Origin of the sequence: Fluviicola sp., assembly GCF_029266855.1 — a bacterium.
GTDB lineage: Bacteria > Bacteroidota > Bacteroidia > Flavobacteriales_D > Crocinitomicaceae > Fluviicola.
Genome location: NZ_JAQSWB010000011.1, coordinates 1 through 57,671, shown reverse-complemented (window position 1 = coordinate 57,671; position 57,671 = coordinate 1). Strand labels below are relative to the sequence as shown.

The following is a 57,671-nucleotide window of genomic DNA, read 5'->3' as shown; positions in this document are numbered from 1 at the left end:
TCATACTCCCATCCTGAAACTGAACGAGTGAGTGAATAACTGATTGGGGGTGAACGATCACATCGATCTGTTCCGTGTTCAAACCAAAAAGCCATTTTGCTTCGATGACCTCCAGTCCTTTGTTCATCATGGAAGCAGAATCAATGGTGATTTTTGCGCCCATAGACCAATTCGGATGTTTCAATGCCTGAGCCGGGCTTACGGTTTTCAGGGTGTCAGCTTTCCAGCCTCGAAACGGTCCGCCGGATGCAGTCAGGTAAACCTTTTCAATCGGGTTGTGGAATTCTCCTACCAGGCATTGGAAAATTGCAGAATGCTCCGAATCTACCGGGTAGATATTGATTCCTTTGGCACGTGCCCGTGCAGTCACCAATTCTCCGGCAACCACCAGCGTCTCTTTATTCGCCAATGCAATGTCCTTTCCGGCCTCAATTGCCGCAAGTGTTGGTTTCAGTCCTGCATATCCAACTAATGCAGTCAGAACGACATGGACTTCGTTAAATTCTACCACCTGGCACAGGGCCTGATTTCCTGCATAGACATGAATGTCTTCAGAAAAAAGAGCGTCTTTCACTTCCTGGTACTTTTCTTCATCACCGATTACAACCGCATTCGGCTGGAATAGTTTTGCCTGTTCAATCAGCAATTTTGCATTTGACTGAGCTGTAATGACCTGCAAGTCGAATTGTTCCGGATAAGCCCGGATCACTTCTAATGCCTGTGTACCGATTGAACCTGTAGAACCAAGAATGGCAACACCTTTTTTCTGCATGATACAAAGTTAAAAATCATTCTCAATCTTCCGGTTTCTGTGCACAGATTGTATTATCGGTTTCAGACTTTCTTTATAAATTTGCCACATGAAATACCGCATTTTAACCGACGAAGAACTACAACACCTTGAAGGAGACCTAAAGGCTTTCCTTATTATCAATGGAATTCACGGGGATGAATGGGAAAAACTTAACCGGGAAGAACCTCAAAAAGCGGTTGAATTAGTCGGTTTGTTTTCCGACCAGGTATTGCAAACCGTTTATGAGAAAGTCCGGTTTTTAGAGCATCGTTCTCCAGATTCCTGTCTTGTATTCCACTTCGGAGAAGAAGAGCAGGAATTGATTGCTATCCAGAAAAAACCCGAAACTAAAATTGACTTATCAACGATTAATGGAATCCACGAGGCACTTACTAAGGCGCCTACTGATCTTTCCTTTTTTACAAGTAAAAAGGATTATACAGATTCCAGGGAAATGGAAATTCATCAATTGATTCAACAAGGTGCTGTTTTGTCTGATGCCAATTTTTGGAATTCTTTAAAGGAAATTCTTTAGAATTCATAAATACCAGGGAGGTCAATACGTAAATTGCACAGTCAGATTGGGTAATCACTCACTCAAAATTTGCTAAAATACAATCTCCGAAAAAAGCGTTGGGTACTCTATTCAGAAAGCTTAGTTTTACCCAAGCATCCATTTTTAAAATTATGAGGCTTCGATTTACTTACTTACTATTTGGACTATTTTTCCTGGTTCTGTCTGCTTGTTCAAACTCTGATATAGATGAACGTCTCGTTAAAAAATGGACGCTTGTTAAAGTGGATGGATTTGGTCCCGATAAAGACAAAATTTTGGGAATTGATTATATTTATTTTGATTTGAAAGACGACGAAACCTTCAAAGGTCGTTGGTATGATCAAAACAACATGACCGATTTTATTGATCTAGAAGGAAAGTGGTTAAGTACACAGTACGAAGACAAAATCGACTTATTTTTATTTTACGGCCCCAACCAAAAGAAGTCTATCATTTTTAACATTTCAAAAGTTGAAGGAGATGATATGACGATGCGCATTTCTGAAATAGATCATTTCTTTAAAGCGAAGTAACAATATAAACCAATAACCAATAAGGGGCCTCGGCCCCTTTTTTATTGCAGTCACTTCCGGAACTTATTGGGAGAAAGCAAGTGAGAACCATTATATTTGTTGTCATGGAACTTATAAAGGCATTGGAAAACCGTTTTGGTGCGCATCGCGTAAAATCAATTCAAAATCCTTTTCACACTGATCAGGAGTTAATTGTTTTGTTGCTGGAGCTGGATGTTCCCGTAACGATTGTAATGACTGCTTCCCTTTCCGAATATAAAATGCCTGTTTTGGACAAATGGGTCGGAAGAGAATTCAATGAGATCTATTTTTGTTTACCAACTTACTGGGATTTTGAAGATCATACAAACCCCAATTCTTCCTGGATCTATAACTGGATTTATAAACTGGAGCGTTTCGTAAGAGATAAAAACACCTGGTACGGTCCCGGTCACACGATCCCAACCGGAAATCCGGAAGTTCCGATCTCTGATTTAATGCAACAGGAATATTTCATCTTCTTAGACCCGATTTTGCTTCAAAAGGAACTTAGCCCGGTGAATATCCAGGGTAAAACCATCCAATTCCTAAGTATCGTCCCAATTTTCGGGGATGAATTGGACTTTAAGATGGGTAAAGGCACACAAAAGTTTGTACGCCGTTTTATTCAGCGAAATTATGATGAAAAACTGGACGATTACAGAAAATCTGTTTTGACCAGCAGGCTGCGTTTCTTTTAGGAATTTTTGATTCTGTCTCCCAGGGGAAGGGCATAAATTATTAGCAAGTCAGTAACTTACTTACACCCGTTTCCCTCAACGCTTAGCAGCAAAGAACTCTTGTGCAGCTTCCACTTCCTTTTTGGCATTTCCAATCCAAACATGCTCATCATAAATGGTGAAGGGCCGTTTCAAAAAGGTATATTCTTCCAGCATATATTTGCGGTAATCAGCTTCCGTAAGATTCATTTCGTGTAATCCCTGGGAACGGAATTTCATTGCTCTTTTGGAGAACATTCCTTCGTAAGAACCCACTTTTTCCTTCAGCCAATCCAATGTTTTCGCATCAATATTGCTTTGTTTGATGTCAATTAATTCAACATCAGCGGGCAGATTCAAAGCTTTCATAATCTTCTGACAAGTGTCACAAGAACTCAAGTAGTAAAATCTTCTCATTGAACGGCTTATTAACGGTTTTGCATGTATTCGTTGTTTCTTTTCCGGTCTTCCGGCGTACCGGTATTACAACCATTTGATTTCTTGGTGAAATGGTGGATCCAGCGGATCTGGAATTGAACCGGCCAGTAGTTGCTTGAGAACCATTGGATGGTTGGACGTGCTTTATTCGGCTCGAAAATCCCAATTGCAGGAACGATGAATCCCAATGTCAGGTAATCACCACGACGGATTGTGCGCGTAAATCCTAAATGCAAGTGAAATTGCGCCATGAAATCCTGCTGGAATTTAACCGGTGCAATTGTTGCAACATACGGTGCTTTTGGAGCAGGAAGTGCATTGAACAAAAAGTTGAAGCCTAAGCCTGTTTCCAAATGCCAACCATCTGCAATTTTGGTAAAGCGATCAATTGTTACGCGAGCAGTGATGTATCCATTATAGAAAGAACCGGTGCTTTCGTCAAAAGAGGAAGCTCCCGTAGAAGGATCAAATAGCTCGAATTTTGTTCGTTCACTTCCACCAATATAGTTAAAGCCTAAACCCCAATCCAAACGGTGAAAAAGATTCGCCCCGATCCATTTAACATCTCCTTTATCGCCACGTCTCTTATACCATGCGGCCAATATTTTAGAAGATTTCAAACGGTAATGTGCGGCACCGATTTCAATAAATCCTCCTGGTTTTCCAATCGGATCGACCGCAGCAGTAACAGGACGTCCATTCACATCGGTCCCCGAGTATTCCGTAATTTTTGGATTGGTAAAAGTGTAGTTAGGACCCAAAGAAATCTGGATTCCGTCCTTTGTCAACTGACGGTAATCACGCGCACCTCCGAAAAAGTCCTTTCGACTTTTCCCTCTCAGGTTTCGGGATTGACCGAATGAAAGTCCGGTAATCGCAATCAACAAAGTACAAATGACAAATTTCATGGTCTAATTTTATTTAAATATCTAAAGTTTTCGGATTCGTTACGAACTAAGTTGCAACTTTTTATCCATTGCATGTTGTTCATTGAATTCGTTGCCTTCTTTTTCGAAAAAGGAAATAAACTATGGCGCTCACCCACAATGCCCTGCAAATGCTTCCATAGAACAAAAAGGTAATCAATCCCATAACACTCAGCCCGCCTCCTGAGCCGGAATACAAAAGTGTCTGCCAATCCGTGAGATGATTTACCGGCTCATAACGCGGAGGCGTGGGTTCAAATGAAACCAGGGTCAGTAAACTTTTCAAATCCTGCTTTCCCTGTTGCGGTCCCAATCCTTTAATCCAGTAATAATCGATTGCATTATAAAGATAAACCAAATGATAGTTCAATACAATTATTCCAATAAGCGCAAAGGCGACCTTCCAATACTTTAAATCGCTCATTTTCTTCGCAATCACAATGGCCGAAAGGAACAAAAGAGCAAGTCTCAAATAGTTCTGGACACTGATCCGGAAAACTATCCGGTCCAAATCATCTATGCTTTTCGGTTCCGGACCAATCAGATCAAAGATCCAGGACACGAGCAATTCCAGTACCAGTATCGCACCGGCGAAAAAGAGAATCTGGTAAGCGATACTTTTGGACTGAGGGCTCATGATTACGAAATAAGTTCCAACATTTTTTCCATTACAAAAGGCTCATCCCATTTCTCGTGAATGTTTTCGATCTTCAGGATTTGCTGCATCAGGGCATCTTGTCTTCTTCCGTTTTTCAGTGCATCGCTGTAACGCGTGTGACTAAATGTTACCTGCGAATAAAGCGGAGTCCATTTATCCGGATATAAACGGGAGAATTTCCCTTCGATCTTTTTCTGTAATAAAAATTCAGGGTCTGCGGTTTTGTCGCGCATCTCCACATAATTATCCAAAGCCAGGTCCAAAATAGCATTTGCATCCGGAACCCGTTGTTCGGAGAAACGTTTTAATAAACCACTCCAATCTCCCTGGCTTTGATCATACATTTCATTGAAAACGGTACAATCTTCAAATCCACAGTTCATTCCCTGTCCGTAAAAAGGAACAATTGCATGAGCTGCATCACCCAACAGAACAATTTTATCTTCGTAATTCCATGGTTCACAGCGAACCATGATCAATGAACTGGTCGGATTTTCAAAATAATCATCCAATAACGTCGGCATCAACGCAACTGCATCCGGGAAAGTGAGATCAAAAAATGCAGCCACCTGCTCACGGGTCTTCAGTGTTTCAAAAGAGGTTTCACCTTCCATCGGGAAGAAGAGTGTACACGTAAAGCTTCCATCCAAATTTGCCAGTGCAATCATCATGAACTCACCTCTTGGCCAGATATGCAGGCAGTTCTTGTCTAATTTATGACTTCCGTCCTCATTTGCTGGAATTACTAATTCTTTGTATCCGTGATCGAGGTATTTCTGGGAATAATCAAAAGTCATTGATTTCTGCATGCGCATACGTACTGCCGAATAAGCCCCATCTGTTGCAAAAATCTTGTCAGCCGGGAATTCTTCGACTTGTTTTGTTTGTTCATTCTGAAAGGAAAGTGTATTTGTTTTCAGATTGACATCCAGGCATTTGCGGTCAAAATAATATTCAATATTCGGATAATTATCTGCCAAATTCATCAATTTCTGATTCAATCCTCCTCTGGAAACCGAATAAATTGCCTCGTTGTTCACACCATAAGGCTGATAGGTTAAAGTTCCGTCCAAAGCGTGCATGCAGCGCTTATACATCGGAATGGCAATTTTGTGAATGTCTTCAGCAATTCCTGCGATCTCCAACGCTTTCCAACCCCGGTCCGAAAGTGCCAGATTGATTGATTTTCCACCGATTAAAGTAGCTTTTCTCAAATCAGGTCTTCGTTCAAATACTGAAACCTGGTATCCTTTCTGAGCAAGTAAAATAGCCTGTAAACTTCCTACGAGTCCGGCTCCTACTACTGCAATTTTTTCCATTTTACTTTATTTTACCGCAAAGGCGCAAGAAATCTGCGTTCTTCTGCGGGAGATTTAACACGTGCCTTTGTGGTTGAATTTATTGTCCCAGAATTGCTTCTTCCAAATATTTTCCAAGGAAATATACATCTTCAAATGAGTTGTAAAGCGGAACGGGTGCCACACGAATCACATTTGGTTCCCTCCAATCTGCTACCACTCCTTTTTCAGAGATTGCATCAAAGATCTGCTTTCCTTTTCCGTGAACCAGGATAGATAACTGTGCCCCGCGGCGTTTTGGTTCTCTCGGAGTAATAATCTCGAATCTGCATTTATCGGCATGTTTTTCAGATAACCCGTCCAAAATGAATTCCAGGTAAGCTGTCAATAATTCACTTTTTGCCTTTAATTTGTCCATGCCAACCTCATCGAAAATTTCCAATGATGCCCAATGAGCAGCCATTCCTAAAACAGGAGCATTGCTTAGTTGCCAGCCTTCAGCGCCTTCCATCGGAACAAATCCCGGTTCCATCTGAAAGCGCGTACTTTTATCGTATCCCCACCATCCTGCAAAACGCGGAAGTGAAGCATTTTTTGCATGCTTTTCATGAACAAACATCCCGGAAACTCCTCCGGGGCTTGAATTGAGGTATTTGTATGAACACCAGGCAGCAAAATCTACACCCCAGTCATGTAATTTAACCGGAATATTTCCTGCGGCATGTGCCAAATCAAAACCAACCATTGCGCCAACCCCTTTACCTGCTTTAGTAATCGCTTCCATGTCGAGCAGCTGACCGGTATAATAGTTTACTCCTCCAAACATGATTAAAGCAAGGGAATCTCCTAATTCCAGGATCTTAGCTAAAATATCTTCATCTCTAAGCGTGAATTCTCCTTCACGCGGACTCATTCCTACCAAATCCGTTTCCGGGTCCAGGCCATGAAAACGAACCTGAGATTCCAATGCATATAAATCACTTGGAAATGCTTTTGCTTCACACAGAATTTTTGTCCTGCTGCCTTTAGGCTGGTAAAATGAAACCATTAACAAATGCAGGTTGGTCGTCAGGGAATGTGTCACTACTACTTCTTTCGGTAATGCCCCCACAATTCTTGCGGAAGCGTCGGTCAGAAATTCATGGTACTTGAACCAGGGATTGGTTCCCAGAAAATGTCCTTCTACTCCCCATTTCGCCCAATCATCCAATTCCAGGTTTACTTTCTCTTTGGTTGATTTAGGCTGTAATCCTAAGGAATTCCCTGTGAAATATCTCACAGGATTTTTAGTGAAAGTTGGAAAAAGGAAGCGGTCTCTGTAAGACTTTAACGGATCCGAAGCATCCATTTGGGCAGCAAACTCGGGAGTAAATTCGTATTTCATCTGATAAATCGATTGTTCAATTGAGAACGGGTAAAAAATATGTTCCAAATATAACCAATCTTCCCCTTTTTTTAACCGCAAGGATACTAAGAACACAAAGTTCCGGTTGTTTTAATTCGTAATTTTGCCTCAAATTAAAATCTCGTCGCAATGGCTGCAAATAAACTGAACAGATCAAACTCCGAAGCACTTTATGAAAAAGCGAAAAATTACTTTCCCGGAGGAGTAAACTCGCCGGTAAGAGCATTTAAATCTGTGGAGGGTTCTCCTTTATTTATTAAAAAAGGTGATGGAGCTTTAATTTGGGACGAAGATGATAATGAATTCATCGATTTTTGCGGAAGCTGGGGACCGCTTATTTTGGGTCACAATCATCCGGAAGTATATGCAGGAATTGTTGCTGCTTTAAAAAACGGAGCAAGTTTCGGAGCGCCAACCCGTTTGGAAAATGAATTGGCAGAATTGATCCTTTCAAAGAATCCGTTTATTGATAAGATTCGTTTTACAAGTTCAGGAACAGAAGCTGTGATGTCAGCCATTCGATTGGCAAGAGGTTATACCGGGAGAAACAAGATTGTAAAATTCGAAGGATGTTATCACGGACACAGTGATTCTTTATTGGTAAAAGCCGGCTCCGGATTAGTTACTTTTGGAAATACTTCCAGCGCTGGAGTTCCTGAAGCATTTGCGAATGAAACATTGGTTTTGCCTCTGAACGATTCCGAAGCTTTGAAAAGCTGCTTTGAGCAGTTTGGAAATGAGATTTCCTGTGTGATCATCGAACCGATTCCTGCAAATAACGGCTTGTTGCTGCAAGAGTTAAGTTTCTTAAAGGAACTCCGTGAAACCTGTACGAAACATGGAGCATTGTTGTTCTTCGATGAAGTAATTTCCGGTTTCCGTGTTGCTTTTTCCGGTGCAGCTGAATTATATGGAATTACTCCTGATTTGGTCACATACGGGAAAATTATTGGCGGTGGTTTACCCGTTGGAGCTTATGGCGCGAAAAAAGAAATCATGGCATGTGTTGCCCCTGACGGACCGGTTTATCAAGCCGGAACATTATCCGGAAACCCGGTTGCAATGGCTGCAGGATTGGCACAGCTGACAGAATTAAGTAAACCGGGTTTTTACGAAGACCAGGAGCGAAGAACAAAACTGTTTACGGATGCAATTAATGCGCATGCAAAAGCAAAAGGATACGTTTTTGAATTGGTAACGATCGGTTCTATTTTCTGGATTTCATTTGACAATTCCAAACACATTCATGCAGCAGAGGAAATCAACCCGGATATGACCAACTTCAAACACTTGCACAAAGCATTACTGGAAGAAGGATTTTATATGGGACCAAGCGGATACGAAGTTGGTTTCATTTCCCAGGCGCATACGGATGAGATCTTGGAAAAAGCTGCACAGTTGTTTATTAATGCCCTGGATCGGATCATGCTCTAACTATATGAAATTATTATCTACATTTGGTTGAATTTTCCCATCAACCTAAATTTATGAAGATCCTATTTTTCATTGCCATCCTTAATTTTACTCTGAACTCTTTTGCTCAAACAGACGATGTGCTCAAAAAACCTGAAGTGCTGGAAGATGAATTGCTAATCGGAGAACGTGGTTTGAATCGTTTCTTTTTAGATGGTTCCTTCGCAGTAGTTATGAGCAATTATGCGTCTAATGGAAAAAGCAATATAGGGTGGGGAGGTACAACCAATTTTAGGATCGGGAACAATTTCTATTTCGGAAAAGGACCTAAACCCGTTATTTTAAGATTGACTTATCTACGGTTTGGGATATTATTCGCCAATCCCTTTGGTGCTTACACTGTGCTTCCCTCCATTGGTATTGGAAAACATTTTGCTATGAAAGCTAAAAAAGCGAATTCTATTGAACCAATGTTCCATGCAGGAGTTATTGCGTCAATAGATGATATTATAAATTCTCGTTTGGAATTCTATCCTTATTTTTCAGGAGAAGTGAAATTCAATTTTAGCAAATTTGCTTTCGGCATTGAATTATCAACCAAAAAATTCGATCACCCATTTTCTCACCATGCACGCGGCTATTACTTAGGATTCAGTGTAGGAACACGTTTTGGTAAAGGGCTTCGTTTTTCTAACTAAATCCGTACCTTTCAGGTATGAAATCTGCCGTGGAAATATTACCGATCGGAACGTACTTTTACTTTCGTCATGATTCGCTTTATTACTTGTTTCAGCTGTTGGAATTTTCTGCGAACCAAATTCTGGTGCAGCGCTTTTGGTCCACAACCAATGTTCCTTCAATGGACAAATTGCACCAATTTGATGTCAAAAGTGCCTGTTCGGAATTCGACGAAGAATTTGATGAACTTATTTGTATCGGTCATGAAGAAATCACCGAAAATCAACTCAATGAAATAGCACAGTTTTTAAAAATTAAAACTGCTAAGATTGCGCGTGAAGCAGGATTCTTAACCTTGAAAAAGGAAGCCATCGAAGCTTTTGAAAAACAGGATTACCTGGAAGCCATTCGTTTATTTTCACTTGCTGCTCCTTATTCCAAATACGATATTGAAATCTATGAGAAACGCGGGATATCCTATTTGAAACTCAACTTACTTTCCGACGCAATCGCTGACTTTGACTATTATCTTATTCACGATCCGGAAAACGAAATTGTACAAGCAGCAATTGAGTTAGCAAAAAAAGAATATAGCAAACGTTCGAAATAAATTCGAACGAATTACATCCAATCTTTTACAACCTTTTTAGCTAGTTTTTTACGTAGCTTTCTCAGTACCTTATCCCGGGAGTTAACTCCTCCGATTTTCAACAAGTCGGCGTAAACCAATTTCCCGTCACGGTAAAAGTGAAATTCAAATGTTACAGAAACAATATCTTCCTTGTAGATCGGGAATAAGTTATCGGCTGCCAAATCTTCCGCTAAAGTCATGTTTCCGCTTGATGGTTTGAATCGATTGTCGAAGCCCCTTACCGAAACTAACATCAGGGTATTGATTCCCTTTGCGTTCAATATGCGGTTAAGCGAATCTGTCATCAGTACCTGCGGATCTCCACCTGCTTTTAAAACGTTTAAGGAAACGGTATTTTTTACCTTGCATCTGGAAAGCACGTCGGAAACTGCAATTTCCAAGGAAAACTGATCTGCTTCCTTGTCTAAATGGCTAACGATTAACGCATTGGTTAGTTTTAAAGGCGGGAACTTTGCCTGTGCTGATGCAAACAGGCAAATACTTAAAAACAGAAAACTTAAAAGTGATTTTCTCATAGTTAGAATATTTTCTCTGCAATCGTTTTGACGCTTTCAGAGGTTGACATAGTATAATAATGGATGACAGGCACTTTTGCCTTTTTAAGTTCCTGTGACTGATGGATTCCCCATGCAACACCGACCTCGAAGACTTCTTTATTGGTTTTGCATTTGATCAGGTCCTTGCTCAGTTCTTCTGGAAGGTCGATGTGAAACACTTTCGGTAAGAAAGAAATATGGTTCAAAGTTGTGATCGGTTTAATCCCCGGAATGATCGGAACTGTAATTCCAATAGCACGGCAAGCGTCTACAAATTCAAAATATTTTTGGTTGTTAAAAAACATTTGGGTAACAATGTATTCTGCTCCTGCGTCCACCTTTGCTTTCAAATAATGCAAATCCGTACTCAGGTTCATTGCTTCAAAATGCTTTTCAGGATAACCTGCTGCACCGATACAAAAATCAGTTGGGGCCAATTGAATATCATCCACCAAATAATTTCCCTTATTCATTTCCGAGATCTGGTTGATCAGCTCAACTGCGTATTTGTGTCCTTCCGGATCCGGTTTGAAAGTAGATTCCGTTTTGATGGAGTCACCGCGCAAAGCCAATACATTGTCAATTCCCAGGAACTGCAAATCGATCAAAGCGTTTTCGGTTTCTTCCCGCGAGAATCCGCCGCAAATTAAATGAGGAACTGCATCTATATCATACTTGTTCATGATAGCTGCACAGATACCAACCGTTCCCGGTCTTTTGCGGATTGCGATCTTTTCAAGGAGACCTTTCTCGCGTTCTTTGTAGATGAATTCTTCACGATGATAGGTTACGTTGATGTATTTCGGTTTGAATTCCATCAAGGGATCAATTCCATCGTAAATAGATTGAATATTCGCTCCTTTTAACGGAGGGAGAATTTCAAAAGAAAATAGCGTGTCTTTCGCTGCGTTTAAATGATCGATAACTTTCATGCCTTCAGAGAGGAAATATTATAATTCGACGTCAAAGATACATGAAATCTTATCTTACATGCCCATTTCGCTAAAAATCACGTTTGGCAAATAATGTTAAAAAGAACTTTATTATGAAACAAAATCGAAATGCGTCCGTTATCTTTGTATACGCTAACAGCAGAAACAGATAAAATACTTTGGTACGTTATTTGTAATGAGGTTAGAGGTTAGTTTTCATAAGTAGTAGTAGTTTAGGTTGGAACAAGAGAGAAACGCCCGTTTCTCTCTTGTTGTTTTTAGTAACTTCAAAACTCCCCTTCATTTTATTCTCTTACAATTTTACACTTTCGGGACAAGATCTGGTAAATGGAAGAATATCAAAATTTTAAGATCCTGGTTTAATGTTCTACTCCCCTATAGGATTAGTTAAAAGACGTTAATTACACTTTTCACATGTACCAAAACGATATTACCTGCGTTAGAAGAGTATAAGTAGTAGTAGTTAGGTTTAGTTAGGTAGCGTGTGAAGAGAGGCTTATTTCCGGTCTCTCTTCTTTTTGTTCAAAAAGTTGTCTTCGACTATGCTTACTACATTTTGTACCATAGGAAATTTTTAAGGGCGACTGAGCGTTGAAAACCTTGACCGAAGCGTCAATGGCAACCGAAGTCTATTCTTTTATCAAAACACCCGACAAATCCACCAGATACGATTCATTGTTCCCCAGGTTTTCCCAAACCAGTTTGATCCGCTTGCCGTTGAAATAATCAACACGGTAGGAAATCCCCAGATTTTCAAAGAAATGCTGGTCCAGCTCCTTAAACGGAAGTTCTCCGAATGCAGGATCGGAAGAAGCTTTATTACCCGGGAGCACGAACAAATAATCACCGATATTTATTTTCCATTCGGCCACTGATTTTGCTTCCACATATTCGGTATAGACAGGTTCTTTTTTGTTATTCTGAAAAACGACCAATAACACCATCATTGTCGTTTCATTGTGCAATTCTGCAGTAATTTCCCCGGTTTTCCGGTCAAGATCCCTGGTTTTAATATATGGCTTACCTGCCGGTTTTCCCTGAGTGAAGAAAGTGGTGTACGGAACAGAATCATTATTCCCCCAGTGTTTATATAATTTCCCGAAAAGCTCATTGTTCCAGTCGCGTTTTTTGACCAGGTCAACACCAACAAAGGGGAGGTTAGAATCCAGTTGCGCGTCCTCAACCATGCGTTCTTCACTTTTGATTTCGGTGATCATTGAATCCAGTTTAAGCCGTTCTTCCTTACTAAATTCCATGTAAGCCGTTTGCTCCTGCATCGTATCTGTTTCCGGATCAGCTTCAACAAAAAAAAGTGCGATGATTCCCGATACGCACACAAGTAAAATAAGAATGATCAAGCTCAGCCGGAGCCAGGATACACGAGTCGATTCTACTACAATTTTGCCTTTTTTTACATCTGCTCCGAAATTGCTTAATTGCTTCCTGTGCTCTTCAGTAAACCTGATTGTTGCTAATTTACCACTCAGGTAGGTGAGGAAACGCGTGGAACTTTTCGGATGGTAAGCCAGGCTCATGAAAAACTCCAGCAATTGGGTTTTAACGCGGTAATGATTTACATTCAATAAGTCCAAAGCACTTAACATATTCGGGCTTAAGAACGTATCTGTCAAGCGGTGAAGATCAGTGTCTTTTTTCGCTTTGTTAAGAGTCACATCCAGTTCTTCCTTTTGTTTGAAGATCCAGTCCGACAAGGAATCCTGGACCAAATTCTGCTGGTAGTCCGGCAATAGGACGGAATAGCTCATGAAAAAATGAATATTCTCTTCCGAAAGACTGGAAAACTGATCGGTGAAGATCGGAAACAAGTAAAGTTCGATGAATGTCCTGTATTCTTCAAATAATGCGTGTTCCCGGAGTTTCGAAGAATCGATAAAAAGCTCCGTGAATTTCCCCGTTTTTAAGGTATTGATCAAACCGGAGTTTTCCTCTGTCCATGAAGCAAAAATGATTCCTTTAGGATTTGAACAGACACTCAAAAATTGTGTCCGGTCAATTTCTGTAGCATCCGGGAAAAGTTTTTTGAATGTTTCCAGGAATTCCTCTTTTTGATCTTCAGAAAGCGGAAATTGAAGATTCGGATTTTCTTTTTTTACAGCACCTAATCGGAGATACTTCATTGACATGTGATTGATGCATTGAAAATACTATTTTTTGAGCAATTGGCCTTCTTTAAAACAAGTATGTCCCCCAATTCATAGCCTGAACGGAGGGACACACATGAGATCGTTATATTTTATTTACCTGAATTTTTCAGAAATGCAAGTGCTTTTTGAACCTCCTTGTCGTAAGAAGCAACGATAAAAAAGTATCCTTCTTCAATAAATAATTGACGTGCTATCTCTGCTTTCATCACTTGTTTGATCAATTCTTCACTGCGTGTAAAATCGCTGGCATTAAACGGAACATCCAATTTTTTGCCTTCTGCAATCAGCTTTTGAAGAAGCGGCTTCGAAGGATTGAATTTGGCATTAAACTCCTGGATTGATGACCAGGAATTTCGTTTGTTCGCTACAAAATCAAAAGCAACCTGCTGAAATGCTCCGGAATAACGAAGCGTGAGGTAATAGATCGTGGAATTCGAAGTGTCTAAGGGAACAAATATATCCGGCATAATTCCTCCGCCATCATAAACAGTTCTTCCTTTAAGTGTTCTGAATTTATTTGAATTCTTAAAAACAGAAGAATCCGGGGCAAAATATTCTCCGTTATCTCTTCTTTGTTCGTTGCTGTGGTAGTAATCTTCGTAACTTTTCCCAAACGGTTTTTGAATACAGCGTCCTGAAGGAGTGTAATATCTTGCAATGGTTAAGCGCACATCACTTTTATCTGAAAGGGAGAAATCCTGCTGAACCAATCCTTTTCCAAATGACCTCCGGCCGATGATCGTTCCCCGGTCGTTATCCTGAATAGCACCGGCAACAATTTCAGATGCGGAAGCAGAGTTTTCGTTGATCAAAATAACAAGCGGCATCTTTTCCAACAGTCCTCCTGCTCTTGCGTAGCGTGTAGTGTTCAGGTATTTTTTTCCTTTAATGATTACGATTTTTCTGCCTTCCGGTAAAAATTCATCAGCGATCTTAGCTGCGCCATCCAGAACACCTCCGCCATTATCTCTCAAATCGAAGATCAGTTTTTTCATTCCCTTCGCCTTCAATTTTGATGCGGCGTAATGAAATTCATCCGAACTTGAAACAGAGAAACTTTCTAAGCGAATATATCCCGTTTTTTCATCCAGCATCTGTGAACAAACAATGGAAGGAATTGGAATAATTCCGCGAACGAGCGTTTTCTCTATCTTCTTTTTATTCCGGTAAAGCTGAATTTTAACTTTTGTATCGGGATCCCCTTTTAGCTTACCCAATACATCTTCATTTTTAATTTTCTTACCCGCAATGCTTTTTCCGTCGATCATCAGGATTTTATCTCCTGCCAAAACTCCTGATCCTTGTGAGGGAGAATTCGGAATAACGTTCGTTACACACAAAGTATCGCGAATGATCGAAAAACGGATTCCAATTCCACCGAATTTCCCGTCAATTTGCTCATTTACGGCCTTTAGGTCTTCGTATGGAATGTAATTTGAATGCGGATCTAATTCATGAAGCATATCGGAAATTGTCTTTTCGAACAACTTTTTACTTTCAATGGAGTCCACATATTCCCGATCCAGCAAATTGATAATTTCCTGCATTTTGGAATAGTTTCCTGAATTCTGCTGAGGTGCGGGTTGATTTAATCGGGCTCCCAGCAATAAACCAATGACTAAGAAAATCATTAATAAAACAGGATAAACAAAGGCGTATTTTCTATTCATTTAGTTTGGGTCTGCGATGTGAACAACTTCAACACCCGCGCTTTTGAGGAAATCAACGCCAGTGGTATCTTTATACTCCATCATATAAACAACTCTTTTAATTCCGGCTTGCAAAACCAGCTTACTGCAATCTTTACATGGCGACAAGGTAATAAAAAGTGTAGCACCACTGCAATCATTTGTAGAGCGGGCCACTTTCAGGATTGCATTTGCTTCTGCATGCAACACATACCATTCCGTGTTTCCCTGTTGATCTTCACAGCAATTCGGAAAACCTGCCGGTGTTCCATTATATCCGTCGGAAATAATTCTCCCATCACGTACAATGAGCGCTCCAACTTTTTTACGTTCACAATGCGACAATTCTGCCCAGGTTTGGGCCATTCTTAAATAGGCTTTGTCGTACCGCAATTTTTTTTCTTCTGTTATTTCTCTGTCAAGTTCTACAACCATGTTGCAAAGATAGGATTAATCAAGTAAGGTAAATTTATATCCGACACCGCGGATGGAATGAAAAAACTGGGGATTCTTCGGATCCTCTTCAAATAGTTTCCGGAAACTCAAAATGTAATTATCGATCGTTCGCCCGGTTGGAAATTGATCGTTGGTCCACAAAGTGGTGAGAATTTCATCGCGGGAAACGACCTGATCTTTTTTCAGGTAAAACAATTGGATCAGTTCCATTTCGCGTTTACTCAGTTCCTGTTTTTCGCCGGAAATCATATTTTCCACTTCAAATGATGCGGGTAATACGCGGTAGTTCCCGATTTTTATCTCCGAAGGAAGTACCATTTGTTTTTTATTTGGCTGAACCAAAACCGAACAACGCAAAATGAATTCTTCCAAATCAAAAGGTTTCGGTAAATAGTCATTTGCTCCTAATTTCAACCCGGCAACCCGGTCAATTGTGTTTCCTTTGGCAGAAATAAAAATAATCGGAACTGTGGAAACTTCTCTGTACGCCCGGCAAATATCCAGGCCGCTTACTTCCGGCAACATGACGTCCAGGATAACAAGATCGTAGTTATCCAACTGATTTTTCATTGCCAGGGCCTCCCTGCCATTGTTAATTGTGGTCACGGAATATCCCTCCAGTTCCAGGTTAAATTGAATCATCTCAAGCAAACTTTGCTCGTCTTCGATAACTAATACCTTATCCATAACGACAAACTTCTATAAAAAAGCGTTTTCAAGTTGGTTTCTTGTGTTAAAAGAGTGTAATTTTGAGAAAACTACACATAAATATAAGCACAATGCTAAAATATCTTTTAATGCTTGGCATTTTCATGTCTCTTAATACAGCATTAATTGCACAGCTCAGCGAAGGAGGTCTTCCGGTAGGGTTACAAAAAGTGACTACTGCGGGCAGTGCTCCATTTCAATATTCCCCACCCGTTTACACACTGAGCAAACCCGATATTGCAGCAGCAAAAACAGTCGATCTGGCAAATGACCCAAAAGGAGCTTATCGTGTAGGTCTGAATGTTCCTGTTTCAATTACCATAAATAATTCCGGAACCTGGACTTTACTCTCCAATGGTACGAAAGTTTGGAGGCTGGTTATTTCAGGAAAAGATGCGCTAGCCCTTGGCTTGTATTTTTCAGAAGCTGTCCAAATCCCGGCAGGCGGAAAGTTGTTTGCATATAATGAGAACGGGAAACAAATTCTGGGAGCTTATACTTCTGCGACGGATGATTTTCAGGCTATGGAAATGGTTCAGGGAGAGAAGTTGTATTTGGAATACAGTGCCCCATCGTGGGTTCAGGAAACTCCGGTTTTCAATATCAGTGAAGTGGTTTATTTCTACCGTGGAGTGGAGGAACATGTAAATGCATTTATTGCAGAGGAGTCTGTTCACGCAAAGGCCGGGAGCTGTGAAGTAGATGTTGCCTGTTCGGAGGGAAATACCTGGAACAATCAGATCAAGTCTGTTGTTCACTATACTTTTAATGATGGAACGTCTACGTATGTTTGTTCTGCTTCTACTATCAACAATACTGCAGCTGATTGTAAGCCCTATATTCTCACTGCCTGGCATTGCGGTGAAAGGGTAGCGGGCCAATCCATTGCAACATGGGTTTGGTACTGGAAATATCAAAAAAACACTTGTGCACCCGGTACGGCAAATTACAATGACCCTTCAAAAGGAACGAAAACAATGACAGGAGGTACCGTGCGGGCTTCTTCGGGAAATGGGACCTTAAATAATCCTCCGCAGCCATACCAGGTTGCGGGCTCTGATTTTTATTTGGTTGAATTAAGCTCTCAGCCTCCGGCTTCATACGAAGCGTTTTACGCGGGTTGGGACAGAACAAACTATGCTTCCGCAAGTGGTGTGGGAATCCATCATCCTGCCGGAAGTGCTAAGAAAATATCTACTTATACGCAGGCATTAACAAGCGAAACATATAATGGCGGGGCCCCGAATGCCCATTGGAAAGTTTTCTGGTCAACAACTGCAAATGGTCATGGAGTTACAGAGGGAGGATCCTCCGGCTCACCTGTATTTAATGCTTTGGGGCGAATAGTCGGACAGCTTTCCGGCGGTGCTTCCGCTTGTGTTGCTAATGGAGCAGGAGCAGGAACCGGCCCGGATAAGCATGATTTGTATGGAAAGTTTTATTTCGATTGGGACCAAAACGGCACGACTCCAAATGCGCAGTTAAAACCCTGGCTGGATCCGAACAATACAGGAGTAACTTTTTTGCCTGGAAGGTCAGCTCCATGTACTGTTGCGCCAAATGCACCCGTAGCTCAATTTAGTGCAAACCCAACAACTGTTAGTGTGGGAGGAACATCCCAATTCACAGATCTTTCTACGGGAAACCCCACCAGTTGGGCGTGGCAAATTACACCTGCAAATGGCTGGGCATACACCGGTGGAACAAGCGCATCGTCACAAAATCCGCAGGTAACTTTTTCAACTGCGGGAAATTATACCGTTGAATTGACTGTTTCAAATGCGGCGGGTTCTGATGTTGAATTGAAAACAGATTACATTTTCGTGACAACAGCAACAGCTCCATGCACGGCAACATCTACCTATTGTGATGAATTTATCCAAAAAGTAATCCTGGAAACAATCAATAACGAAAGTGAGTGCACCAACTATACAGATTATAATTTAAGCACCACTTTGATCAAAGGTCAATCCTACGACATTGCGATTATTCCGCAAATAACAGGCGATGCTCCCGGAAGCGCCTATATTGGTGATGAGATTGCTGCATGGATTGATTTCAACAGTGATTTCGATTTTGATGATGCAGATGAGCGAATCGCTTTTGTATCGATAACATCCGGTTCATCCCTGGTGTTCAATTTTACAGTTCCTGCAGGTGCAGTAACGGGAATAGTCAAAATGCGCACTCGTATTGTTTTTAACGCAGAACAGGGAGGAGAGGGTCCGATAACTCCTTGCGGAGTTACCAATTACGGGGAAGTGGAGGATTATAACATCATCCTTTCAAATTCATTGGGAATCGAGCAAAATCACCTGGATGCGGTTGTAATTTATCCGAACCCGGCATTTGATGAAGTCAGAGTGAATCTTTCCGGGATTGAAAGCGGAACGATCTCACTTGAACTTATGGATATGACCGGCAAAATCATCCAAACTCAAAAGAACATCACTGGTAGTGAAGTAATCTTCGATTTGAATAAGGTTGCAAAGGGCAGCTATCACATTCGAATCTCGGACGGAACTATTCAGCGCATTGCACGAATCGTAAAACTATAGATTGAAGAAACCAACCGTTATCGTTAGCGTTATCAATGATTTGAACACCGATCAGCGTGTTCATAAAGTATGTTCATTTATTGAAAGTCGGGGATATGATGTCTTGTTGGTAGGACGAAAACTCCGGTCAAGCCAGGAAATGGAATACCGGAGCTACCGCACTAAACGATTCAGGATGTTTTTTGAAAAAGGAGCACTGTTCTATGCCTGGTTCAATTTCCGGCTGTTCTGGTTTCTCCTGTTTCGTTCATCCGACATCCTGGTGGCAAATGACCTGGACACACTTCTCCCAAATTACCTGGTTTCCAAGCTGAAAAGGAAGAAATTGGTTTACGATTCACATGAATATTTTACAGAGGTTCCGGAGTTAATCAGCAGGCCAAAAGTTAAAGCGGTCTGGGAACGCATCGAGCGATTTATATTCCCTAAACTCCGATATGTAAGTACTGTTAATCATTCGATTGCCCGGAAATACCGGGAAAAATATGGAGTAGAGCTGAAGGTGGTCCGGAATGTTTCTCCTCTCTGGAATCCGACTGTCATCCGGTCAAAAAAAGAACTCGGTATTCCTGAGGGAAAACATGTCCTGATTATGCAGGGCGCCGGATTGAATGTCGACAGGGGAGTGGAAGAAGCGATCCGCATGATTCCTTTTTTGGAGAATACTGTTCTGATCATCGTGGGCGGTGGCGATATTATTCCCGAAATGCAAAGACTGGTAGAAATTGAGAAATGGCAGGATTTGGTGCTTTTCTTCGGTAAACGTCCTTACCGGGAATTACTCCAATTTACACAACAGGCTGATCTGGGTTTAAGTTTCGACCAGCCTACTAATCCCAATTATTTATTTTCCTTACCAAACAAGATCTTCGATTATATTCATACTTCTACACCCGTTATTTGTTCAAACCTGGTGGAGGTTTCGAAGCTGGTTAAAGAATATGAAGTAGGCGAAATTGTGACGGATTTTGAACCTGAGCACCTTGCAAATCAAATTCAATCGATTCTCAATAATCCGGAGTTGATAGCATCCTGGAAAAGCAATTGTAAAATTGCAGCCGGCAAAGAAAATTGGGAAGTAGAAGTACAGCAGTTAAACGAATTCTATCCGAAAGTTCATGAATAAGCAAATCCATATCGTTTCCTTCGATGTACCGTTTCCGCCCGATTATGGCGGTGTTCTGGATGTTTATCTGAGAGCGAAGGGATTAAAGAATTTGGGGTATTCCGTGATTCTTCATTGTTACGAATACGGTAGGGGGAGAAACCACGACTTCTCTGATATTGCAAATGAGGTTTATTATTACGATCGGAAAAACGGGGTGAAATCTGCTTTTTCGAATCTGCCCTACATTGTGAAAAGCAGGAACTCTGAAATGCTTTTAAGCCGCCTATTGGCAAATGGAGGTCCGGTTTTACTGGAAGGACAGCATTGTGCTTTTTGGGTGGACGAATTAATCAAAAATCAGAAACAAGTAGCTGTCCGGATGCACAATATCGAGTGGCAGTATTACCGTGATTTGGCGAAGGATGCAAAAACGGTCTCCGAGCGTTTGTTCTTTGGTTTGGAATCCCGGAAACTTCGAAAGCACGAAAACAAATTGAAAAAGGTTCCGCTTTTATGTATCTCGGAAAATGACCGGGATTATTACAATCAATTGGGTTTTCAGGCAAGTTATTTACCTGTCACGATCGATGCGGATCTGATTCTTGAACCGGCAGAAGGAAAGACATTTGTTCTTTTTCACGGAAATTTATCCGTTCCGGAAAACCAGGAGGCAATCGATGCGGTAATTCGCGAAAACAGGCGTAAAAAATTGGAAATTCCGGTAGTAATTGCAGGCAAGAATCCAAGTGCCCATTTAATCAAAAAAATTCAGTCTCAGGGCTGGGAATGCATTGCAAACCCGAATGATTCCGATTTGAATGAGCTCATGCGCAGTTGCTCCGTCCATTTACTGATAGGATTCAAAACGAGCGGAATCAAACTGAAAGTAATTCGTGCTTTGCTTTCCGGAAAACCATGTATTGCTACGAGGGAACTCCTTGGAATCCCTGTCCTGGAAAAACATTGTGAGGTTTGGGATCCTGTTTTGCCTTTGGCTGATAAAATTGATCTGGTCCTGAAATTGAGCCATAGACCTGCATACAGATTGGAAGAACTGGAAACGGAATTTGGTCTTGAAAAACTAAAATCGGCACTCCAGGAAATCGGATTTTTATGAGGACAAATTCGCAAAAAGACCAATCGATCAGTTATCCCATAGAATAATTAATCCGGTCGAAAAGCAGATCCATTCAAAAATTGATTAGTTTTGTTTCGTGAAATTCATTTCCACATATCAAATTTTTTCGTTCCATCCCATTTGGCGTATGCGAATGATGACCCGTTTCTGTAGGGTCTAACTAGCGATGGAGGTTGTTGATCCTCTGAAAATCCTTCAACAAACAATCAGTTTTTCAATTTTATTTTTTACACGATGAATACGCTCGTTTTGGAAGAGCAAGTTCAGTTATCAGAACCCAATTTGGTTTCAGGAGAACTTGCCAGTCGAATTACTTATTTGGAACAACAAGCTAAAACTTTGCATGAAAGTATGCGTTATGCAGGAAGTTTACAGCGAAGTATTTTGCCAAATGAGCGGGTCTTCCAAAATATATTTTCGGACGCTTTTGTTATTTTTCAGCCAAAGGATATTGTAAGCGGTGATTTCTATTGGATTTTCCAACACCACGATGAGGTGTATTTTGCTGTTGGCGATTGTACGGGACATGGTGTCCCCGGAGCAATGGTGAATATTGCGGGGAATGCCCTGCTACGACAAATTATCCGGCTGGAGGGCTTGTCGGATCCCGCAAAAATTGTTGCATTATTGGATCTTGAATTGACCAGTTTGTTCAATGAGCATTTAACGGAAGGTACAACCAGAGATGGGATGGATCTGGTGTTTTGTAAGTTCAACCTCACTCAAATGAAAGGATCATTTTGCGGTGCAGGAAGGCCATTGGTTCTTGTAAGAGAGGGCGAATTAATAGAATTTAAAAAAGGCCTGGATTCAATAGGACATGCTTCAAAAGAATCAAAAGAGTTTGAAACGATTCACTTCGGCTTACAGGAAGGAGATCAGTTTTACCTTTTTTCGGATGGGTATACGGACCAGTTCGGGGGAGAAAATGTAAAAAAATTCAACAGACAACGATTCCGGAATCTACTTACCTCGATCTGTGATTTCGAATTACAGAAACAGCGAACAGAGTTGCTTTTGAATTACAATAACTGGAAGGGAAAGCAAGAACAGGTGGATGATATTTGTGTGGTTGGAATCAGAATATAAACAAAATTAAAAATGATCAATTATAAATTATCAAGGGGATCTTTATTACTCTATTCCCTTGATAATTAAACCATTTATAATTCACCGAACAATCAGTTTGTAGTTCTCCCCGTTCAGGTTGATCCAGTACATTCCGGATTCAAAGGATTGCGTGTCGAGCAGATAGGTGTCATCCGAATCAAGTTTCTTTTCGAAAACCACTTTTCCTAAAGCATTGAAAACAATAAGATCTGTAATCGGTTCATCAGAAGCAACGGTCACCAAACCTTTGTCCGCAGGATTCGGGTAAATTTTTACCTGGTTCACTTTACGGCTGTTGTTTACAGATTGAATTTCCGATAAGTCGAAGGATCCGTTTGAGTCAACTTGTTTTAAACGGTAGTATGAAACGCCCGGTAAGGGAGATTGATCCAAAAGAGAATAATCAAGACTTGTTTGAGAAGTTCCGCCGGCTGCCACTGTTCCGATGCTTGACCAGTTTTTGGCATCATCCGATCTCAACACATCAAAATAACTGCTGTTGAATTCGCTTGCTGTTTGCCAGGTTAAAGCAACCTGCCCGTTCGTCAAAGCAGCATCAAAATAAACTAATTCAACCGGCAGCGGACTCACAGTAAAATCTTTGGTGGCCAAAGTATAGTAACCATCCTGTGTTAGACTTTGGTTTGAGAATACGATCTGATCTCCGGCAATGGAGCTTGCTGCTGCAATTTCTGTCCAGAATCCCGTTTGTCCGGAACGGTAAACCAGTATGTAATTTGAAGTCACACCGAGATTAACACCCGCCATTCCGGCATCGCTCATATCGAAAGTCAGATTCGCGGTAGTTGCGGTGCCTGTATTGGTTATATCAATGTACCAGATACGCTGCCAGCGTGAAACATTTGTTCCGCTTATGCCGACAACATCTGTTGTGACTTCACTGTTTGCCGGTGAGGCATGTCCGGCAAGAATGTAGTCCGTATTATCCAAACCGGAAACCGATTGAATTCCCATTCCGGCACAAGTTGACGGATCGAATTGGGGATTCGAACCACCTGATGCATCTCTTCCGACACCTGAAATATTCCGGTCGTAATTTCCGTTTGCCGGATTATCACCTGCATAAAAATCGTTTGAGCTTAAAGCAATATCGTATTTCGCCGACAGATGGTTATTGATTATGATTCGCTGCGCATCATTTACTTTTGTACGGTACATGATGATTTCGGAGATATAGCCATTGAAAGATCTGGGATCACCAACATGAGTGGCTCCGACGGTTAACTGAGAATTTTTGTCAGGGATAATCGAACTGCTTTCTGCAGAAGTAATGAGTAATTGCTCTTCATCATAAATGGAGGTTCGTTGAGTCGAAGTCAATGTCCCATCATAGAAAACATCGTAAATTTTATTGGTATTAATATTATTTGCGGTATTGCTGGAAAACCGGTTGTTATCATTATCAATATCAATGGTGAGTTCATTTGCAGAATAAAAGAAGATCATGAAAGCCTCTTCGTTACCAAAGTTAACTCGCTTACTGATAATAGACTGGGCATTTCCAAATCCTTTCATGCGTGTAACCGTGAAGAAACTGTAACCGCTTGTATTGTCAAAAATGGGATTGTCCGGTGCTGAAAAAAAATCGTTTTGCCCGGTGCCGTTATTATTGTCGAATTCAATTGCAGGAAGCCCGTTCATAAGGGAACTTACAAATAAAGGTTGTTGTGACGTATTGCTCTGGCCCAATACAACACCGTTTCCGGATTGATCATTCCACGAAGCAATTGGAGAGCCGTTTGTGGAAGTGCTTGTACCGGCATCTGCTTTTAACCATAAAACATTGGTCGCAGAAGTTCCGACACCGGCAGGACCGGATTGCCCGAATGTAGAAAATGCCAATAGACTAACCAGGAGAGTTAAGGAGATAAAGTTGTTCATTACACCAACACTATTACAAAATTTATTTTTGAATCAAATAGTGATTCTCTTACGCAGGTGCAAAAGTACTCTAAAAAATTGAAAAAATATTCATAAAAGACATTAAATGAACCAATTAACATTTCATTTGGAATTTGTGAATTCTGAACGAGAATAGAGTGCGTTTATGAGCAATCAGTTTAGCTGTTAGCGCCCACTCCAGAACCAGTATTGGTAATTTCCGAATGCACGGGAAATTAAAAATACCACTAAGATTATGACGGCAAGTACTGCAACAATCCCGAGCAGGATTACGCCAAAATTGGCTCCGGGGGCCAGGAAAAAACCTAATGCGATGAGCCCACCGACGAAAAGAGCCCAAGTTGCAACTTCTTCCCAATCAATATCTATGTCTCTTTTTTCGGAACGTTTTTTCGAATCTTTTTTTAATGATTTGCTCATTAATGATTCGGAAAAATGTGTGTGAATGGAAATATGGGTTCGAATCCTGTTAGAAACGGTTTTAATTTTTGACTTCCTGGAAACCACTTTAATGGCCGGAATGACTTTCTCATCCATTGGCGGAGGAATTATGTCCTCTTGCTTTTCTTTAAGTATGGAAGTATCAATGATAGAATCCTGAGACCTTATTATCTCACCGGTTTCCGGAATTTCAGTTATAAGCTGATTGGTATTGGTATTATGTGAGTCAGCCGGGGGCTGGCGTTTATGAAATTCCACATGAAATCCCCTGGAATAAAGTTGTTTTTCAATAGTACATGAACTCACTGCAAACAGCAACAGTAACAGGAAGATAATTTGAGCTCTCATCGTTTTTTTTGACGAAGCTAAGTAATCACTACGGGAAAAAAGTGGCGCTTATTGCCACTTAATTTAAGGTAGTTGCGGAAAACCGTACTGCTCAATTATAAATGAAGCAATTACCAAGATTAGAACCTGTCTTGATAATTCATAATAAATCTTGCTAATTCCTTATTGAGCCAGCCACAAGGTCGGATTGATGCGCTGCACGGTTCCTTCCACAACCTGGTGAATTTCGAAATGAGATGTCGAAAGATTTCCTTCTTCATCTGCAAGTAATGACCCGATAGATTGTTTGGAACTTACCTTATCGCCGACAGAAACGTAAGCCTCCTGCAAATTGCTATAAACCGTTCTGTACGCACCATGTTTTATGATAACGACTTTTCCGGCACCGGGAATATTTAAAACACTGGTTACTTCTCCGTCAAATACCGCACGGACTTGCGAATTTTTAGGTGCGCCGATGTCAACGCCATTATTATTGGTATACACATTGGGCAAAGTAGGATGGGCATTTTTTCCATAGCTTTCCGTGATGGAGCCTTTTGATACCGGCCAAGGCAACTTACCGCGGTTAGATTCAAAACTTTTACCCAGTGCAATGTTTTCCTTGGTATCTGTGAAAGCAACTTCCTTTTTTGCAGGAGTAGCGCTCGTTGTGGTTTTTGCAGGTGAGGAGCTTGTGTTTTTGGAAGCAAGGGATGCTTTTTTTTCTGCTTCTTTTTTTGCCTTTGCTTCAGCCTCTGCAATTTCTTTTTCAATAGCCAGCTTGATACGGCGTTTCAATTCTGCTTTTTGGCGCTCCTGTTCCCTTAACTCCGCCATCAATGAATTTTCATCTTTGCGCAATTTTTCAAGGGCAAGCTGCTTGGCAGATTTGTCTTTTTCTATCTGCTGTTTCTCAACAATTTTTTCCTCCAGCAATTGTTTTTTGTGATCTTTTTCCTGCTTAATTGTTCTGATTTCCTTGTGAATCGTTTTTTCGTTTTGAAGAATGACCTTGAATTGTTTTTGCTGGATTTCCGAAAGCCGTTTCAGGTAGGAAGTTCTTTTCACTGCTTCGAAATAATTCGAAGAGGAAAAAACATACATCATTTTTGCTGATTTGTTCCGATGCTTATAGGCATAAATAAGCAGTTTTTTGTATTGCTCTTTCAGGCGGATCAATTTTTTTTCAAGTTCCTGGATTTGATCTGCTTTTGAAGAAATGGTTAGCTCGGCACTGCGGATTTGATTGTCAAAATTCCGCACCAGCAGCTCCCGGTTTTTAACTTGATTTTCAATTAACTTTAATTCATTCAAAGAAGATTCTGTTCCTTTTTTTACTTTATCCAATAAGGATTTCGTAGTCGAAAGTTTCTTCTCCAGCTTGTTTTGTTCAGCTTGAAGCTGATCACTTTTCTTTTGTGACCAAACAACGCCGGTACTAATTAACAGTACTATAAACAGGCTATTTTTCAGAATTACAGTCACCATATTCTTCCGGTATTACAAAATAAATTTCCTGCGGGGTGTTTACTTCTGTCTTATCATAATCCATTGTTAGAACGATATGATTCCTCGCCGTTACAATATCGATGATCATTTCTTTTGGAAGCAGGTAAGTGCCTACGGTATCGCGGTCGATATAATCGACGGAAATATGTGTGGTGTCTTCCGGGCTGTCAATAACCAGGCGACTGATACTTTTTAAGGAAGGATGAATGTAATAACGGATCATGACATTGTTCTCGCTTTCGTCATTCCCATTATTTCGATCTTTCCGGAAATTGAGATTATTGTCCCGGTCGTGCTGTTTGTTTTTATTTTCCTTTTTAATAATCCTTTTCCGGTGGGAGGAAATAATGTAATTATAAGGATCGTTGATCTGGAAATATTTTTGGGTCGTATCATATGCTACCGGGAGGCCCAGCAGTAATTCTTCAATATTCCGGTAATCGAAATCCACACCAAACGATTCTTTGATGTAACTCATCGTGGTTCGAATAGCGCATTTGTCTTTCCGGTTGGAGATAAACAGCGAGTCGCGTCTGATGATGGAATTTACGATGGGAATTCCTGCATAAGTGATTATCGGATTGATGATACTGTCTCTGATTGAACGAATAGAAGTTTTAAAACTGATTCTTCTATTGGTATCGGAAAAATGACATTTGATTTTTGTATAAAACGAATTTGGACGAATCCCGGAAAGGCTGTCCATTGCATGGAGTAACTCGTTTGTTTTTCGTTTTTCGAGTTTCATCGGTTTATCGGGAGCCGGTCTCCTGGCACAGGATCCCAGAACCACCAATAAAGCAAGCCCAAACCATTTAATATTCCGGATCGACATACGTTTTTGATTGAATTTTTTTCGTGAGTGATTTATTTTTTGATCCAAGTGAAAGAGCTTTTTTCCATAATTCGAGCGCTTTTACGGTGTCGCCAAGTTTAAAAAAGGCGTCACCCAGGTGCTCTGTGTAATTTTTATTTTCTTTGACTAATTCATCTGCTTTTGCAAACTCTGCCAGGGCTTCTTTGAATTTACCCTGTTTGAATAAAACAAGTCCTTTGGTATCCAGGTAGGGTGCCTGGCCAGGTTTGCTTTCAAGAACTTCATTGATCAGTTTCTCGGCTTTTGGCAAATCCATATTGGCAAGTGCCAGGCGCATGGCATAATTGTTTTTCGTCAGCAGATTAGTAGGATAAATCGCTAAAGCCTTGTCATAAGATTCGGATCCTTCCCTGTATCTTTTCAAACCGAATAATGCATCGCCTTTTTGGGCATAAAATTCAGATTCCGTTGCCGGGTCATTTACCACCAGTTCTTTCCCGATATCGGCAGCATCAATAGCTTCCTGGAAACGGTCCAGTTGGACACAAGCAATTGTATACAGTAACTGTACACTGGAAATGGTTGGAAACAATGCACTGCATGCACGTGCATCTTTATACAGATCCTCAAATTTCAGCAGCTCATATTCCAGCATCAGGACCTGGTCCCAGATCGGGAATTTATTCTCTTCAAATTTCAAAGCGTTTTTATAAGCTGTCAGTGCCTCTTCTTTCTGGTTATTTCTAAGCAGCAAATCACCTTTAACGGAATAGCCTTTCGCATCATTCGGATAACTCTCGATCAGCAGGTCAGCGAGTTCAATTAATTCTTTATCAATGACAACCTGTTTTTCATACATCTCCAATAATATGGACATTTTGGTATCGATATCAATACTTGTCCCCTGGAAGGCGGCTTTAAAATACTTATAAGCTTCCGGCTTGTTCATTTGACGGTAATACAAATCACCCAATGCCAACTGTGCTTTGGTATTTGTGGGATCATTTTTTACCAGCTCGACCAGCATAGATTGGGCTTTGGAAATTTCCTTCTTTGAAAAATAATAATCTACCAAAGTTCCGATCAAACCTAAATCATCCGGGTAGACCTCCCGAGCTTTTTGAAGTTCATGAATTGCTTTTTCATCTTGTTTTAATGATAGGTACAATTCAAATTTTTGAATAGACAGATCGGGCAGAACTCCCAACTGATCCTCCATTTTATTCAATGAGTTAATTGCATCGTTCTGACGTCCCAAACGTTTCAGGATCTCGGAATGTGCAAATAACCAGTCAACATTATTCGGCTGGGCCGCAACCATTTTTGCAAAACACTTTTCAGATTCAACAAATTTTCCCTGGTTGTAATACATGTAACCCAACTCTTGAGTGTACCAAATGTTATTGGGATCAAGTTTGGAAGCCAGTTCCGTATATTCGGCTGCTTTTGTTTTATTGTCCAATTGTAAATAACATTGACTCAATCCAAAGGCAGCAGCATCGTCTGTGGGCCTGATCTGAAGGCAGGAATCGAAAGCCTGGATTGCATTATTCGTTTGTCCCTTTACTTTATAGCGCATAGCACTGTGAAAAGTCTGGATGTACATTAAATCAGCTTGCGAATTCGTTTTTTCGGAAACCACTTTTTTTGTTCCACACGAAGTGAAAACCAGAACCAAAGCACAGACGTAAAGGAAATATTTCATCAGCTAATTATTGAGTAATCGCTTAAGCTCAAATCTCGAGCCAAACCTTTGTATTTGGAATGTGAACCCAACATGGAGTCTTTTAAATTCGCATCGATGATAATGGAGTATTGTTGTAAAATACTGTTTTTAATAATCGAGTTGGTAACCATAGACCCTTTTCCAAGCGAAACATGAGGACCAACGACTGAGTTTTCAAGAATCACATCCTTCCCGATATAACACGGGGGAATAATGATCGAATTCAACACTTTCGCAGACTCATCCACCAGGTCAAGGCCTTTTTCCTGGTCGTATTCCAAAACCCGTTGATTCGTAATAACCGTAACTTCTTTATTTCCGCAATCGAGCCATTCATCCACTTCTCCCGGTTTAAAGCGCTTTCCTTTTTCCGTTAATCTGCGCAATGCATCGGGAAGTTGGTATTCGCCGCTCTTTATGATACCGTTTTCTACCAAAAAGTTTAATTCGTCTCTCAAAGCAATACCGTCCTTGAAATAGTAAATCCCGATCATGGCTAAATCCGAAACGAAATCTCTCGGTTTTTCAACGAAGTCAATGATCTCACCTTTGTCGTTGAGTTTAACAACTCCAAAATTGCTTGGATCTTCAATTTGCTTCACCCATAAAATACCATCCGCTTCCGGATCGATTTTGAAGTTTGCACGGAACAAAGTATCTGCAAATGCAACAACAACCGGACCCTCCAGCAATTTCTCGGCACACAGAACAGCATGTGCCGTTCCAAGTGGCTTATCCTGGTAAAAGATACTTCCTTTTGCGCCTAATTTTTCAGCGACTTTAATTAATTCAGCTTCGATTTCAGGACCAAAGTCACCGATTACAAAACCAATTTCATCGATGGGTTCGCTGCACAGAGCAGCAATGTCTTCCACCAGGCGATGTACAATAGGTTTTCCACCGACAGGTACAAGCGGTTTTGGAACTGTCAGCGTATGTGGTCTTAACCGGCTACCACGCCCCGCCATTGGAACGATAACTTTCATAATATGATTTAATTTTTTCCTGTACTTCCGAAACCGCCTGCTCCGCGATTGGTTTCCGAAAGTTCATTTGTTTCTTTTAATTGTGCCTGTACAAAAGGTGCTACAACCATTTGAGCTACGCGTTCACCACTTTCGATGATTATGTCTTCATTTGACAGGTTAATCAACAACACGCCAATCTCACCGCGGTAATCCGCATCAATGGTCCCGGGGGAATTCAATACGGTCACGCCCTGCTTGAATGCGAATCCACTCCTTGGCCTGATCTGAACTTCAAAACCACTTGGAATTTCCAGGTAAAGACCCGTTGGGATCAATCTGCGTTCCAGGGGTTTTAATGTGATTGGCTCGTTCAAAAAAGCACGGATATCCAGTCCGGCAGAATCCATGGTTGCATAGTGCGGCAACTCATTATTCGATTTGTTGATGACTTTGATTTCCATAGATTTATTTCTGATTTGGATCTTTGGTAACAGCATAGCTGATATCCATCACATTTTTTGCACTCTTCTCGGTAATACCCTGCTCGAAGGTAAACACATAATTCCCCTTTTGAGGAAATTTACGGTGTCTGAAATAAACTGTGTTTTCTACAATTGTTCCCGAAGTTTCACCTATCCAGGATCCGTCCGGGTTAGCAATTTTTATTTCCACAGGCTCTCTTCCAACCTGGCCGAGCGGTGTCTTGGAATGAATAAAAAACCACAGATTGTTGTATGCGTAATCTGTTGTTGTGCGAAGTGTGATCTGAATGGTATAGAAAGAAGTTGTATCCGGAATATTGACTTTAAACACCGGCTTTACATCCTGTTCCCAGGAATTATTCTTAAAAGAATAAGATTTGTTATAAAGCGGTGTGTCCCCACAAGCGCAGAGGAAAACCAATAAAACCAATATCCAGCTATTTTTCAGTGCCTTCATTTCCTCCTGTATTTTTACGTGGCGGTCTGCGACGATTATTTTTCTTTTTATTCGGATTTGCCTGAGCTTGCGGCGCATTTTCCGCAGTACCTTCAGCCGCTTTGATTTGTGGCTGCGGTCTGTTCTGCTGCGGCCTGTTTGGCTGCGGTTTATTTTGTTTCTGAGCGGGTTTAGGTGCTGTACTTACCCCTTCACCTTCCATGCGTGGGCTACCCGGTTTTTTCTTTTTGCGTTTCTTATTCTTACTGAAAGTATTATCGAAACGGTTCAAGGAATCCTGACCAACGACATTGTCGTAATCCGGTTCTTTGCGGGCAACCTGAACATGTGTGTCAAAATCTTTCAGATCGGCAGGTTTTTTACCGGTCTTATTCAACTTGATGATATCCTGAACGCGTTCAGGGCTTAGAGCTACCAAACCAACACCAATGGAAGCTTCACCTTCATACATATACCACAACTGTCTTTTGAAAACATCGGTCTTAATATGAAAAGCAGTTCCTTTTTCTGTTTGTATTTTTACATCTGTACTTGGAAAAGATTTAATTGCATCCAGGTACATATCCAATTCGTAATTCAAACAGCATTTCAATTTCCCGCATTGTCCAGCTAATTTCTGCGGATTTAAGGATAATTGCTGGTAACGAGCCGCAGAAGTGGAAACAGAACGGAAATCCGTTAACCAGGTTGAGCAGCATAATTCTCTTCCGCATGAACCGATCCCGCCCAATCGCTGAGCTTCCTGTCTCGAACCGATCTGGCGCATTTCGATACGGATTTTGAATTTATCGGCCATGTCCTTGATTAACTGGCGAAAATCCACACGCCCTTCAGCTGTGTAATAAAAAGTGGCTTTTGTTAAATCTCCCTGGTATTCTACATCAGAGATTTTCATTTCCAAACCAATATTTACGGCTAAAGTGCGGGCCTGAAACATTACTTCAGACTCCAGAGCGCGGGCCTGAACCCATTTATCAATATCATCCTGATTTGCGATACGCAAAATCTTTTTGGTCTCCATAGGTTTTAAACCCGGAGATTTCTTTTTGACCTGAATTCTGGCTAATTCACCTATTACGGAAACAACTCCGATATCATAACCCGGACTTGCTTCCACTGCTACCACATCACCGACTTGCAGTGAGAGGTTTTTCGCATTTCTATAAAATGTCTTGCGACTATTTTTAAAGCGAATTTCAAGTATATCATAAGGCGCCTGACCAGCTGGAAGTTGCATGTTTGCCAACCAATCGAATACACCTAGTTTATTACATCCACCAGAACTACAGGTCCCATTATTTTTACAGCCGCGTGGTGTACCACCTCCGCTGCTACACGAGGAACATCCCATAGTTTTTGAATTTGAATGTAAAAATACGAAAATTAAAACTTGTGTTTTGCATTTTTAATCCGACTTGACAACAGCTCTTTGTGAATAGTGAATTCCGATTTTAAATTGTGTTTACTTCACTAAATGTCAGATCACTTATTTTACCACAAATGCTGGAAGCTTTTACGAGTGGGAATTATGTGCTTTCAATCAGGCAGCGACAAAATAGCAGGTTTGAACTATTGGGAATTTAGGTAATTTCCTGCTCTAAATCCCAGTCAGCTAAAGGGCTGTTTGTCCGCCGCGGCGGACGAACATGCAACTTTAGATACTTCTAAAACCAATTCGAACATTCTGTAATTCTGATATAAGTCACTTAAGTACACAACATCCTTACCAGTCGCCTCTTTGCTTCTTTAATTTACTAATATATTTAGTCTTCTGCCCTTAAAAAGCGAATGTGGTGCGCCTATACTGAAGCTCCGGCGTAAGCATAAGCTATTGGCGACACGCGATCAGCGTAAGCATTAGCCGAGCCAATAATTTGTGCATTTGTGATAAAAGTAAAGTGTGGGTTTGATTTATTCGAGCATTTTTTCGGCGAAGCAAAATTCGATTATGTCCTTTAGCTATAGAATAACACTAGGAATTCTTAATTAATTGGTTATTTTCGAAGACAATTTAAAACACGATCTACATATGAAATTTGGATTTATTTTTTCGGCAGTATCTGCTTTATTGATTGCTGCATCTTGTAATGTTAAAAACGACAGCAGAAAATCTTTTGATGAGGTTATTGAGTACAATGATTTCATAGTAGATCATATCAATGCACTTGATTCTGCATACATCCTTGCCCTTGAAACAGATAACGGGATTGACTATTGTATGAAAAAATGCGATTCATTGGTGGATGTTTGTGATAAAACAACTTCTGAGTTAAAAGGAATTCAACCCTTTGACGGAGACAGTTCTTTAACCATGCAGGCGCTTGCATATACTCAGTTCATGAGAAATAACGGGGAGAAGGATATCAAAAACTTTTTGAAACTTCTTGACACCTATGAAAATGCTGGATTGGAAGAGCAGGAAAAATTAGTAGGTGAAGTTCAAACAATGGCTGAAAGCATCGATAAAAACTATGATATTGAAATAGATAAAGTGAATATGGTTCAGGAGAAATTTGCAAAAAAACACAATTTCACCGTATTGAAATAAGAGATCAGCAACGGCTGATCGAAGACTAAGCAGAATCTGTTACAGATTCAATGTGCAGGAAAAGGAAACTACGCTCTGTGAATAAAGCGCATGACTTGAAAGCAGAGCTGTGTGAAAAGCAGTTTTCCAAAGGCATTTCGATCTAAGTGATAATGGGCATCATTGAAGATTTCCATGAAATCCAATGCATTATTGTTTGAAATGAAACGGGCAAAATTAGCCAGGAAATTAGCTTCTTCCTGTGAAACACGCGTAAGCATGTCTTGTGTGTAGTTCTTCAATAGACTTTGACGAACCATGTGCAAGGCATACTGAACGAATTGCTTTTGTCCTTCGCGGGAAAGTGATGAAACCTCATCAGTCCAGTCCAGCATGGCATTGACATCTTTTTTGAAACAAGCCCGCATGAGCTGGATGAACAATTCCCGGAACAGGTTCGCTTCGGACTGATCTCCCATGATTTGCTGTGCATCGATCAGGTTACCATTGCTTCTTGCAGCAATACTTTCCGCAAGTTGCCGGCCAATTCCGCTTCTTTCCACCACCTGTTGAATGACATCCATCGGGTAGGAGGGAATGCGTAAAATTTGAGTCCTGGAAAGAATGGTGGTGAGCAATTTATCCGGACTATCCGTAACCAGGAGGAAAAGTGTTTTTGCAGGTGGTTCCTCTAAAATCTTCAGGAGCTTATTTGCGCAAGTGGCATTCATTTCTTCCGCCATCCAGATCAGCATCACTTTGTACCCGCCTTCATACGATTTCAGGGAAAGTTTTTTGACGATTTCAAGGCTTTCTTCCGTTCCAATAATCGGTTTCCGTTCCTTGTCATCCATTCGCTTGGTCCAATGGTACAAATCAAAAATAGGTTGTTCCTGGATCTGTGTTCTCCAAAGTGCCAAAAGCGGGTTGGTTGTTTTCGAAATGGTTTGTACGGTAGGGAACGAAAAATGGAGATCCGGATGCTGCAGATCAGATACTTTTTTGCACGACGGGCACGTTCCGCAGCTATCCTTTTCCTGTTTGTTTTCACAAAAGATGTACTGTACAAAAGCAAGGGCTATCGGTAAGGTAGCATGACCTGATTTTCCTGCAAAAAGCTGAGCGTGACTAATTTTTCCTCCTTTGACCTCTTCAATCAAATGAGATTTTATTTCCTCTTGTCCCGGTATCGAATTGAACTGCACGTTGTAAATTTAAGCTTTATGGCGAATCTGGCAGATAATTTGTAAATTGCCTATGCAAAAATAAATACTATGAAACAGATAACACTTTTAGCCGCTACATTATTTACCACCTTTGTTTTTAGCCAGGAAGTAAAGACATCTAATGATAAAATCAGTTTCTCCCACGGATCTTTTGACGCCATTGTGGTGACAATTCCATACGGGAATAAAGACATTATAGAAAAGGAGCTGAAATCCGAAATGAAAGATTGGGGCGGAAAATACAATAGCTCAAAAGGCGAGTACACCGCAAAAGAAGCCAAAATGAAAGCAATGGGCGAAAAGTATTTTGACGGATATGCAAAGATCATTGAAAACGGATCCGAAATTAAAGTTGCTTTTGCAGTTGATTTGGGAGGAACTTACATGAACAATAGCGATCACCGCGACCAACACAAAGAAATTGAAAGCCGCGCTAAGAAATTCGGACAAACCGCTTCAAAAGAAAGTGTGAACGGAATGATCGAAGCGGAAGCCAAAACGCTTAAAAAGTTAACCGGAGAAAAAGAAGACTTATTGAAAGACATTGAGCATTCTAAAAAGGATATAGAAGATTACAAGAAAAAAATTGCTGAAGCAGAACAGAAGATCAAAGACGACGAAGCTGCTACCCAAAAGAAAGAAGGGGAAATAGGCACACAAACTACAAAGCTCGGAGAAGTGGAAGGTTTGTTGAAGAAGATTAAGTAAGCTGAGAAACCGGAAATTGAATTGAGCCGTTCATCAAAGGATGAACGGCTTTGTTTTGGCTTGGGATTAATAATCTAAGTTAAAATCAAAATATTGGTTTTCATTCAATTGAAATGATGATTCATAATTGTTAGTAACTCCATTTTTTGTAACTTGCCATTCGTATTTATAATTTCCCGCGGGTAAAGAAAAATAATCCCCATCATATTGGAAACATCCAGTTTGTACGAGAAAATCATTTGTTTCACCACCACTAATCCATAGTCTCCGAAATTTTATCTCGTCATTATTATCAATACAATTTATGTTATGAACATGTAATTTCAAGTATGCACATGGGGCAAATTCAAATGTAAAGGTTCCATCCACATCATAAGGACTGTCAAAATATTGTGTGATTTCTTTATTGTAGCAGGTATTTGCCGGCTCCACAACCCTTACACTGTAAGTTCTGCCCTTTTTTTGTTTGAGAGTAACCACTGCTTCACCGTTGGCATCCAGAACCCCGCTTGCTTCGGTGCGGTATTTTTCTCCATTAGACGCAGTGCGTGAGGAAGCAACACGGTATTCCAGTCCCGCATAAGGCTGCCCTGTAGCTGCATTGATTGCTTTAATGTGGATACTGCGCTCTTTTCCGCAAGAGGAAAGAAGGATGGTTCCGAATAGCAATATAAATAGTAGTTTCATCGTAACTAATTTATACAAAAATGAGTAATTGTACTCAAAAATGAGTTGCGATTTTCCGTACTTGTATAATTCAGTTTTATTGAGCATTTAACTCAATCAAGTACTGATTTTCGCTAATTAAATGATGTAATCTTCAAAAGAAGAAAATAGATATTAGTCTCAATAAGTTCTCCATAAGGAAATCAATAATTGAACTCGTAATATTTATATTCTCCAGCAGCTAAAAAGACAGTGTCGGCGTATGAATTTGTTATACCATTCTTAGTTACATTCCAAGTGAAATACCAATTACCCATTGGAACTTGTACAAAATCTGGCATTGTATAATCCGTACAACCATCGTAAATGGCAGGATTACTAAAACCTGAATAACCTGACAAATTTGTAACTCTGGTTACTTCAATGTGATCTGATGTCCCTTGACAGGACAAATTATTATACCTAAATTTCAAATAAGCGCATTCTACAAATTCAAAATTAAAATGCCCATTTTCATCAGACGGGCTGTTAAAAAACATGGTGATCATCTTATTATAACAGGTATTAGCAGGTTCCACTACTCGTACGGCATACCTTCTCCGATTTTTCTAGTTAATAATTAATTTCATGGAACTTGGTTTCATTTTCAACAAGATCAAATGAATCATAATAATCTGTTGAAATATTATTCTTTGTTACAATCCAATGAAGAGTATAATGTCCTATTGGTACTTGAGAAGGGACAGTTGTATAATCCGCACAACCATTCAGAGTCCAAGGAGTCGAAAGCAATGAATGAACAGTATTGTCGATATAAATTTCAATTTTATCATTTGTATCAAAACAACTCGTGTTTTTAACTTTTCTTTGAAGAGATGCACATTCCGCAAACTCAAAATTAAAATGCCCATTTTCATCAGAGGGGCTGCCAAAAAACATATTAATGGATTTATTGTAACAAGTATTAGGCGGTTCAAAAACGCGTACAACGTATCTCCTCCTGCGTTTCTCTCGTAATTCCACAACGGCTTCACCATTCGCATCCAAGTTTCCTGAAGCAACCGTTTTAGTTCCTTCACCATCTTCCGCTCCAGAAACTGAAGAAACAATGCGATACTCCAAACCCGCATAAGGCTGGTTTGTAACCGGGTTAGTAGCGGTAATATAAATGGTGCGTTTTTTTCCACAAGAGGAAAGAAGTAAACTACCGAATAGAATCATCACTAGTATTCTCATAACACGATTATTTTTTTAGTGGTAATTTTTTCTTGTTCAATCCATTTCAAGAAATATACCCCTTTGGGTAATCTAATGTAAATGGTTTTGTTCTCTTCTCCAACTTCTTCGTGTTTAAAGACCTGGCCATTAATATCTGCAATGAGATATTTACCTCCAGCTCGTGGAAAGACAATGGTAAACTGATCAGTTGTTGGATTGGGAAATACCTGCAATTCTTTTTCACCTTCTGTTTCAGATAAAGACCGTTGAATCAAATTCAATTGCTCTGCATTTTCTGCACTTCCAGGATTGCTGTCTGAATTTTCAGAATTACTTTTTCCATGGGGTCGATAGCAGCCATCACAGCGGATAAAACCATGAAATTTGCTGCCGTTTGCAGAACTGAACCCCGGTTTGAGATTAATTTCATGGCAGGCATATAGGGTGATTTCTCCTGTGCTTTCAATAGTATATGGCCCCGAATCTGTTTTCGGGCTTACATTAGCTCCCACTACAATATCCTGGTAGGCTTTGTACCAGGCCTTATAGCGATAATTATGATTCCACTGAATATGATTTTTTCCGATCACTTTATTTTGGAGGTAAACCACATCAGCTTCCGCCTCATCCAAAATAAAATTGCGAGTATATACCAAATAGACATCGTCCAATTGGTCATCGTCTACTGACTGTTGCATCTTAATATGTTGGTAAGTTTGATGATCGCAATACAAAGCCTCAAAAGGAGTAACATTAAAATGACCACTAGGATTTGCTAGGTTTGGATACCCATAAGTATTTGATGGGATATTAGGATCATAATTGAATTGATTAAACATCAACCCCTCATCTTTCAAGTTATAATACAAATTATTGTTTTGCCAGATAGCAGGGTTAATTCCCAACGCAGATACCGTTGGCAAAAAATTCATGTGGTTTTTATAATACTGTGTACCTGCCAACTGGCCCAAGGGGGCAATCACAGATTGTGCTGAACCAAGTAATATGGTCACTGCTCCTACCGGCACTCCTGTATACTGGAGAGCGCCAAGACCCATTCCTCCTTTATCATAGAATTCATCCTTATAACCTCCTTGCGCCAGATCCCATTCATAGGCATTGTTTGTTTTGTAATTGCGCTGGATCCCGATGGGAATTCCTAAAAATATATACAAATCCTTTCGTTCGAAGATAGGCCAGCCCGATCCGTATTTGGAAGCATAGACACTGCGGTTAATCGTTCTTCCGCCGTACCAGGCAGGAATCATTATCTCCTGTTTGAACAATTTCATTGCTGGATATAAACCATAAGCCGAATTATAATCTAACGAGTTACTTCCTGTTGAAATGGCCACATTACGTGTAAATGTTGGAAAACTTTTGCGTAGATCATTCATTGGGGTATATTGATGATTAAAAGAGTTGTTTAGCAGATTGGCAATATTCTGAGATTCGGAAGTGGGTGCAGGTGTAATTACCCGGTTATGCCCACTGCTTGAAATATTGCTTCCCAGAATATGGTTCATCAACATATCCTTTGAAGCAGCATCTTTTAAACTCTCGTAGGTTAAAAAGGCCGGGAAGCTGAATGCCGACATATCTTTAAATACAGCTTGTGCAAACATGGGGACATTTGCTCCCCAATGCGGGGAATCGTAAGGAATGTACAAACGGGTATGATGATGAGGCAGATTCTGCTCCATGTGTTCTTTTTCCAGTTTTTTCAGGGCATAACGCCAATGCTGACCACCCGCACTAAAACCGATTACTACATTCTCCCAATCTTCATTCGGATAATTGTCTTTTTTCTGTTGATTGATAAACTTGAGAAAATTTGCTAAGATGCCACCTGCATGGTTGATTCCCCGGTTACCAGGTGTCTCTTTAATAAAAATGACATCGTATCCCATTTCAGATAGAGACGAAATCAAGGACTTGAAATCAAACTGATCGTAGTAAGTATTAAAACCTACAATTTGTGAAATCGGTCTATACGGTGGAGCAATAATAACAGGGCGTTTAATTTTTCGACCGTTTCCACAACCGAACTTAATACAATATTCTAATTGTTTTTCTCCGCTTTGAGGATATTCCTGAACTCCCGTATCCCATCTCTCCGCACTTTTCTCCTGATTTTTGTATTTATAAGTCACGGTAGAGACATAAAACGAGAGTGTATCTTGCTTTAAAACACTATCAATAGTGTAATTAATAGCAGCCTGGCCAAGTTGCCAATCCGAAATAATTGGGTATTTAATCGTGTTGTTAACTACAGAGAATTTCTGAAAACCGTTCCCCATATTTAACTGAATGGAAAGTACTGAAATGTCCGGACTAGTAGAAATAAATTGTGGATCATAAACAATAGTTCCTTCATCATAACCGTGTTCACCATATAATTCAAGTAATGCTGCGCTCTTTAATAAAACTTTAGAATAGACCTCAGATTCATTGTACGTTTCACTTAATTTCAATTGGCTTTGCTGGTTACTAAACACATTGGGAATTGAAAATAAAGCCGAATCTATTCTACTCATATTGTGCAGTAATAAGCCAAATGGTTGAATCAGTTGATCGTTATTTACGGCACTGGCATCCAATTGAAACACTTCCAGTTTATGATACAAAGCACTATCCGTAAACAGATATGTAGGATCTGCATAGGAAACCGCAATATCCGAATATGCCTGTAACCAACTCCAGGCAGTAGCGGCACCGGAATAGTCTCCTAAAAGTTGCATATTTAATAAAGAATCTTCTGTTAAAGATCGGTCAAGTAATGCTCCTCCATATATATTAGGATTCAGTAAGCCAAATAAGGTGTCTGCAACTTCACGTCGGGTGGTGAATTCCAAGGTGTCCACCTGTCCCCACCCATTTAAACCTATGAGCAGAAACAATCCTGTTATGAATTTTCTCATGACTAGGGTTTTACCTGTTCTTTCAATTGTTGGATCAATTCCTGCTGCAGTCGGATGGTTTCCTGCTGCTGTTGCAGTAATTTCTCCTGAATATTCACCTTTTCATTGATCTGAAGCATATAGAGGGTAAGTTCTTCTACCTTTTCCATCAGCATCACATTGCTTTTTGCCACGTTAATACCTTGTTCTTCCATTTCACAGGCACTCGGAACATTGGGTAAATGGTTGTTATCGCGGATAAATGCTTGTAATTCACTCAATGGCATCAACTGGTATCCTTCATCAAAAACGTAATCCGGCCAGGAATCCAGGTTCACTTTTACCTCACGGGCATAAAGTAAACCGGTATTGTCCAGTTCCATTAATTTATAGGGTATCGGATTTCCCTGAATGCGTTTATCAACGATGATCGGATGTGTGGTTCTATTGACCGCCGTTGTAATGTGTAATTTGGAATCTGGGTTGTTCTGGCCTATCCCGACCCTTACATCCGGTACGCAAGCAGAAGAGGTATACAATTTTCCTGGTCCATTTAGCCAAACAGGTAAAGCTGGAGTGATATTTCCACCTGCATCGTCCTTGCAGGGAGGAAGAGCAAGCTCTGAATAAACAAGACTTTTCAGATCTCCGCCATTTTTAACCTTCCCCATAGAATCGATCAGCAGCACACCACCGTCAGAAATTGTAGAGTCCCGAAGTGATTTAAGAAACAAATCTCCTCCCAGAATGGTTTTTCCATCAACTTGCAGGTCACTCCGGATGTGAGCATCCCTGTCAACGATCATGGAATCTTTTACAGTTAAAGTTGAATCAATTCTCGCAGAGCCGTTGACTGTTAGTTTTTCTGCTGGTGAAGTAGTTCCGATTCCGACATTACCGGAAGCGGGAAGTGAATTTGTTTGAGAATAAGAATGACTTGTAACGCATAGCAGCGCGAAGGAGGCAATAAGCCACTGTGAAGTAGTTAGTTCCATGAAATGAATAGTTTAAATTTCAGTTACAGGGATAAATGTAAAAAACTTTTTTGGTTACAGAAGTGCGCATAAAAAATTTAACAAATTCCTTCTTGAAAATCTGATTCCTCTTTAGACATTTTCTTTTTTATACCTTTACCACCATGAAAATTCTGTTTGTCCGGTTCAGTTCCATTGGCGATGTGGTGTTAACGACTCCCGTGGTGCGTTGCCTGAAACAGCAATTGGAAAATCCGGAGATTCATTTCATTACCAAAAAGGCTTTTCAGCCAGTTCTGGACCACAATCCATATATCGACAGGCTAATTACCATTGAAAAATCAGTGGATGAGGTAATCGAACAGCTTAAAAGTGAAAAATATGATGTGGTAATTGATCTGCATAATAACATCCGGACATTGCGTCTGAAAAGAGCTTTAAAAGTGAAATCCTTTGCTTTTCCCAAAGAGAACGTCAATAAATTTCTCTTAACCACTTTCAAGATCAATCGCCTGCCGAAAGTGCATGTCGTGGACCGTTATTTTGAAGCGGTGAAGCATTTGGGAGTTAAGAATGATGGGAAGCCCTGTGACTTTTTCCTTGCAGATGCGGATATCGTTTCACTCGAATCAATTGCTCTGGCTTCGAAGAAATTTGTTGCCGTAGCCATGGGAGCTCAGTTTGCCACCAAACAGATGCCAGTTTCCTTAATGGCAAAAATCCTGGAAGGAGTTCAAATGCCGGTTGTTTTGCTGGGCGGACCAATGGATTCGGAACGTGCTGCCGAGTTGATTCAAAACCTTCCGAATCAACGGGTGCTGGATCTGTGCGGAAAACTGACCCTCAGACAATCCGCCTTCATGACTAAGCATTGCGCCAAACTATTAACCGGCGACACAGGACTGATGCACATCGCAAGTTGTTTCGAAACGCCGATTGTCAGCGTTTGGGGGAATACCGTTCCCGATTTCGGAATGTATACCTACGCTCCACAAAACAAATCATTATATACCATTCACGAAGTGGAAGGATTGAGCTGCAGACCCTGTTCGAAGATCGGTTACAAAGAATGCCCGAAAAAACACTTCAAGTGCATGCATTTGCAGGATGCAGAGAAAATCAAATTAGAGTTAGAGAAATAAATCAAGTACTACTTTAGTATGGATACTCCCACTTTACTCCCAGTATAAAGCATGGATACCCCACCTTTTCAATTCTCCATTTTCAATTATATTCTAGTCGGTAAACAACTTCCGCAATTCCGTTGCATCCTTCGGGGTCATTTTCTTTGCCAAAATCAGCGCCAGTTGCTTTCTTCTCAGCGCTCCCTCAAAACGTTCTATTTCTTCCTCTGTTTCCGGAACCAGTTCAGGAACCTGGATCGGGCCGCCATGCTGATCAACAGCCACAAAGGTGTAAATTGCTTCATTCGATTTGCTTCTTTTCCCGGTAATGTTGTCTTCTACGAAGACGTCGACAAAAATCTCCATGGAGGAATTGAAGGCACGTGAAACCTTTGCTTCCAATGTAACGATTGAAGCGTGATTGATCGGGGAATTGAAGCTGACGTTGTTCACATTTGCGGTAACAACTACTCTGCGGCAATGCCTGTGGGCAGAAACACTCGCAATTTCATCCATCCATGCCAGCAGCTGACCTCCAAATAAATTCCCCAGTGTATTGGTATCATTCGGTAAAACAACTTTTGTAGTAATAGCTAGGGTTTCCGATGCATTTCTAGGCTTCATTTTCCTTTTTTTCGTAAAAGTACATTAATTTATTCCAAGTGAAGATTTTTAAAATTTCTTCAGTTATAAAAAGCCTTGCTATATTTACAAACTTCAAAGAGAATTATGGAAAAACTCATTCAGGAATTTTCGTCTAACATCAGTGAAGCTTTAGAAATTGCTGCTAAAGTAAGTGTTGTGAAACCAAATCAGGATATCCGGAACATCGTCATTTGTGGCATGGGCGGATCCGGAATTGGGGGCAGAATTGTAGCCCAATGGATTCAAAAAACCTGTTCGGTTCCTGTACTTTCAGCTCAGGATTATTCCTTACCGGCTTTTGTCAATCAGCACAGTTTGGTGATCGGGTCCTCTTATTCCGGAAATACGGAAGAAACCTTGTTTGCTCTGGAAGATGCAAAGACAAAAGGCGCGAGCATTATTGGAATTTGCTCAGGAGGCTCACTCGCTGAATTTTGTAAATCAAATAATTTCCAATACGTACTTGTTCCGGGTGGAAATCCGCCGCGAACTGCATTGGCCTTTTCCCTGGTTCAGTTGAGCAACATATTCCTTCAGTTAGGATATGCTCATCCTGCTATTTTGAATGAAATTTCAAATGGAAAGAAGCTGATCGATTCGGATTTGGAGTATATAAAAATGGAAGCCATGCGTGTGGCTAAACAACTTCAGAAAAGAACGGTTGCTGTTTATGCAGGTTCAGAATATGAAGGAATCACAATCCGTGCGAAGCAACAACTCAATGAAAACTCAAAGGAGCTATGCTGGCAACACGTAATTCCTGAAATGAACCACAATGAGCTTGTCGGATGGGGAGGAGGAGACAATCGCTACGCATGCTTATTCATCCAAACCGGTGATTTGTCAGTACGCAATCAAAAGCGTTTTGAAATCTCTATTGAACGCACCAAATCAAAAACAGATACGGTTGAAATCATTTCAGCGAAAGGAAGTTCTCCTGTTGAAAAGAGTATTTACCTGATTCATCTGATCGATTGGATTTCACTTTACTTATCCGATTTAAAGAACGGAGATCCAATTGAAATCGAGATCATCGATTATTTAAAAGCCGAGTTGGGAAAAATCAAGTAATTGAAATAGGATATAAAAAAGTAATGGCGCGATTAATCGCGCCATTACTTTTTTGAATTAATCTACGAATTTCCCTCCGGCATAAATCTGGAATTCAAATCCGCGATCCACATGAACTTCAAAGTTTACTTTGACATGTGCACCCATGTATTTTTCAGGATCACTCGCCAGAATATTGACCAGCTGATCTTTGTAGTCTAATCTTAAAGCAGTAGTGAATCCATTCGGATCATCCGGTCCCAAAATAATGTAGCTGAACATATCTTGGTTCACAAAGCCCTGGAAAGTCGTTGCAAATTCTTTCTGGGAATTCAATGCGTCCATCGCCTTGTCAACACTGATGGCATGAAGAGGTGCTGCTTTATAGCTCATTTTATTGATATCATCCTCAAATGAAGCTCTGCGCTCCTTGGTTTTGATGACTTTTCCTTTCGCATCGTAGTAGGAAATGCGATCGATAAAAACAGCTTCGTTTGAGCCGTTAACCTGGTCAATCAGTTCTTGTGTGACGAACGGTTTCCCATTGTTCAGGAAATAAAAGCGGGTACCGTTTGTTTTACCACTTCCCTCGGAAAATTGTTCTTCAATGATCTGGATAACGTTTGCCGTATCCAGGTGTCCGATCACTTCAACCATTGTACCGTCGCCTTTTTCGTAGTGCAGCGAATTGGCAGTCAAACCGGAAGATTCCGTGATCTTCTTTAATTCGAGTACCTGCTGATCCATTTCAGCTTCATTTTTGAAATGCTTAACGATGGTTTTTTTATCTGCGGTTTTTTCCTCCTTGGAATTATCAGAACCACAGGATACTAATCCTACAAGTAATAAAGGGAAAATATACTTTTTCATAGCGTTTGTTTCATTCAAAATGACGTGATATGTAAAAGTAACAGGTTTATAACAAATGCCGACCTTTTTTTCGCTTAAATTAGATTCCGAAATCAAAACGCGTTATGGAAAGGATAGTAATAGCAGGAGGCTCAGGACTGATCGGAACAGGGTTGGCAGACCATTTAAGAAAAGCAGGGCATGAAGTCTGGATCCTTACCAGAAAAGCCACAGATCCGAACCGTTTTTTCCTGAATTGGGATCCGGTTACCAAAACAATAGATCCTTTAGCGATTGAAAAGACAACGGTATTGATCAACCTATGCGGTGCAGAATTGGCGGCAAAACGATGGACAAAATCCCGGATAAACGAACTCTACGATTCCAGGGTGAATACAACCCGGTTTTTATTCGAAGTATATAAAGAATCAGCGCATTTAAAACACTTTGTATCCGCATCGGGAGCGGTTGCTTACGGATTTGATCACCCGGAAAAAACTTACAGGGAATCCGATTCTTTTGGAGATGACATCATCGCAGATATTACCCGGAAATGGGAAAAGGCTGCTGATCAGTTTGAATCGATCTGCCTGGTTTCCAAAATCAGAATTGCAGTGGTGCTGAGTGAATCGGGCGGAGCTTTACAGAAATTGGCAGATCCCGTTAAAAAGGGTTTTGGTGCTGTATTGGCTTCCGGGGAACAGGCAATCCCATGGATTTACTGTGAGGATCTTTACAGCATAATTGAATTCGTGATTGTGAATAAATTGCCGGGTGCATACCATGCTTCGGCGGGAAATACGACAAACAAGGAACTAACCAAACTGATTGCTAAAGTTCTGAAAAAAAGATTGTTGCCTGCAGTCCCGAAGTTTATTGTCCGGCTTCTTTTCGGAAAAATGGCAGTAATGCTCATCTATGGCAATAAAGTCTCTAATGAGAAAATTCATTCTGAAGGATTTTCTTTCCGGCATGGAAATCTTAATTCAACAATTCAGCGTATTTTTGGCTGAACAAAAAATCCCTTGCCAGATGACAAAGGATTTTTTTTGCTATTAATCGAAAAAACAAGAGCACCCCTACTCCTGTTACTCAAATGAGTACTTTTTAAACCGAATGATCTGTAAAATTATTCGGACAGGACAAAGATGAAACAAGACATTTATTTTTCGAAATCAATGTTTTTAATATTTACGATAACCAAACAGTAACTGAAAAGACTTAATTGTCTGTAAATCAAAAAGGTATAAACAATATTTTAAGCAAAAAATTACAATGTCCACAGGATCAACAGATAGTTTAGTTCGCTTAATTTCTTCTCTCTCCAAGGCTGAAAAACGAAGTTTTAAGCTTTATGCAAATCGAAATTCTTCTTCCCCGGAGGAGATCAAGTATTTGCAGTTGTTTGATTTTATTGATAAGACCGAAAATTATTCCGACGAATTGGCAATCTCCAGGATCAAAGGATTAAAAAAAAGCCAGCTTTCGAATATTAAAGCCCATTTATATAAACAGCTTCTTACAAGTTTGAGACTGCAGCATGCAACACACTTACCAACGATTGAAATCCGGGAGTCGATGGACCATGCCCTGATCCTGTATGAGAAAGGATTTTACAACCAGGCATTGAAATTGTTGGAAAAGGCAAAGCAACATGCAATTAAGATCCAGTCAACCATCTTGCACCTGGAGATCCTGGATTTTGAAAAATTTATTGAATCACAGCATATCACGCGAAGCGTCTCGTCGCGTGCAGATGAACTGACGGCTGAAAGCAGGGCTTTAAGTAAGCACGTGCAGGGAAGTATTCAATTTTCGAATCTGTCGTTGCAACTCTACGCTTTGAATGTAAAAGTGGGTTTTGTAAGGGATGAAAAAGACTACCGTTTCGTCAAAGAGTTCTTCGCAAAGCGCCTGCCTGAATACCAGATTTCAGAATTGAACTTTGAAGAGAAAATGCATCTTTACAATGCATATGTATGGTATCATTACATTACCCAGGAGTTTTTGATGTGTTTCAAGTATGCCAGCTTGTGGGTGAAACTTTTTGAAGATCATTCCCATGTGAAGGATCATTACCGCGAAATGTATCTGAAAGGCTTGTATAATTTGCAGAATGCATTATTCAACCTGCGAAACCACAAACGCTTGCTGGAATCTATTGAAAAATTGGAAAGTGCAGACCTGGGCGAACGGGAAAATGAGAATATCGCCTTGTTGCACCGAATGTATTGGCTCACGGCAAAGATCAATTATTATTATCTGTGCGGGACCTTTTCGGAAGGAATTGAGATCGTTCCGAAAGTAGAACAGTTTATTTCTGATCACGAGGACCGGCTGGATAATCACCGGATCATGATTTTGTATTATAAAGTTGCTTGTTTGTATTTCGGAAACGGAGATAACAAAATGGCGATTAAATACCTGAACCGGATCATCCAGTTGAAAGATGTTTCTTTAAGAGAGGACATTCAGGCATTTGCCCGTATCCTAAATCTGATTGCGCATTTTGAATCGGGAACAGACGATCATTTATTAGATTACCAGATCAAATCGGTTTACCGTTTCCTGAGAAACATGGGTGATTTACATGGAGTTCAGCACGAGATCCTGAACTTCTTGCGACAACTTCCTTTTGCCGACGACCGTTCCTTAATGCGCGCCTTCCGTATTTTGCATGGAAAGCTGGTTAAATTGTCTAAGCTTCCTTATGAAAAACGTCCGTTCCTTTACCTGGATATTATTTCCTGGCTGGAATGCAAAATTGAAAAACGTACCGTTCAGGAAGTCATTCGCAGTAAATTCTTAGTGGAACAGGAAACAGGTCAAAGCGTTTATTTCCCTGAATAATACAGGTGTTTTGGCGATTCCAAACTCAAACAAATTAACGAATGACGAAAATTTAAGCAAAAAAAACACCTTAAACTTGTCAGTTTAAAAATAAGTTGTACTTTTGATTACATAATCGTCATTTTAATGTTTAAATACTCAACAATTAAATGACAGGATTAAAAATAGGTGATCACATACCTGATTTTCAGGGAATGGATCAAAACGGGAAAGAGATTACAAATAAGCAGTTTGCAAACAAAAAATTAGTGGTTTATTTCTACCCGAAAGACAATACGCCAGCTTGTACGAATCAGGCATGCAGTTTAAGAGATTCGTACCAGGCATTACAAAAAGAAGGCTATTCTATTTTGGGAGTAAGTATGGATACAGAGAAGGCGCACGCTCGGTTTATTGAAAAGTTTAGCTTACCTTTTCCATTGATAGCGGACACCGAACGGAAAATGATAGATGCGTTTAAAGTTTGGGGTTTGAAGAAGTTTATGGGACGTGAATATGATGGCATCCACCGGACAACTTTTATAATCAATGAAAAGGGAATTATTACCCATATAATAGAGAAACCGAAAACGAAAATTCACGGTGAGGAAATTTTAAATTTGGAATCACCGGAAGATCGTAAGTAGTTTACGACCTACTGGGTGTACATTTGCAGAAACGATAACAAAACGATTTAAAATTAAACGATATGGCAGTTAAAGAAGTTAACCCGGAAAAATTGAAAGCACTTCAGCTAACAATGGAAAAGTTGGATAAGACTTTCGGAAAAGGATCTGTAATGAAATTAGGAGACAATGCAATTGAAGAAGTAGAGGTAATTCCTTCCGGTTCAATTACATTAGACCTGGCATTAGGTGTAAACGGTTATCCAAAAGGAAGAATCGTTGAAATTTATGGACCGGAGTCATCCGGAAAAACGACTTTGGCAATTCATGCAATTGCGGAAGTACAAAAACAAGGAGGAATTGCAGCTATCATTGATGCGGAGCACGCATTTGATCAGTTTTACGCACAAAAATTGGGGGTTGACGTTGAGAACCTATTGATCTCACAACCGGATAACGGAGAACAGGCATTGGAAATTGCCGACAGTTTGATTCGCTCCGGGGCTGTTGATTTGTTGGTTATTGACTCTGTTGCGGCACTGACACCGAAAGCGGAGATCGAAGGCGAGATGGGTGATTCTCAAATGGGATTACAGGCTCGATTGATGTCGAAAGCACTTCGTAAACTGACCGGTTCGATTAGTAAAGCAAAATGCTGTTGTATTTTCATTAACCAGCTGCGTGATAAAATCGGGGTGATGTTCGGTAACCCGGAAACAACAACCGGTGGAAATGCCTTGAAATTCTATGCTTCTATGCGTATTGATATTCGTAGAGCAGCCCAAATTAAAGAAGGCGAAGATGTGATTGGTAACCGCATCAAAGTGAAAGTAGTGAAAAACAAAGTTGCACCTCCATTCCGTAAAGCAGAGTTTGATATCATGTACGGGGAAGGAATTTCCAAAGTAGGTGAGATCATTGATTTGGGTGTGGAATTAAATATCTTAAAGAAAAGCGGATCTTGGTTCTCTTACGGAGAAACTCGTTTAGGACAAGGAAGAGATTCGGTAAAAAATATGATTGCTGATAATCCGGAATTAATGGATGAATTAGAAGCAAAGATCAAGGATGCTCTTGGAGCTAATCCCACTGCAGTGGTGTTGGCACAGGACTAACTGCATATCGTTTCCAATAAGTCCCGTGAGTAATTGCGGGGCTTATATTGGAAAAATATAAGGGTCTTCCCCGTAATTAATCGTAAACCATATAGCAACATAGCTCACATAGTATGTTCATAGGTAATCTGTATTGGGCTTCTCAATACAAGTAAATAAAAGCAAGCTCTATCTCAACTCCAATCTGTGAGAGGAATGATCTGATTAGTAGTTTCTTCTCTCTATTTCGATATGCTCTATGTGCTTAAATTAGTATTCTATGAGAATCTAATTAACACCTTCTCGACAATATTTCCTTACTTTTGCTCAAACTGAAGCAAATGGTATTATCAATGACCGGCTACGGAAAAGCAAGCGGTTCCTTCCAGGGGAAGAAAATCGTTGTGGAAATCCGTTCCTTAAACAGTAAGAGCTTAGATCTGAATATGCGTGCAATTCCCTTGTATCGTGAAATCGAATTGGAGAATCGCTCAATAGTTGCTGAATTACTAGACAGGGGTAAAGTAGAATTATCTATTTCCCTTGAGAATTCCGGTGATACAAAGAATTATGTGATTAACCGCGATTTGGCTCAGGCGTATTATAAAGATATCAAGGAAACTGCTGAATTACTGGGAGAACCAACAGATGATATTTTATCCCTGGTTATGAGAATGCCGGAGATTTACTCCAACGATAAAGAAGCACTTTCCGATGAAGAATCGACCTTTGTGCAAAGTTTGGTAAGAGAAGCATGTAATCATTTGAACGAGTTCCGTAAGCAAGAAGGCGATCAGTTAAGAAAGGATTTTGAAAACAATATCCAGCGGATCGACGAATTGCTGGCTGAAGTTCCAAAATATGAAACTGCACGCATTGACGCAGTTCGCGAGCGCATGAAAACAGGTTTGGAGAAGATCACGAATATCTCGATAGATCTGAATCGTTTGGAGCAGGAGATCATTTTCTATATCGAAAAAATGGATGTCTCTGAAGAGAAGATGCGTCTTTCCAATCACTTGAATTACTTCCTTGAAACGATGAATATTCCGCTCTGTGGAAAGAAACTTGGTTTCATTACGCAGGAAATTGGTCGTGAGATCAATACACTTGGAAGCAAATCGTACCATGTGGAGATGCAGAAACTGGTGGTTGAAATGAAAGATCACCTGGAGAAAATCAAAGAACAAGTTTTAAATACCCTGTAAAATGGCATTTGATTCGAGTGGCGGTAAATGTGTCATTTTCTCGGCGCCTTCAGGTGCCGGTAAAACTACCATTGTTCAATACTTGTTAGGCGAAATTCCTGAACTGGCTTTTTCCATTTCTGCCTGCAGCCGCGAACCGAGAGGGGATGAGGAACATGGAAAGCATTATTATTTTCTGGGAATCGAAGGATTCAAACAGAAAATAGATGGTGGTGAGTTTATTGAATGGGAAGAAGTTTACACAGATAATTTTTACGGAACACTGGCCTCGGAATTGGAACGAATTTGGGCCAATGGAAAAACAGTGATCTTTGATGTGGATGTAGTTGGAGGATTGAACCTGAAAAAAATCATGGGTGACAACGCGCTTGCAGTTTTTGTTCAGCCACCGTCCTTTGAGGATCTCGAACAACGCTTGCGCTTCAGAAGTACGGAGACAGAGGAAAAGATTTCCATGCGGCTGGCAAAAGCACACATTGAGTTGGATCGCGCTCCCGAGTTTGATTATATTCTCCTGAATGATGATTTGAGGAGAGCTTGTATTGAAGCAAAAGAAATCGTTCGAAAATTTATTTCCTGATTTATGAAAGTAGGACTCTATTTCGGAACGTTTAATCCCATTCATGTCGGACATTTGGTCATTGCCAATTACATGGCGGAATACACAGATATCGACCAGGTTTGGCTGGTAGTCACTCCACAAAATCCATTGAAACTTAAATCTTCTTTGTTGCCGGATTACCATCGCTTGGCAATTGTAAACGAAGCAATTCAGGATAATACCAACCTGAAAGCTTCCGATATCGAGTTCAAGTTACCGCAGCCTAATTATACTGCCACAACCCTGGCCCATTTAAAGGAAAAATATCCGGCCCATGAATTCTCTTTGATTATGGGAGAAGATAATTTGAGAACGTTCCACAAATGGTATAACCACGAACATTTGCTGGCAAATTACAAATTCTATGTTTACCCGCGTGTATTGACTCTCCAGGAGGAAGAAGAAGTTCAGGAGATCGGGCATTATCCGGAAAACGGATTTAAGGATCACGCGAATATCATTACCTGCGAAGATGCCCCGGTAATGAAAGTATCATCGAGTTTTGTACGGCATGCCATTAAAGAAGGAAAAGATGTACGTTACCTGCTCACAGATCCGGTGCGCAAGTATATTGATGAAATGAATTTTTACCGTTAAGCCTATTTGCGTTTAAATAAACGGGCAATTTGCTTGCGGAAGAAAAACATGAGAATTAAGTAAGGAATCGCAATCAGGAACAAAATCCCCGTATTGATAGAAGAACCAAAAGAGTTTTCATCTAATTCACTTCCTTGCTGAGCCAACAATTTGCACTGGGAACAACCTTGTCCAAAGGCAAAATCAACAACAATGAATGTGATTGCAAGTAAGAACAAACCTTTTTTCATGCTCCAAAAGTACGAACAAACGCTTAGAATAAATCTGCTTTTTCCTGATTTAACAAATTGAATACAGGTTTCCCGATTATGGGATAAATTTGCCTTGTGAACGATTTAATAAAATGGTTTACAACTTTGGGTTAATTTGTTGAAAATCAATGATATATACCATTTTTTGTCAGCAAGTTAATAAAATGGTTTACAATTTTCGGGCAGTTATTTGATTATGAGGCCTTTACTTCAAATCACAAAAGATCGATCAACTCTTTCCGGTTCAATTGTTTCAATGTACTCACATCCGTGTGTACCAAATCACCAACCAATTCCTGTTTGCGTTTTTGCAGCTCCAGTATTTTTTCTTCAATGGTATTTGGCGTAATGAAACGAACAGCAACCACTTTTTTGTCCTGACCGATACGGTAGGCGCGGTCGATTGCCTGATTTTCAACAGCTGGATTCCACCACGGGTCGATCAAATAAACGTAATCTGCCTGTGTTAAATTCAAGCCCATTCCTCCGGCTTTCAAACTGATCAAAAAGACCCGGATTTTCTCATCTTCCTGGAAGGCATTGACGACTTCTTTTCGTTTTTTAGTCTGACCGGTAAGCAGGGAATAAGGTATCTTCCGCTCCTCCAATGCATTTTCAATGAGTTTCAGCATTCCTACAAATTGAGAGAACACCAGGATTTTATGGTGTTTCTTTTTGTCCTCGATTTGCTGCATCAATTCCTGTATTTTGGCCGACTGATCTCCGTAAGAAACACCGTTTTCGTTGATCAGGGCCGGGGAATTACAAATCTGGCGCAATTTGGTAAGTCCTGCCAGTACATGCATGCTGCTTTGGCCGTCCAGAAAATCGGGCTCACTCATCAGGTATTCCTTCAATTCGGTTTTGTACACGTCGTAAACACGCTGCTGTTCGTGATCCATTTCACAGTATACAACCATTTCCGTTTTCTCGGGAAGTTCGGTTGCGACCTGTTTCTTGGTCCGTCTCAATAGGAAAGGATGAATCCGGCGCTGTAATTCTTTGGCCCGCTGACTGTCCTGAAATTTATCAATCGGAAACGCAAAATGGTCTTTGAATTGCTTCAATGAGCCAAACATTCCCGGATTACAAAAAGATAGGATGGAGAAAATATCCAGTGTATTGTTTTCGATCGGAGTTCCGGTCAGGACAAATCGCTGTTTGGACTGCAGCAGACGAACGGTTTTATAGCGCTTGGAATCCGGGTTCTTAATAGCCTGGCCTTCATCCAAAATGATCGTGTCAAAAACAAAATCTTTCAGATACCGGATATCTGAAAGCAGGGTTCCGTAAGTGCTCAGTAAAATATCATACTCCTCAAAATGCTGGGTCGATTTCATTCGTTTGCTTCCGTGCAGATCTAAGATCCGCAGGTGTGGAGTGAATTTTGCGGTTTCATCTTTCCAGTTAAAGACTAAGGAGGTTGGAACAACAATCAGGTGTGTTCCTCTTTTGACTTCCTGTTTTTTCGAAATGTAGGCCAAAAGCTGAATGGTTTTTCCAAGACCCATATCGTCGGCGAGGATTCCGCCAAAACCAAAATCATTTAAAAAGTGCAGCCAGTGATAACCTTCCCGCTGGTAATGTCTTAATTCGGTTTGAAATTCCTGTGGGAGTTCAATTTCGGGAATGCGCTCAAAGTGAGTAATTTTATCCTTAAGGTCTTCTATTTGCATGCGAACAGAACTGTCAACTTCTTCCGCATCGAACCATTCATCAATGAATTGATAAGATGTTTTCGGAATCCGGATCACGTCATCCACTAATTCTCCTTCCTGGAAAAAGGCCGAGAAACGTTCGAGCCATTGTTGCGGAAGCAATGCCATCTGTCCATCGCCCAGTTTCACATAGCGCGATTTTTGAATGATGCTTCGCTGAATTTCTTTTAACCGCACGCGATTATCGCCAACCTTGATGTGGGCTTTCGTTTCAAACCAATCAATTCCGCTGATGATCTGAACGGAAACTTTCATGCTCTTCGGAATCAATTTTAGTTTGGTCAGTTCCTGGAAACCATGAATTTCCAATTCGGCCTCACTCCATGATTCAAAGGCATTTAAAAACCAATCGTTTTCTAAAAACTGGCTTTTATGCAAATAGAAAAAATCACCGCCAAGCTGATACTCAAAATCTTTATGAAGGCGTATAATTTGTCCTAAAAAATTGACTTCCAGGTTCTCGTCCCTGGGGATTTCGAAAGAGCTCCCGGTTTGATCAATCGTGAGTAATTTCCGTTTGGAGAGAATTGGTACCTCCACTTTCCCGTACTCGATAATCGGGGTTATATGAACATAGTTTTCGCTGTCTGTTAGATAGATGCGTTTTGCCCGGACAGTTGCTAGTTGTGTTTGTTTGATGATTGCACGGCTGGCCTTTTTTACATAGGAGTAATTAATACTGACTACGTTTTCAAGCGGAACCAAAAAACTTGCCTGGAACTCATCGAACTGCGACTGATGGATAATGAGTTTGTGATGATTCTTTCTGAAGTAACTCAAAGTCCTCAGGTAGTTCCAGTTTTTTATGAGGTAAAGATCTTGTCCGCGGCGAATAAAAAGTTCGCTTTTCATCTTCACCTGGTCGAAGGGAATCTTCAAATTATCAAATTCAATGAAACCGGTAATTTCGTAAAACTCCTGGTTTTGGCTGACGTCCAAATGCAAAAGCATCGGTTTATCGTGAATATGAAGTGTAAGGTCCGTGTCTTTCGGTGGCTTGGTGTCCCAGACCTCAATAACCTCTAATTCTTCGAAGAGCGGTTTGGCTATTCCGATGGACTTTACCACTTTCAGGAACGTTTCTTCATCGTTCGTGAGGTTTCGGTATAGATGATGTTTCGCACCCAACATACCGAGCGCTGTATACGCTTGGATCATTTCGGGTTTCGTTTCCTGGAGGGCAAGTTCCAAAGCATTCAGGGATTGAATCGGAGCTTTTATCTTACCATTTTGCGTCAGCGCGCTTTCATGCAGTTGAAATTCAAAGTGATTCTCATTGGCAAAAGCACTGAAAGAAATATATCGGTTGGGTAAGGGTTTGTGCAATTTTTCAGGGGAAAAAGAAACAGGAACCAGTCTCTTGGTCAGCTCCTCTATTTTTTCCGGGTTTAGGCGAATGAGTTCGGGATTTTTGGAAGTAACTTTTACCCGTTTGTTCTCATAAGTGAGCTGAAATAATTCATCCCATCTTCTTTCTTCGGTAATTCCATAAGAAATCGCCGTTTCTGAAATGCGTTTTCTCCGATCGGACGCATCAAAGAAGGTACGGAAGTCAGGATACTCCATTACACGGTAAAGTACAATAGCCTGGTGGTCACACAGTTTTTTTCCATTTCCGCCACAACTACAGCCAAGAACAACTAGTTGGTTTTCCTGGGTGAGGATCACTTCGTGTTCTGCACGAAATCCGTAATTACATAAAAAAATGCCCTTGTTGATGGAAAGTTCAACAGCGTGAACGGAGTTTGAACTGAGATGCAATACCTGAATGACGGAAGCTTCTGCAAATTTTAAAAGGGTACCATAATTCAGTTCAGCGAACGCAGAATCGCGAAAAACAAATAAATCTTCGCCTTCATCGGCATCATCCATTTCAACTGAACTTAGCATTTAGTGAAGGTAGTTATAATTCAATAAAATTACATGGACAAATGAGGATCTATTCTTTTTAATCCTGTAATTTCTTATGTCTATACAAGGTACAGTTTTCATTCTTGTATGCCTGAACAAAAGAGGTCGAAATCATCCGCAGTGTGTTGTTATGATCCGCATTTAAACTATCCCATTTCCCCAGGACAAAGATATAGTCAACCTCCTTTTTTCCGTTTTTTAAATTAGTTGGATTTGAAGAGAATAATGAATATTCTGCAATGGATTCTCCTCCGATTTCAAGATTTGGAAGACTTTTTGTTTTCCAAAGCAACGGAAAGTAATTCATAGCTGCTTCGTAGTTTTCCAAAATAACCATCGGCTTATCAATTCCAAGGTAATTGGGGAAGTGTGCTACAAACCAATTATTTGTTAGGTTTACAGGAGCTATCACACTGTTTGGCTTTATAAACCTTTCAGCTTTATTACAATTGATGGCAATTTTATTGTGTATTTCAATTATAGAATCGAGATAGTGAACTCTTTTGAAATGAACAATTAATAAAAGTGCCGAACAGACTAAAACGAACCATTTTATCTGTTTCATACTCGAAATCCAAATAATTAGAAACAAAAAGAATAACAACCCGAATCTCATAGAGATAATACTTGCCATTCCATTTTCATCCGGCATTATGAACAAAAGGAGGAGCATGATTCCCGTTATAAGTAACCAGATGTCATTTAAACGAAGCATTCCACTTTTTCCGTTTATTTCATTCACTGATTTCCTGTTCCTTATTCTTACGATAATTCCTCCAATAATCAGCGCATACAATATGTAAATGACTTTCCTGGTAAATGCACTTTCCACTTCTTCATTATAACAAATGACCGGGTTTAAGTAATTTATCCATTTGATCAATTCATCTTTTGGCAGGAAAACAGCATTACCGGAATCAGGTCTGTTTGTAAAGTAAAGAATCATTAAGACCAGGGGAATAAAAGAACTTATTAGTAAAACGAGCGCTTTTTTGAAATGACTTATTAATGCTTCCCGGATGTTTTTTGTTTCAAAAAGTTGTTTCAGAAAAGTAATAAATGTATAGCAGCTAACGGCTAACAGCCCAATACTAAACATAACAATATGCGAAAAATAGGTTACCGTCAGAAACAGACTAAGGATTAGGATTTTCTTTACTGAACTTGCAATCGTTTGATGATTTTTGATCCAATAGGTAAGAATCAAAAGTAAACCGATTAGCCCGAACGAAAAATTATAAAATCCCAATGCCAAAAGATAATTATATGTAAAAGGAAAGATCAGGTAGCTTAGACCAATATATTCAGGATTAATAGATTTGGCCAGATATCGAAAAGAATAAGGTAATCCTACAAAATAAAGTATAAGCACCATTTTTTCTGCTAAATATCCGGGCAGAAACCATTTGAAGAAACACAGCAAAGCATGCCCGGTCCAATTCGGAACCGCTTCGGAATTGAATTGAAGAAAGGAATCAAGATTGGAATGAGGGGCAAAAAGCAACTGATTTATCAGGTTTGCATTGTAAAGGTGGGCAGGTCCATCAAGAGTAGGAAAAAATCGATAGCTGAAAACGGGCAAAAGATTCACTAAGACGATTAAGAGAAAAACCCATTTCTCATATTTAGTTAAGCTCTTCAGTAAATGATTCATGCAGTATGGTTTGTATGAAACAAAAATAATAAGAAAAAGCGCAGCTTTTGAAGACCAAATTACGACAAACGTCAGAGCGAAAGTAATTTGGGAGAAGCGCAGCTTTTGAAGACCAAATTACGACAAACGTCAGAG

The 57,671-nt window shown here is 40.3% G+C and carries 52 protein-coding genes (1 of these 52 running past the window's edge); 21 read left to right on the top strand and 31 right to left on the bottom strand.

Features of this window, described 5'->3' with window-relative positions; genetic code table 11:
- Positions 1-772, bottom strand: the 5' portion of a protein-coding gene (locus tag K0S23_RS17815) for a 1-deoxy-D-xylulose-5-phosphate reductoisomerase (RefSeq protein WP_300360174.1). It extends 380 nt beyond the left edge of the window; 772 of the gene's 1,152 nt are visible here — the first part of the coding sequence; its start codon is at positions 770-772; its stop codon lies off the left edge, out of view.
- A gap of 88 nt (positions 773-860) precedes the next feature.
- Here K0S23_RS17815 and K0S23_RS17810 point away from each other — a divergent pair, with 88 nt between their 5' ends.
- The 3 genes from K0S23_RS17810 (at position 861) to K0S23_RS17800 (ending at position 2,601) form a co-directional block, all read left to right on the top strand.
- Positions 861-1,328, top strand: coding sequence for a DUF6495 family protein (locus K0S23_RS17810; RefSeq protein WP_300360173.1), 468 nt, complete (start codon positions 861-863; stop codon positions 1,326-1,328).
- Positions 1,329-1,480: 152 nt separating this feature from the next.
- A complete protein-coding gene (locus tag K0S23_RS17805) occupies positions 1,481-1,882 on the top strand; it encodes a hypothetical protein (RefSeq protein WP_300360171.1) in 402 nt (133 codons plus the stop codon).
- Between the two features lie 104 nt (positions 1,883-1,986).
- On the top strand, positions 1,987-2,601 hold the full coding sequence (locus K0S23_RS17800) for a suppressor of fused domain protein (RefSeq protein ID WP_300360169.1): 615 nt from the start codon (positions 1,987-1,989) through the stop codon (positions 2,599-2,601).
- Between the two features lie 75 nt (positions 2,602-2,676).
- On the opposite strand, the gene K0S23_RS17795 is transcribed toward K0S23_RS17800, so the two are convergent.
- The 5 genes from K0S23_RS17795 to kynU all read right to left on the bottom strand — a co-directional run bounded on the left by K0S23_RS17795 (position 2,677) and on the right by kynU (position 7,323).
- The gene (locus K0S23_RS17795) at positions 2,677-3,036 is read right to left on the bottom strand and encodes an ArsC/Spx/MgsR family protein (protein ID WP_300360168.1); all 360 of its coding nucleotides are present in this window, start codon (positions 3,034-3,036) and stop codon (positions 2,677-2,679) included.
- Between the two features lie 11 nt (positions 3,037-3,047).
- Positions 3,048-3,965: a hypothetical protein gene (locus tag K0S23_RS17790; RefSeq protein WP_300360166.1), complete on the bottom strand. Its 918-nt coding sequence runs from the start codon at positions 3,963-3,965 to the stop codon at positions 3,048-3,050.
- 79 nt (positions 3,966-4,044) lie between these two features.
- Entirely contained in the window at positions 4,045-4,620 is a 576-nt protein-coding gene (locus tag K0S23_RS17785) for a hypothetical protein (RefSeq protein WP_300360165.1), read from the bottom strand.
- Between the two features lie 2 nt (positions 4,621-4,622).
- Positions 4,623-5,960 (bottom strand): NAD(P)/FAD-dependent oxidoreductase, encoded by a 1,338-nt coding sequence (locus tag K0S23_RS17780; protein WP_300360164.1) that lies wholly within the window; start codon positions 5,958-5,960, stop codon positions 4,623-4,625.
- A gap of 79 nt (positions 5,961-6,039) precedes the next feature.
- Positions 6,040-7,323 carry a kynureninase gene (gene kynU / locus K0S23_RS17775; protein WP_300360163.1) on the bottom strand — a complete coding sequence of 428 codons (1,284 nt, stop codon included), beginning with the start codon at positions 7,321-7,323 and terminating at the stop codon, positions 6,040-6,042.
- A gap of 150 nt (positions 7,324-7,473) precedes the next feature.
- Here kynU and hemL point away from each other — a divergent pair, with 150 nt between their 5' ends.
- From hemL to K0S23_RS17760, 3 genes are read left to right on the top strand one after another with little or no spacing between them, the layout of a single operon-like run.
- The gene (gene hemL, locus K0S23_RS17770; protein ID WP_300360162.1) at positions 7,474-8,778 is read left to right on the top strand and encodes a glutamate-1-semialdehyde 2,1-aminomutase; all 1,305 of its coding nucleotides are present in this window, start codon (positions 7,474-7,476) and stop codon (positions 8,776-8,778) included.
- A 53-nt stretch (positions 8,779-8,831) separates the two neighbouring features.
- A complete protein-coding gene (locus tag K0S23_RS17765; RefSeq protein ID WP_300360161.1) occupies positions 8,832-9,455 on the top strand; it encodes a hypothetical protein in 624 nt (207 codons plus the stop codon).
- A gap of 17 nt (positions 9,456-9,472) precedes the next feature.
- Positions 9,473-10,045, top strand: coding sequence for a hypothetical protein (locus K0S23_RS17760; RefSeq protein ID WP_300360160.1), 573 nt, complete (start codon positions 9,473-9,475; stop codon positions 10,043-10,045).
- An 11-nt stretch (positions 10,046-10,056) separates the two neighbouring features.
- Here K0S23_RS17760 and K0S23_RS17755 read toward each other — a convergent pair whose 3' ends face one another.
- From K0S23_RS17755 to K0S23_RS17730, 6 genes are all read right to left on the bottom strand, one after another.
- A complete protein-coding gene (locus K0S23_RS17755; protein WP_300360159.1) occupies positions 10,057-10,602 on the bottom strand; it encodes a hypothetical protein in 546 nt (181 codons plus the stop codon).
- A 2-nt stretch (positions 10,603-10,604) separates the two neighbouring features.
- The gene (gene metF, locus K0S23_RS17750) at positions 10,605-11,555 is read right to left on the bottom strand and encodes a methylenetetrahydrofolate reductase [NAD(P)H] (protein ID WP_300360158.1); all 951 of its coding nucleotides are present in this window, start codon (positions 11,553-11,555) and stop codon (positions 10,605-10,607) included.
- Between the two features lie 650 nt (positions 11,556-12,205).
- Complete coding sequence (locus tag K0S23_RS17745) at positions 12,206-13,714, bottom strand: hypothetical protein (protein ID WP_300360157.1); 1,509 nt, start codon at positions 13,712-13,714, stop codon at positions 12,206-12,208.
- 116 nt (positions 13,715-13,830) lie between these two features.
- Positions 13,831-15,411 (bottom strand): S41 family peptidase, encoded by a 1,581-nt coding sequence (locus tag K0S23_RS17740; RefSeq protein WP_300360156.1) that lies wholly within the window; start codon positions 15,409-15,411, stop codon positions 13,831-13,833.
- Positions 15,412-15,864, bottom strand: a complete 453-nt coding sequence (locus K0S23_RS17735) for a dCMP deaminase family protein (RefSeq protein WP_300360154.1) — start codon at positions 15,862-15,864, stop codon at positions 15,412-15,414.
- A 15-nt stretch (positions 15,865-15,879) separates the two neighbouring features.
- Entirely contained in the window at positions 15,880-16,572 is a 693-nt protein-coding gene (locus K0S23_RS17730) for a response regulator transcription factor (RefSeq protein ID WP_300360152.1), read from the bottom strand.
- Between the two features lie 92 nt (positions 16,573-16,664).
- On the opposite strand from K0S23_RS17730, the gene K0S23_RS17725 reads away from it, so the two are divergent.
- The 4 genes from K0S23_RS17725 (at position 16,665) to K0S23_RS17710 (ending at position 22,486) form a co-directional block, all read left to right on the top strand.
- The gene (locus tag K0S23_RS17725; RefSeq protein WP_300360151.1) at positions 16,665-19,151 is read left to right on the top strand and encodes a GEVED domain-containing protein; all 2,487 of its coding nucleotides are present in this window, start codon (positions 16,665-16,667) and stop codon (positions 19,149-19,151) included.
- 1 nt (position 19,152) lies between these two features.
- Positions 19,153-20,277: a glycosyltransferase gene (locus K0S23_RS17720; protein ID WP_300360150.1), complete on the top strand. Its 1,125-nt coding sequence runs from the start codon at positions 19,153-19,155 to the stop codon at positions 20,275-20,277.
- Positions 20,270-21,376, top strand: coding sequence for a glycosyltransferase (locus tag K0S23_RS17715; RefSeq protein WP_300360148.1), 1,107 nt, complete (start codon positions 20,270-20,272; stop codon positions 21,374-21,376). The genes K0S23_RS17720 and K0S23_RS17715 overlap by 8 nt, the downstream gene beginning before the upstream one ends.
- A 255-nt stretch (positions 21,377-21,631) precedes the next feature.
- Complete coding sequence (locus tag K0S23_RS17710; RefSeq protein ID WP_300360147.1) at positions 21,632-22,486, top strand: SpoIIE family protein phosphatase; 855 nt, start codon at positions 21,632-21,634, stop codon at positions 22,484-22,486.
- Between the two features lie 81 nt (positions 22,487-22,567).
- Here K0S23_RS17710 and K0S23_RS17705 read toward each other — a convergent pair whose 3' ends face one another.
- From K0S23_RS17705 to ricT, 9 genes are all read right to left on the bottom strand, one after another.
- Complete coding sequence (locus K0S23_RS17705; protein WP_300360146.1) at positions 22,568-24,409, bottom strand: T9SS type A sorting domain-containing protein; 1,842 nt, start codon at positions 24,407-24,409, stop codon at positions 22,568-22,570.
- 186 nt (positions 24,410-24,595) lie between these two features.
- On the bottom strand, positions 24,596-25,219 hold the full coding sequence (locus K0S23_RS17700) for a hypothetical protein (protein WP_300360131.1): 624 nt from the start codon (positions 25,217-25,219) through the stop codon (positions 24,596-24,598).
- 162 nt (positions 25,220-25,381) lie between these two features.
- On the bottom strand, positions 25,382-26,689 hold the full coding sequence (locus K0S23_RS17695) for a peptidoglycan DD-metalloendopeptidase family protein (RefSeq protein WP_300360129.1): 1,308 nt from the start codon (positions 26,687-26,689) through the stop codon (positions 25,382-25,384).
- Positions 26,664-27,545, bottom strand: a complete 882-nt coding sequence (locus tag K0S23_RS17690; RefSeq protein ID WP_300360128.1) for a DUF4292 domain-containing protein — start codon at positions 27,543-27,545, stop codon at positions 26,664-26,666. Before K0S23_RS17690 ends, K0S23_RS17695 begins: the two co-directional genes overlap by 26 nt.
- The gene (locus tag K0S23_RS17685; RefSeq protein ID WP_300360127.1) at positions 27,526-29,232 is read right to left on the bottom strand and encodes a tetratricopeptide repeat protein; all 1,707 of its coding nucleotides are present in this window, start codon (positions 29,230-29,232) and stop codon (positions 27,526-27,528) included. The genes K0S23_RS17690 and K0S23_RS17685 overlap by 20 nt, the downstream gene beginning before the upstream one ends.
- Positions 29,232-30,239 (bottom strand): sugar phosphate nucleotidyltransferase, encoded by a 1,008-nt coding sequence (locus tag K0S23_RS17680; RefSeq protein WP_300360126.1) that lies wholly within the window; start codon positions 30,237-30,239, stop codon positions 29,232-29,234. The genes K0S23_RS17685 and K0S23_RS17680 overlap by 1 nt, the downstream gene beginning before the upstream one ends.
- An 8-nt stretch (positions 30,240-30,247) precedes the next feature.
- A complete protein-coding gene (gene dut, locus K0S23_RS17675) occupies positions 30,248-30,682 on the bottom strand; it encodes a dUTP diphosphatase (protein WP_300360124.1) in 435 nt (144 codons plus the stop codon).
- Between the two features lie 4 nt (positions 30,683-30,686).
- Positions 30,687-31,160 carry a gliding motility lipoprotein GldH gene (locus K0S23_RS17670; RefSeq protein ID WP_300360122.1) on the bottom strand — a complete coding sequence of 158 codons (474 nt, stop codon included), beginning with the start codon at positions 31,158-31,160 and terminating at the stop codon, positions 30,687-30,689.
- A complete protein-coding gene (ricT, locus tag K0S23_RS17665; RefSeq protein WP_300360121.1) occupies positions 31,141-32,511 on the bottom strand; it encodes a regulatory iron-sulfur-containing complex subunit RicT in 1,371 nt (456 codons plus the stop codon). Before ricT ends, K0S23_RS17670 begins: the two co-directional genes overlap by 20 nt.
- Positions 32,512-33,189: 678 nt before the next feature.
- On the opposite strand from ricT, the gene K0S23_RS17660 reads away from it, so the two are divergent.
- Positions 33,190-33,708 (top strand): hypothetical protein, encoded by a 519-nt coding sequence (locus K0S23_RS17660; RefSeq protein ID WP_300360120.1) that lies wholly within the window; start codon positions 33,190-33,192, stop codon positions 33,706-33,708.
- Positions 33,709-33,776: 68 nt separating this feature from the next.
- Here K0S23_RS17660 and K0S23_RS17655 read toward each other — a convergent pair whose 3' ends face one another.
- The gene (locus K0S23_RS17655; protein WP_300360118.1) at positions 33,777-34,892 is read right to left on the bottom strand and encodes an ATP-binding protein; all 1,116 of its coding nucleotides are present in this window, start codon (positions 34,890-34,892) and stop codon (positions 33,777-33,779) included.
- A 69-nt stretch (positions 34,893-34,961) separates the two neighbouring features.
- Between K0S23_RS17655 and K0S23_RS17650 the strand changes: the two genes are divergently transcribed.
- A complete protein-coding gene (locus K0S23_RS17650; RefSeq protein ID WP_300360117.1) occupies positions 34,962-35,621 on the top strand; it encodes a hypothetical protein in 660 nt (219 codons plus the stop codon).
- A 66-nt stretch (positions 35,622-35,687) separates the two neighbouring features.
- On the opposite strand, the gene K0S23_RS17645 is transcribed toward K0S23_RS17650, so the two are convergent.
- The 4 genes from K0S23_RS17645 to K0S23_RS17630 form a co-directional block, all read right to left on the bottom strand.
- Complete coding sequence (locus K0S23_RS17645; protein ID WP_300360116.1) at positions 35,688-36,308, bottom strand: hypothetical protein; 621 nt, start codon at positions 36,306-36,308, stop codon at positions 35,688-35,690.
- A 591-nt stretch (positions 36,309-36,899) separates the two neighbouring features.
- Complete coding sequence (locus K0S23_RS17640) at positions 36,900-37,523, bottom strand: hypothetical protein (RefSeq protein ID WP_300360115.1); 624 nt, start codon at positions 37,521-37,523, stop codon at positions 36,900-36,902.
- Complete coding sequence (locus K0S23_RS17635; RefSeq protein WP_300360114.1) at positions 37,520-40,426, bottom strand: T9SS type A sorting domain-containing protein; 2,907 nt, start codon at positions 40,424-40,426, stop codon at positions 37,520-37,522. The genes K0S23_RS17640 and K0S23_RS17635 overlap by 4 nt, the downstream gene beginning before the upstream one ends.
- 2 nt (positions 40,427-40,428) lie before the next feature.
- Positions 40,429-41,400: a hypothetical protein gene (locus tag K0S23_RS17630; RefSeq protein ID WP_300360113.1), complete on the bottom strand. Its 972-nt coding sequence runs from the start codon at positions 41,398-41,400 to the stop codon at positions 40,429-40,431.
- A gap of 143 nt (positions 41,401-41,543) precedes the next feature.
- On the opposite strand from K0S23_RS17630, the gene K0S23_RS17625 reads away from it, so the two are divergent.
- Complete coding sequence (locus K0S23_RS17625; RefSeq protein ID WP_300360112.1) at positions 41,544-42,521, top strand: glycosyltransferase family 9 protein; 978 nt, start codon at positions 41,544-41,546, stop codon at positions 42,519-42,521.
- Positions 42,522-42,614: 93 nt separating this feature from the next.
- On the opposite strand, the gene K0S23_RS17620 is transcribed toward K0S23_RS17625, so the two are convergent.
- Positions 42,615-43,127: an acyl-CoA thioesterase gene (locus K0S23_RS17620; protein ID WP_300360110.1), complete on the bottom strand. Its 513-nt coding sequence runs from the start codon at positions 43,125-43,127 to the stop codon at positions 42,615-42,617.
- A 105-nt stretch (positions 43,128-43,232) separates the two neighbouring features.
- Between K0S23_RS17620 and K0S23_RS17615 the strand changes: the two genes are divergently transcribed.
- Positions 43,233-44,219, top strand: a complete 987-nt coding sequence (locus K0S23_RS17615; protein ID WP_300360108.1) for a bifunctional phosphoglucose/phosphomannose isomerase — start codon at positions 43,233-43,235, stop codon at positions 44,217-44,219.
- A gap of 57 nt (positions 44,220-44,276) precedes the next feature.
- On the opposite strand, the gene K0S23_RS17610 is transcribed toward K0S23_RS17615, so the two are convergent.
- Entirely contained in the window at positions 44,277-45,068 is a 792-nt protein-coding gene (locus K0S23_RS17610; protein WP_300360106.1) for a hypothetical protein, read from the bottom strand.
- Between the two features lie 104 nt (positions 45,069-45,172).
- On the opposite strand from K0S23_RS17610, the gene K0S23_RS17605 reads away from it, so the two are divergent.
- The 7 genes from K0S23_RS17605 (at position 45,173) to nadD (ending at position 52,002) form a co-directional block, all read left to right on the top strand.
- A complete protein-coding gene (locus K0S23_RS17605; protein ID WP_300360104.1) occupies positions 45,173-46,060 on the top strand; it encodes a TIGR01777 family oxidoreductase in 888 nt (295 codons plus the stop codon).
- Positions 46,061-46,322: 262 nt separating this feature from the next.
- Positions 46,323-47,897 carry a hypothetical protein gene (locus K0S23_RS17600; RefSeq protein ID WP_300360102.1) on the top strand — a complete coding sequence of 525 codons (1,575 nt, stop codon included), beginning with the start codon at positions 46,323-46,325 and terminating at the stop codon, positions 47,895-47,897.
- Between the two features lie 149 nt (positions 47,898-48,046).
- Positions 48,047-48,523 (top strand): thioredoxin-dependent thiol peroxidase, encoded by a 477-nt coding sequence (gene bcp, locus K0S23_RS17595; RefSeq protein ID WP_300360100.1) that lies wholly within the window; start codon positions 48,047-48,049, stop codon positions 48,521-48,523.
- A 62-nt stretch (positions 48,524-48,585) separates the two neighbouring features.
- Positions 48,586-49,617, top strand: a complete 1,032-nt coding sequence (gene recA, locus K0S23_RS17590) for a recombinase RecA (RefSeq protein ID WP_300360099.1) — start codon at positions 48,586-48,588, stop codon at positions 49,615-49,617.
- 320 nt (positions 49,618-49,937) lie between these two features.
- Positions 49,938-50,804, top strand: coding sequence for a YicC/YloC family endoribonuclease (locus K0S23_RS17585; protein ID WP_300360097.1), 867 nt, complete (start codon positions 49,938-49,940; stop codon positions 50,802-50,804).
- A gap of 1 nt (position 50,805) precedes the next feature.
- The gene (gene gmk / locus K0S23_RS17580) at positions 50,806-51,384 is read left to right on the top strand and encodes a guanylate kinase (RefSeq protein WP_300360096.1); all 579 of its coding nucleotides are present in this window, start codon (positions 50,806-50,808) and stop codon (positions 51,382-51,384) included.
- 3 nt (positions 51,385-51,387) lie between these two features.
- Positions 51,388-52,002 (top strand): nicotinate (nicotinamide) nucleotide adenylyltransferase, encoded by a 615-nt coding sequence (nadD, locus tag K0S23_RS17575; RefSeq protein ID WP_300360095.1) that lies wholly within the window; start codon positions 51,388-51,390, stop codon positions 52,000-52,002.
- A 2-nt stretch (positions 52,003-52,004) separates the two neighbouring features.
- Here the strand turns inward: nadD and K0S23_RS17570 are convergent, their stop codons facing one another.
- The 3 genes from K0S23_RS17570 to K0S23_RS17560 form a co-directional block, all read right to left on the bottom strand.
- Positions 52,005-52,232 (bottom strand): hypothetical protein, encoded by a 228-nt coding sequence (locus tag K0S23_RS17570; RefSeq protein ID WP_300360093.1) that lies wholly within the window; start codon positions 52,230-52,232, stop codon positions 52,005-52,007.
- Positions 52,233-52,468: 236 nt separating this feature from the next.
- Positions 52,469-55,861 (bottom strand): DEAD/DEAH box helicase, encoded by a 3,393-nt coding sequence (locus K0S23_RS17565; protein ID WP_300360091.1) that lies wholly within the window; start codon positions 55,859-55,861, stop codon positions 52,469-52,471.
- A gap of 58 nt (positions 55,862-55,919) precedes the next feature.
- The gene (locus K0S23_RS17560; RefSeq protein WP_300360090.1) at positions 55,920-57,536 is read right to left on the bottom strand and encodes a hypothetical protein; all 1,617 of its coding nucleotides are present in this window, start codon (positions 57,534-57,536) and stop codon (positions 55,920-55,922) included.
- Between the last annotated feature and the right edge of the window lie 135 nt (positions 57,537-57,671).

What these genes read in the sequence shown, in the direction of transcription:
- K0S23_RS17810 (WP_300360173.1), top strand. Translation starts at nt 861, where the DNA reads ATGAAATACCGCATTTTAACCGACGAAGAACTACAACACCTTGAAGGA.
- K0S23_RS17805 (WP_300360171.1), top strand. Translation starts at nt 1,481, where the DNA reads ATGAGGCTTCGATTTACTTACTTACTATTTGGACTATTTTTCCTGGTT.
- K0S23_RS17800 (WP_300360169.1), top strand. Translation starts at nt 1,987, where the DNA reads ATGGAACTTATAAAGGCATTGGAAAACCGTTTTGGTGCGCATCGCGTA.
- K0S23_RS17795 (WP_300360168.1), bottom strand. Translation starts at nt 3,036, where the DNA reads ATGAGAAGATTTTACTACTTGAGTTCTTGTGACACTTGTCAGAAGATT.
- K0S23_RS17790 (WP_300360166.1), bottom strand. Translation starts at nt 3,965, where the DNA reads ATGAAATTTGTCATTTGTACTTTGTTGATTGCGATTACCGGACTTTCA.
- K0S23_RS17785 (WP_300360165.1), bottom strand. Translation starts at nt 4,620, where the DNA reads ATGAGCCCTCAGTCCAAAAGTATCGCTTACCAGATTCTCTTTTTCGCC.
- K0S23_RS17780 (WP_300360164.1), bottom strand. Translation starts at nt 5,960, where the DNA reads ATGGAAAAAATTGCAGTAGTAGGAGCCGGACTCGTAGGAAGTTTACAG.
- kynU (WP_300360163.1), bottom strand. Translation starts at nt 7,323, where the DNA reads ATGAAATACGAATTTACTCCCGAGTTTGCTGCCCAAATGGATGCTTCG.
- hemL (WP_300360162.1), top strand. Translation starts at nt 7,474, where the DNA reads ATGGCTGCAAATAAACTGAACAGATCAAACTCCGAAGCACTTTATGAA.
- K0S23_RS17765 (WP_300360161.1), top strand. Translation starts at nt 8,832, where the DNA reads ATGAAGATCCTATTTTTCATTGCCATCCTTAATTTTACTCTGAACTCT.
- K0S23_RS17760 (WP_300360160.1), top strand. Translation starts at nt 9,473, where the DNA reads ATGAAATCTGCCGTGGAAATATTACCGATCGGAACGTACTTTTACTTT.
- K0S23_RS17755 (WP_300360159.1), bottom strand. Translation starts at nt 10,602, where the DNA reads ATGAGAAAATCACTTTTAAGTTTTCTGTTTTTAAGTATTTGCCTGTTT.
- metF (WP_300360158.1), bottom strand. Translation starts at nt 11,555, where the DNA reads ATGAAAGTTATCGATCATTTAAACGCAGCGAAAGACACGCTATTTTCT.
- K0S23_RS17745 (WP_300360157.1), bottom strand. Translation starts at nt 13,714, where the DNA reads ATGAAGTATCTCCGATTAGGTGCTGTAAAAAAAGAAAATCCGAATCTT.
- K0S23_RS17740 (WP_300360156.1), bottom strand. Translation starts at nt 15,411, where the DNA reads ATGAATAGAAAATACGCCTTTGTTTATCCTGTTTTATTAATGATTTTC.
- K0S23_RS17735 (WP_300360154.1), bottom strand. Translation starts at nt 15,864, where the DNA reads ATGGTTGTAGAACTTGACAGAGAAATAACAGAAGAAAAAAAATTGCGG.
- K0S23_RS17730 (WP_300360152.1), bottom strand. Translation starts at nt 16,572, where the DNA reads ATGGATAAGGTATTAGTTATCGAAGACGAGCAAAGTTTGCTTGAGATG.
- K0S23_RS17725 (WP_300360151.1), top strand. Translation starts at nt 16,665, where the DNA reads ATGCTAAAATATCTTTTAATGCTTGGCATTTTCATGTCTCTTAATACA.
- K0S23_RS17715 (WP_300360148.1), top strand. Translation starts at nt 20,270, where the DNA reads ATGAATAAGCAAATCCATATCGTTTCCTTCGATGTACCGTTTCCGCCC.
- K0S23_RS17710 (WP_300360147.1), top strand. Translation starts at nt 21,632, where the DNA reads ATGAATACGCTCGTTTTGGAAGAGCAAGTTCAGTTATCAGAACCCAAT.
- K0S23_RS17705 (WP_300360146.1), bottom strand. Translation starts at nt 24,409, where the DNA reads ATGAACAACTTTATCTCCTTAACTCTCCTGGTTAGTCTATTGGCATTT.
- K0S23_RS17700 (WP_300360131.1), bottom strand. Translation starts at nt 25,219, where the DNA reads ATGAGAGCTCAAATTATCTTCCTGTTACTGTTGCTGTTTGCAGTGAGT.
- K0S23_RS17695 (WP_300360129.1), bottom strand. Translation starts at nt 26,689, where the DNA reads ATGGTGACTGTAATTCTGAAAAATAGCCTGTTTATAGTACTGTTAATT.
- K0S23_RS17690 (WP_300360128.1), bottom strand. Translation starts at nt 27,545, where the DNA reads ATGTCGATCCGGAATATTAAATGGTTTGGGCTTGCTTTATTGGTGGTT.
- K0S23_RS17685 (WP_300360127.1), bottom strand. Translation starts at nt 29,232, where the DNA reads ATGAAATATTTCCTTTACGTCTGTGCTTTGGTTCTGGTTTTCACTTCG.
- K0S23_RS17680 (WP_300360126.1), bottom strand. Translation starts at nt 30,239, where the DNA reads ATGAAAGTTATCGTTCCAATGGCGGGGCGTGGTAGCCGGTTAAGACCA.
- dut (WP_300360124.1), bottom strand. Translation starts at nt 30,682, where the DNA reads ATGGAAATCAAAGTCATCAACAAATCGAATAATGAGTTGCCGCACTAT.
- K0S23_RS17670 (WP_300360122.1), bottom strand. Translation starts at nt 31,160, where the DNA reads ATGAAGGCACTGAAAAATAGCTGGATATTGGTTTTATTGGTTTTCCTC.
- ricT (WP_300360121.1), bottom strand. Translation starts at nt 32,511, where the DNA reads ATGGGATGTTCCTCGTGTAGCAGCGGAGGTGGTACACCACGCGGCTGT.
- K0S23_RS17660 (WP_300360120.1), top strand. Translation starts at nt 33,190, where the DNA reads ATGAAATTTGGATTTATTTTTTCGGCAGTATCTGCTTTATTGATTGCT.
- K0S23_RS17650 (WP_300360117.1), top strand. Translation starts at nt 34,962, where the DNA reads ATGAAACAGATAACACTTTTAGCCGCTACATTATTTACCACCTTTGTT.
- K0S23_RS17645 (WP_300360116.1), bottom strand. Translation starts at nt 36,308, where the DNA reads ATGAAACTACTATTTATATTGCTATTCGGAACCATCCTTCTTTCCTCT.
- K0S23_RS17640 (WP_300360115.1), bottom strand. Translation starts at nt 37,523, where the DNA reads ATGAGAATACTAGTGATGATTCTATTCGGTAGTTTACTTCTTTCCTCT.
- K0S23_RS17635 (WP_300360114.1), bottom strand. Translation starts at nt 40,426, where the DNA reads ATGAGAAAATTCATAACAGGATTGTTTCTGCTCATAGGTTTAAATGGG.
- K0S23_RS17630 (WP_300360113.1), bottom strand. Translation starts at nt 41,400, where the DNA reads ATGGAACTAACTACTTCACAGTGGCTTATTGCCTCCTTCGCGCTGCTA.
- K0S23_RS17625 (WP_300360112.1), top strand. Translation starts at nt 41,544, where the DNA reads ATGAAAATTCTGTTTGTCCGGTTCAGTTCCATTGGCGATGTGGTGTTA.
- K0S23_RS17620 (WP_300360110.1), bottom strand. Translation starts at nt 43,127, where the DNA reads ATGAAGCCTAGAAATGCATCGGAAACCCTAGCTATTACTACAAAAGTT.
- K0S23_RS17615 (WP_300360108.1), top strand. Translation starts at nt 43,233, where the DNA reads ATGGAAAAACTCATTCAGGAATTTTCGTCTAACATCAGTGAAGCTTTA.
- K0S23_RS17610 (WP_300360106.1), bottom strand. Translation starts at nt 45,068, where the DNA reads ATGAAAAAGTATATTTTCCCTTTATTACTTGTAGGATTAGTATCCTGT.
- K0S23_RS17605 (WP_300360104.1), top strand. Translation starts at nt 45,173, where the DNA reads ATGGAAAGGATAGTAATAGCAGGAGGCTCAGGACTGATCGGAACAGGG.
- K0S23_RS17600 (WP_300360102.1), top strand. Translation starts at nt 46,323, where the DNA reads ATGTCCACAGGATCAACAGATAGTTTAGTTCGCTTAATTTCTTCTCTC.
- bcp (WP_300360100.1), top strand. Translation starts at nt 48,047, where the DNA reads ATGACAGGATTAAAAATAGGTGATCACATACCTGATTTTCAGGGAATG.
- recA (WP_300360099.1), top strand. Translation starts at nt 48,586, where the DNA reads ATGGCAGTTAAAGAAGTTAACCCGGAAAAATTGAAAGCACTTCAGCTA.
- K0S23_RS17585 (WP_300360097.1), top strand. Translation starts at nt 49,938, where the DNA reads ATGGTATTATCAATGACCGGCTACGGAAAAGCAAGCGGTTCCTTCCAG.
- gmk (WP_300360096.1), top strand. Translation starts at nt 50,806, where the DNA reads ATGGCATTTGATTCGAGTGGCGGTAAATGTGTCATTTTCTCGGCGCCT.
- nadD (WP_300360095.1), top strand. Translation starts at nt 51,388, where the DNA reads ATGAAAGTAGGACTCTATTTCGGAACGTTTAATCCCATTCATGTCGGA.
- K0S23_RS17570 (WP_300360093.1), bottom strand. Translation starts at nt 52,232, where the DNA reads ATGAAAAAAGGTTTGTTCTTACTTGCAATCACATTCATTGTTGTTGAT.
- K0S23_RS17565 (WP_300360091.1), bottom strand. Translation starts at nt 55,861, where the DNA reads ATGCTAAGTTCAGTTGAAATGGATGATGCCGATGAAGGCGAAGATTTA.
- K0S23_RS17560 (WP_300360090.1), bottom strand. Translation starts at nt 57,536, where the DNA reads ATGAATCATTTACTGAAGAGCTTAACTAAATATGAGAAATGGGTTTTT.